Here is a 57671-nt window from a genome sequence, read left to right on the forward strand (position 1 = left end):
ATCTATAGTCGTCTCCTGCAGGATCGTATCATTATGATGGGTTCTCAGGTCAACGATCAGGTGGCTCAGAGCCTGGTGGCTCAGCTGCTGTTTCTGCAGTTTGATGATCCTGAAGCAGACATCCACTTTTACATCAACTCTCCCGGTGGCTCAGTGACTGCCGGGATGGCCATCTACGATACGATGCAATACATCTCTTGTGACGTGGCCACATACTGTATCGGGCAGGCCGCCAGTATGGGCGCTCTGCTGCTGACAGCCGGTGCTCCGGGCAAACGCAACGCACTGCCCAACAGCCGCATCATGATTCACCAGCCGCTCGCCGGGATGCAGGGTACGGCTACCGATCTGGAAATTCATGCCAAAGAAGTTCTGAAAATGAAGCGGCGTCTGAACGAAATTCTGCTGCATCATACCGGTCAGACACTCGAAAAAATCGAGCAGGATACGGACCGGGATAACTTCATGGATTCCACCGAAGCCAAAGCTTACGGACTGATCGATAACGTGCTCGAGCACCTGGATCTGCCCGGAACCAAAGAATAGTTTTAACTCTGACAAGAGGAGACAGAAGAGGGATCTTCTGTTTTAATTGATTTCCAATGAAGCAATACCTTACGACATGGATGTCGTTGATGTTGATTCTCACCCTCTCCGGGTGTGGAGGTCGCGGCAATACGGATCTTCTTGAAGCGCGATTGCGCGACCAGGAAGACAATATTTTCGCTCTGCAGCGAGATCTCAAGGAATCGCAGCAGGCGCTGCAGTCTGCCCGCGAGCAGTCTGAGTCCATGCAGAGGCAGTTGGCCAAATCATCTAACGGTGGCCTGCTGCCCGAGCAGTCCAAGACGCTGTTTCGGGTGACGGGCGTCAAAGTCAACAGCCTGCTGACCGGGGGAGTCGATCTCGACAGCAAGCCGGGAGACGAACTCTGGACCACCGTCATTACACCGCATGACGTGGATGGCGAGACCGTCAAACTGCCCGCTGATCTGGAACTGGAACTGGTCGATCTAAATCAACCCGAGAATCAGCGTCGCGTCGGGATCTGGAAATTCGACAGCCAGGAAGTCCGCTCTCACTGGTATTCAGGTTTTGCCGGTTCGGGCTTCCGCTTCGAACTCCCCTGGCAAAGTGCCCCCGCCAGCGAGGATCTGACACTGCTGGTGAGAATGAAATCTCAGGATGGTCGTACCTTCCAGGCAACCTCTTCACTAAGAGTGGCTCGTCTGGATAGCAGCTCTCAGATTCAGACCGCCAGCCGCGAAGAGCCTCGTTCGCGGAAACAGCTCACGCCAGCTGAGCCTGCACGAATTTCCTTCGAAGCGCAGCCAGCGATAGTGACCGAAGAACCTGCTGAGGAGAACCCGTTCCAGCAGATGTCAGCCGAGACAACTGAACCGGCGGCAGCAACCGAATTCGACTCGCCGTTCCGTGTGATTCAGGAATAGCCAAACGTTTGATTTCCAAATGCAATAAGCTCTCACCGGTTAACCGATGAGAGCTTGTTTTGTTTTCGTCATGCAGAAGTCGTCGCGACTATTTCTTCTGTGCCATGGAGTGGGCTTTAGCCAGAGCATCTTCTGCTTCCGCGATGCGTCCACAGCGCTGACAAATTACGGAGAGCTGCAGGTAGGAGAAGTTGTCTTCCGGTTCCAGTTCGGTAACCTTCTTGGCATGCTCGATGGCTTCATCAAACTTTCCCAGCTTCTGGTAATAGACAGCAGAGGCTGAGTGAGCCAGAACGTAATTTTCATCCTGAGCCAGCACTTCCTTCAGTTTCTCTACCGCCTGTTCCACGTCCCCACTCTCGTAAGTTTTGACTGCTTCATCGTACAGACTGGATGGAGTACTCATCTGCTTAATCTCGCTTTTCTTTCAAATGTTCTGTTGAAGTATGAGGATCGCATGCAGACCATTCTGTCGTCACGACAGAACTATCATCAGCTCGCTATTTGAATTGTAGACCTGTGGGGCAAAATACCAATACGGCAAATCTGGTCAGACCTCTGTCTGACCGGATTATTGCCTCTGTTTATGATAATTGACGGGCTGCTCGGTTTCATAGGCAAAGCGACCTGCTTCCTGTAGAATTTGGTGACTTGGACTGATATCACTGATCACCGTTTTCATAAAGGTTCGATGTGCCTTCTCCTAAACCGACAGCAGAGCCCTCCGCCACATACTCCCGACTGGAGCTGATCCTGCTGGGGATCGTTCTGCTGGTCGCCTGTCTGGCGCGGATGATGTTCTTCTCCGATGTGGCTGTCGAGCATTTCGATGAAGGTGTCTATGCATCCAATCTCTGGTTCTCCGCAGAGCAGGGGGCCGAGTATCCAGGCCGCTATTTTTACGCGCCGCCTCTGCTGCCGTTTCTGATCGAGTGGTCCATGATCTTTCTGGGCAGCGGTGTCTGGGGTGTGTTTCTCCCCTCTCTGCTATTGGGCGTCATGACTGTGCTCTTGATCTGGTGGGTGACTCGTGACTGGTTTGGTTCTTCCGCCGGACTGGTGGCCGCACTCCTGGCGGGAGGCAGCGACCTGCATCTGCTCTACACGCGAACCGCTCTCACAGACGTTGCACTTGGATTCTTTCTGCTGCTCAGCGTCTACCTTATCTGGCGGAGCTGGCTCTCGCTCGATTGGAAGTGGCCAGTACTGGCTGGTGTCGCCATCGGACTGGGGTGGTCGGTCAAGTACAACGGCTGGCTTCCGCTGGCCATCGGCTTTTCTGGAATTGTTCCCTGGCTCTGGGTCTACCGCCGTGATCGTCTCCCTCTCACCAGCTACCTGACACGCGCTTTCGTATTTTCTCTGACGGCTATGGTTGTCTGGTCGCCGGTATTGATCGGGCTACAGAAGTGGGGAGGCTATTCCGTCGTCGCTGCCAATCACAGTCGGTATGTTGTCGGCTTCTCGGGCTGGTTCGATTCCTGTACGCGACAACTCCTCAATCTGCGTTTGCTCGAGGGACCATTCGGAGCGATCAGCCTTGGGCTGGTCTGTCTGGTGGGATGCCTGCTGGCACTTCACGGTAGTTGCTGGAGTTCAACTCACTCCGGAAATGAAAACAAGAATGAGGAAGGTAGGCGTTCCACGTGGAACACGATGCTGGTTGGTTGCCTGGCAGGCCTCCCCTTACTGGGGGGCTGGCTGGTAGGGATCACCCCGGTCCTCGTCATCCTGGCTGTCATCGGAATTCTGCTGCAGCTGTTCTGCATGTCGGGACAGCGATCGAAATCTCAGGTAGCAGCCGATTCCCGAGATGATTCATTAGGACTGTCTCGACCGCTGGCAGCCTGGTTACTGGCGGCCTGGTTCTGTGGTCTGCTACTGGCCACGCCGCTCTACCATCCCTATCCCCGTCTGACGATTCCCTGGATGATCTCTGCCTGGTTAGGTACCGCCGCGCTGGTGGGTTGGCTCGAGTCACGATCAGGCTGCTCCCTCTGCGAACTCTTATCGAGATCTGGTGAGCTGAGGACTCAGCCCGCGCGTATCATGGGGGGAGTCACTTTTGTGGGTGTCGCCCTCCTCGTGATTCTGATCGCGCGACCCTGGTCGGTCGCTGCCTGGCAACCTCGAAACGGACTGGCGTCGATTTCCCGTCAGTTGCTGGCAAACCTTCGGCAGGAACACGCCAACTCGGATGAAGCGATTCTCTACATCTATGCCGAGCCTGGGTTGTTCTTCAATCTGAAAGCAGAGGGTCATCAGCTGACCGGTCCGGTAGCTGACTTCCGGTTTCTGGATTCGCTTCCACCCCAGATGCCCGTCTACTTGATCGCGGGACCACACGCGGAGCGCGACTCCGAGTTTGTGAAGCAATTCGATCAGGCTCAAGATCGACTCGATCTGATTCAGTCCTACGAGTATGATCCCAGCCTGCTGGTCCGTCTGAATCAGGCGCAGTTGCCAGCTAAATCTACGACGGAATCAGTCCGTCTCTACCGTGTCCGGTAAGCGTGGTAACACAGGTGTTCCACGTGGAACACCTGCCCGAGGGAAGACAACTCTGCCGCAAAGCCCTCTTGCTTCAAATAGCCATTCGAAATAAAATCCCGCGCCACGTTTCAATCTCCCGTTTTTGTCAGGCAGTTTAAGTATAAGAGAAGAAGGTCATGGAAGATCATAATCAGGAAGATCAAAACCAGAATCCAGCTGATCCAGCAGCTGAGCAGTCAGAAAATCCTGGGGTCCCTCGTCGACGGTTAGGCCGTGGTTTGAACGCCTTGCTGGGACGTGGGGGAGAACCAGATTCAGAAAATGTTCAGGACGGTGCAGGTGCAGACTCGCAAGAGAATCCAGCACCAGTTCAGTCCTCCGACCAGATCGACATTGATCTGATCGAACGGAATCCATATCAGCCTCGTCAGGATTTCGCAGCTGACTCCCTCAAGGAACTCGAAGGCAGTATCCGTCAACACGGTATTCTACAACCGCTGCTGGTCCGTCCGTTCGATGGTGCCTATCAGCTGATCGCCGGGGAACGCCGTTTGAAGGCAGCCCGTGAAGCGGGACTGAAAACGGTTCCCTGCCGGGTGCTCCATCTGGAAGAACGCGAAGTCTGTGAAGTCGCGATCGAGGAGAACCTCAAGCGAAAAGATTTGAATGTACTCGAAAAGGCCCAGGCCTTCAAAAACTATCTGAGCCAGTTCGACAGTACGATAGAGCAGCTCGCACAGCGATTGAGTCTGGACCGTTCAACCGTCAACAACATGATCCGGTTGCTAGATCTGGCGGAACCCGTCAAGCAGGCTCTCCAGGCAGAAAAGATCTCAGCCGGTCATGCCCGGACCCTGTTGAGCCTGGATAACGATAAACAGGTCGCCCTCTGTGAGCAGATTCAGTCCGAGTCCCTCTCGGTCCGAAAAACTGAAGCTGAGGTGCGGAAGATCCTCAAAGGTGAAGCTGACACCGTGCCCTTTGAGAATCCCAAACCGAAGCAACCCGCTGATGCTCCCCAGATGACGAATCACCTGATTGACCTGCAGCAGCAACTGCGGGAAATTCTGGGAGCCCAGGTGGAGATCAAGCTCAAGACCGAACAGTCCGGTCAGATTGTGATTCCCTTCGATTCGAACGATACCTTCGAGCGGATTACAGGAGTGCTCCGCAAGTCAGCCTGATCGCTGAGCTCGGAATCACGTGAAACTCAACAGACCCGTAAGGCATTCACTTGCCTTGCGGGTTTGCTTTTTGCTGGAGGTTCATCTGGATCTGGCGGAAGGTGGGGTTCTCTGGTTGAAGTTGGATCAACCGTTTGACCGAGTCCAGTGCCTGTTCCCACTTCTGCTGTTTCTCGTAAAGCAGAGTCAGCATCAACCGGAAGTCGGCGGACTGCGGTTCCAGTTCACAGGCCTTCTCCAGAGCTGAAGCCGCCTCATCCTCCCGACCCAGCAGGTAGTAGAGCAGGCCCACCCGGTACTGGAGCAGGGCATTGTCCGGAAGCAGTCGGGCATCGCGGGCCAGCAACTCAACCTCTTCCGATCTGAGTTCCTGCGCCTCTTGAGTGCGCCCCTGTTGTTCCAGTAACTGGGCCAGATTGGATCGGGCTCCCGCTACAGCAGGTGCCAGTTTGATGGCCAGGCGGAACTCGGCTTCCGCTTTCTTCAGGTCACCCTCGTTGGCATACAGGATCCCCAGGCTCATGTGAGAGCCCGACTGGTCACCATCGGTCAGCAGGTTATTCTTGTAATCTTTGAGTGCTCGCTCGAGTGCCTTCCGGTTCGAATCTGTGTTCGGCATGATGGGCAGCGAAGACAGAATCCGGGCGACTTCCGTCCGGACTCCACGCGAGTCGTCCGTCAGTCCTTCCGCGAGCAGCTTACCCACCCGGCTGGCCTCGGCTTCCGAACGCGGGTTCCAGCCTTCGAATCCACGCAGCGCCGCCATCCTGACCAGCTCTTCATTTGACTTCAGAGACCGCTCGACAACCTTGCGACTTTCGGGGGTATCGTAACGGGAGGCCAGCAGGGAGACAGCGGTTGCCCGAACAATGGGACCGACTTCTTTTTCCCGGGTCAACTTGATCAGCGCGCGTTCTGCATCCGGATTGCCAGCCTGACCTGCTGCCAGGATCTCACCATAGTGCGGGTCGTCGCGACGCTTGGGACCGTACCATTCATCGACCTTCTTCGCAGCCCACTCCGGCGTCTCGTCCACTTTCGTATGACATTGGTTGCAGGCGTTCGGGGTTCCCAGTTTGACTGAAAGATCGGGGCGGGGAATTCTCAGGCTGTGATCCCGGCGAGGGTCGACTCCCATGTAGGTCTTGGTCGGCATGTGGCACTCCACGCAGGCGGCTCCTTTACTGTCAACCTTGTGGTGGTGATGACCGGGCACGTCATACTTGGCCTCGAGGTGGCACTGGGTGCAGAGTTTGTTTCCCTCGAATTTCAATTTCAATGAATGCGGGTTATGGCAGTCTGTGCAACGGACTCCCTTGCGATACATCTTGCTCTGGGTGAACGATCCGAAGACGTAGACTTCCTCATCGATCTGACCATCGGGATGGTAGAGGTGATCTTCCAGAAGGGAGAGAGCGTAATGATCATGGAAGCGGTCGAGGGGGGTATGACCGGGTGAGACATGCCGCCGATGAGAATGGCAGGGAGCACAACTCTCCAGTTGCGCGGTCGCGTCTTCGCCTTTGAGTTTCGCCAGGCCATAGCCATAGCGACGATCCCAGAACAGCGAATGCGAGTTGGCCAGTTTCACGTGAATCGATCCGGGGCCATGGCAGGCTTCGCAGCTGACACGCATCTCGGAGAAGGAGTAATGATGGGTGTCGGTGGCGATGTCATAATTCTTGGCCCAGTTCGTGGTATGACATTCCGCGCACATGTGGTTCCAGTTCTGAGCGGAGCCGGTCCAGTGCAGGGGGTCTTCCGGACCAAAGGGTTCATCCGGGCTGGCGTAGTACCACCGTTTGAGTTCTGTGTCCCAGGTTACCGGCAGGACCTGGATCTTGCCGCGTTCGAGTTCAGCCAGATACTGTTGCAGGGGATGCACGCCGATGACGTACTTGACCTCAAAGCGGGACATCTCGCCATCAGGTCCCTGGGTGTTGACATAGTATTTGTCGCCCTCCCGGGACATCCGGGAAGTAATCCCAAAGTGTTCGAGCTCTGTGTTATCGAAGTCACCGAGAACGAATTCGGGAGTCGCAGGGTTCATCGCCAGATCGTGGTCAGATTCTTTCCACTCTTCTGCCTGTTGCTGATGACACTCGAAGCAGGTCTGACGACCGACGTAAGTTGCCTGTTCGCCTTCAGGCAGAGCGGTCCACCAGTCGATGGCCAGGCCAATCGAAGTGAGACACAGGAAAATGATGACGCCATAGATCCATCGTTTTTTCATCGCGTATGAGTTTCGTCAGTTTCTCTCAGGAAGTCAGTCGCAGGGGAAGGTCCAAATCAGAACGGTCAAGGGAGAGAGCATGCAGACCGGAAGGAGAAGCATTCCGACTGTCGATGACACGCCCTTCTACCGATGATACCCTGCCCGCCAGACCGATTGCAATGACTGTCGCCAGCCGGCGGGAAGATTGACTGAGACGTCCTGCCTGAGCAGCATCCGCGTGAGGAAACTAAACCTCGTGGATGGATTCTTCGTGCTGCAGCTGATTAGGGGATCCCTGGTCCCCCTCATCATGAATCCGGATTTCAGTATCTTCGCTGCTCTTCAGCACGGGGAGAAAGCGACGTGCAATCCGGGCTCGGTAGGTAACTCGAGTGTCGTCGCTGGAATACTCCCGTGAGAGGATAAGCGAATGCTCTTCGAGTTGAGAGAGCAGTTTGCCATTTCCGACGGGGGTTTCGATTTCGACGATGACATAACCGGAAGCCAGCCGATCAATGACTGCCTGGGAGAGACGATCCAGCCCTTCACCGGATACCGCGCTGACGGTGATTGCATTCTCGTATTTCAGCCGGAGGACATCGAGCTTGGAGCGGTCTTCCACCTTATCGCTTTTGTTGAATACCAGCAGTGCGTTCGAGTAGTCGATGCCGATTTCCTCAAGCACACTGTTAACGGTTTTGATGTGATGCTCCACTTCCGGATTGCTGCTGTCAACCACATGCAACAGCAGGTCTGCCTGCCGTGCTTCTTCCAGAGTTGACTTGAATGAGGCCACCAGATGGTGAGGCAGGTTGCGGACGAATCCAACCGTGTCACTCAGCAGGATCTCTCCCCAGTGCGGAAGCTCCCAGCGTCGCGTACGGGTATCCAGCGTGGCGAACAGCTGGTCCGCGATGTAGACGTCCGCGCCGGTGAGTGCATTCATCAGCGTACTTTTTCCCGCGTTGGTATATCCAACCAGCGAGACCGTGAGTTGCTGGAATCGATTGGAAACAGTGCGCTCGCGACGCTTTTCAACTTCGGACAGTTTACGCTTCAATTCAGCGACGCGTTTATCCAGCAGTCGACGGTCTGTTTCCAGCTGCTTTTCACCAGGACCACGGCCAGCACCCACACCCCCTTCGATACGCTCAAGGTGGGTCCACAAGCGTTTCAGACGGGGACGGAAATAGAGCAGCTGCGCCAGCTCGACTTGCAGTTTCGCCTCATAGGTTTTGGCGTGGGTCGCGAAAATATCGAGGATCAATTCGCTACGGTCCACGATGATCGTACCGGTCTCTTCTTCAATATTCCGTCCCTGGGAAGGGGACAGATTGTTATCGAAGATGATCAACTCGGCATCAACGGGTTTGACCATTGATTTCAGCTCGGCCAGTTTTCCTTTACCGAGGCAGGTTGCCGGATGAGGATTTTCGCGGCTCTGTACCAGGGTGCCTACAACCTTCACACCCGCCGTTTCGACCAGCCCCTTTAATTCATCCAGGGCCTGTTCTTTATTGATATGATTCGAAGGCGAGATAACCGAAACCAGGATGGCTCGTTTCGCTTTGACTTGTAGTTCTTCTCGTTTAGGATCCGCCAAGGAGTTTCCACTTTCTATATTCGTTGAGGATGGAGCGTTCATTTGGGGTTGGGCTTTCTCAGCTTTGGATTTCTCCAGAGTTGAAAGCCTCCCCTCTCCTACTCTCTATTTTAACAGGTTGCCCATGAGAGAATAGGCTCATTGTGACGGACTGACACCATTTCTGGATTCCATGTTCAGAAAGTCGTTGACTTTTCCTGGCACTTTTCTAGCTGCAAACAGATCAATAAACGCTTGTGTGAATGTTCAGTATGGCTTTTTCATGAGCACGACATCCAGAGCATCCGCGCGGGTACACTGTTCCCAGTATTGTTTGAAATCCAGATACTGCTCCTCACGGACGATGCCTCCCAAATGGTCTACCTGGCGGTGGCAGATGAGGTGAGAATCTTCCTCATAGATGGAGGTTTCGTAGCGGCCCCATTCGCATTCAAATCGTTGTTCATAAGGCAGTCCATAACCATGATAACCAGGGGGGAGTTCGATCCTGTGCTGGTCGGAGAAGCGAATTGGCCAGGGGGCTTGCAGAGCCGAGTTGCGTTTCTGCACGTTGACGAGAGCCACCGTATGCATCGCCCCGATCCAGGGAACCCGGAACAGAATGATGTCTTCAATTTTGCGCGCCCACTGATCGAGTGTCATTTTGCAGGAGTAGGTGACAGGTTGCGAGAGATCTGTCAGGTTGTGAAACAGAGGAGCATCGATGCGGGCTCCCGTCAGAGAAGACGCAAGTTCCCGTTCCAGAGTCAGGCTCTGGTATTCTTCGTTGCGGTTGATGTAGCGAAGACGAAATTCCATGGCGGTGTCACCTGTCGTTGAGACATTGGTGCCGAACTCATAGCTGCAGTCTTCGGACAGTTTCCCCTCGCATTGCCGATGTACCTGATGAGATTCGGGACCGCCGCAGGGAATGGTGGCCAGTTCTCCCGCTGGAAGATTCAACAACAGTGCCTGCATGCCCTGGTCATTATAAGGCAGATCTTTGAAAGTCATCGGGCCGCCTGCCGGATCGAGCCAGAGCCTGACTCCCTGCTCATCGGTAACGCAGACAATCGCATGATCGAAGCGAGCTCCAGGCAGAAAGGGGATTGTTCCATTCGCGCGCGTCAGCAGAACTGCGACTTCGGCTTCAATTCCCTGGTGCCTGAGCAGGGAGACGAGTAACGACGATTTGTCTTTGCAGTCTCCGCGCATATCCTCCAGCATCGAACCGACCTCCCTGGTTTTTTCCAAAGCCAGTTCGTTGGGATGTCTGCCATAACGGACATCGTCAGAGGCATACTTATAAAGGGAGTAAATTTTATCCTCAGTAGAATCTGATTCACGCGTCAGATCCTCCGATAGTTTTTGAATCTGTACCGGGATTTTAGATGGCGGCTCGAGGTCCTGCCGATAGAACTTCGCGATCGGTTCCCAGTTGGTCAGTGTGGTAAAGTCGACCCAGGGTATGACGTCTCGCGGGTGAGGCGTGGCGTCGTCAGTTTCATATCCAGGCAACGCCTGCAGATCCCATTGATAGACTTGATAGGTTCCCTGTTTCCAAGAGCTTGGGTCCTGGTCGGTCTGATGTAATTCATACTGCAGCTCAAAGGGTTCCGCGACGGCAATCGTGCAGCGCAGTCTTTGACAGGGAATCGAATACCGCAGGTACTCCTGGCCCCACATGCAGGCTGAGATCCGGTCTGGGGTGAAGAAGTCCTGTTGCTCTTCCAACTCGACAGTCACTCCGGGACGCAGAGGATAAAATTGAACGGCGATCTGTCCGTACGGTTGAACCACCTTGCGGGCTTTTCTCTGACTGCCATCGGGCAGGTATACTTTCGCGGTCTGAATTTTATGCAGCGCTGTCTGGCGATCATAAAAACGAAAGACTTCGTCCCATTGAGACAACGATTCGTTGGCGTGCAGGCTGGCGATGTGATGCGCTCTGCGGGTGATGGTTCCATCACGATGTAGAACGGCGACCAGGTCTGAGAGTAAGATGACCTCACCCCAGTGTTGGAGTTCGCCATCAATGGCTGAATCAGGAATGACATCCGCATACGAAATACGGGGAGCAAATGGCAGGACGTTGCGCGCCAGTTTAAACCGGGTCCGCCATAATTTGCGCCTGGGTTTGACAGAGGTCACGTTGGGGGAGCTGTTCAATGCCGGCTTGCTTTCAGACTGCAGAGTTGGGGCAAACGTTCTGGCTAACTATTGTAACGTTAACTGCAGGCAGTGAAACAGCATATGTGACGCAAATGTGTACAAATGAATATTTTGTTTGTGGGAATGAATCCAGGCGAGATTCTGTTGAGAAAGAGGCGAGAAATACTCGGGGGGGAAATAGAAGAAGCGATCGAAATAACCGATCGCTTCTTACTCGTTATGGCTTGTTGTTTCCAGCAGCTAAGTGCAGAAGAATTACTTCTTCTTTTTAGCGGCTTTTTTCTTTGGAGCAGCTTTCTTAACTGCTTTTTTCTTTGCAGCTGCCTTTTTCTTTGGGGCGGCTTTCTTTTTAGCAGCAGCTTTTTTCTTTGGAGCAGCTTTCTTCTTAGGAGCAGCTTTCTTCACTGCTTTCTTTTTAGGGGCTGCTTTTTTCTTTGGTGCAGCTTTCTTTACTGCTTTCTTAGGTGCTGCTTTCTTTGCCTTTTTCTTTGCCACCGCAAATCCTCCTTTGAGAGTTAAACGAGGGCTGCCTTGCCGCTGGCTCCGGGCTATAAGTCGGCAAAGGTCTGCCACAACGAATAAGAAGTGAGTCTGTCAACCTTGACAAACTCCGATGTTCATCCCCTTGATTGGTGTGTGTAAATTCAATCAAAACACATTTTTAATTGACACTCATTACACGCTAAGGACTTACATCTAATTATTGGGCATCATCGTAAATATTTCGTAAAATTCTGCAAGCCAATTCTGATATGAAAAGCCTTTTTCCAGCTTGTTGTAAACTGCGGTGAGCTTAGCGTTTAAAAACGAATCGCTGAAAAATAGAAACGGGATGAGTCGTGTTTTACAAGCTTGATAAAAAACAAGAGATCGATTTCGCTCTATTATTATAGGCTGAAACCGATCTCTTCTGTTTTTTGTTTCTCAGTTGACATGCTTAAACTGCATGTTTATGGAGTCTCGTTTGTCAGGCAAAACAACGCAAAAAAAGGGCCGGAAATATTTTCACGTTTTCAAAAAAATTTTTGCCCGATCGCTTGTTTTGAGTCTCTCAGACGCTTTCCCAGACCTCTTTCATGTAACGAAAACTTTCGCGCGCGATGTGTTCGCTGCCCGGTTTGTAGTCGAACACTTCAACTGAAATCCATCCTGAGTACTTCGTTTCTTTCAGCGCTTTGAAAATCGGATGGTAGTCGGTCTCTCCCATTCCAGGTCCGAGCAGGTTGGTGTCATTCACATGGAAGTGACCCGTCCGCGAAGCGTACTTGTGAATCAGTTCCGGAATGGATTCTGTTTCAGCGCCGGCCATGGCTTTGACATCCTGATGCAGAACAAAGTTGTCCGCGCCGACCATGTCGATTAACTCGATGGCTTCCGCGCAGGTATTCACGAAATCCGTTTCTTTGGTCGTCAGCGGTTCCATGCAGATGCGAACTCCGCGCTCGCCGATCGCCGGCAGACAGTTGCGGAAAACTTCCGCTGCATTTTGATAAGCCTGTTCGCGCGACATGCCTTCTTCGATGTTGCGCTGGAATGGAGAACCAAAGACCATCAGGTCTCCGCCCAGATCGGCACAAAGGTTCCCTAACTCAACCAGGTAAGCGGCAGTATTTTTGCGAACTTCGGAGTCAGCAGTGGTCAGATGCAGACCTTCAGTTTTTGCTAGAAGCCAGTGCAGTCCAAAGATTTGGAGCCCGCGGTCCTCAGCTGTTTTTTTGAGGGAGGCCCGCTCTTCTTGAGTAATTTTTGATGGATGATCGGCAAAAGCAAAAGGTGCCAGCTCGATGCCCGTATAACCAATCTCCGCGATCAGATCGCATTGTTTTTCCCACTCCCAGTCGACAAACATTTCCTGACAAATGGCAAACTTCATGTAAATCTCTCACTTTATCTGTTGAACTAATGATGAAACGACGCGTCCGGTCTGTTGAGGATAACAGGCTGTCTCGCATTCATCGAGTCTATAAAGACTGTCTTCGATCACTTTTAAAGATTGTCAGGAGAAGATTTAGGTCATTTTTCTCACCAGGGATCTTCGCCTTAGAGTCACTGAAGGGATGTAACGTATCGTGACGGGTATCGATTGTAGTGATCGAATGGTTTATCGTGACTCAGTAGAAGAGGTTGTGCAGTAAGTTGCGGAGAAGTGGAGGTCTCAGTGAAGGGGGGCTGTTTCAGTTGACGAAGTAGATTCTAACTGTTTCCAGATTTCAATTTTGTTTGCTGAAATTACAAATAGAGGAATAGACCAATGAAACACGCAACCTGGATTCCCCTTCTGGCGGCCGCTTTGATTATGGTCTGCTTTGGGGAGCAAGCCCAGGCAGGTTACCTGGGAGCAGGCAGATATAAGTGTTGTCCTACAGAAGCATGTACTTCTTGTGGTGATTACTGTGCTGCCAAAGAGTGCTCAAGTACCTGCTACAAAACCGTCACTGAAACCGTTTGGGAAAAGCAGAACTATACCTGTCAGAAGACAGTCTACGATACGATCTGCGAAAAAGTTCCCGTTCAATACACTAAGAATGTTTACAAGACCTGCTACCGTGATGAATGCTACACGGTCTGCAAGCCGGTCTACAACACCTGTTACCGGGATGTCTGCTATAAAGTCTGCCGTCCCGTTTACAAGACCTGCTATCGCACTGTGACCTGCAAACGCCGCCGCCCGGTATACAATACCTGCTACCGGGACGTCTGCTACACAGTCTGCAAGCCGGTTTACAACACCTGTTACCGGGATGTCTGCTACACCGTCAGACGTCCGATCTGCGAGACTCACTACCGTGAAGTCTGCAGCACGATCTACAAAACCAATTACAAGACCTGCTACCGCGATGTCTGTCGCACTGTTTGCAAGCCTGTCCACACCTGGCACGATGTTGAAGTCTGCTGTGGTGAATGGAAGACGGTTACCGAACACTGCCCCGGTCCGGTTGTAGAAAAATGTGTCTGTGAACCAGGAACCTGGGAATATGACTGCAGCTCATGCTGCCCTGTCTACAAACCCGGTTGCTGCAAAACAGTGAAAGTACAGTGCCCCGGCACTACCATCTGCCGACGCATCTGGTGCCCCAAGACGGTCACCAAGAAAGTCTGCTGCACAACTTACAAACGCGAATGTGTAACCGAGCGGGTTCCTTACACCGTATGTGAGCGAGTTCCCTGCTGCGTTACCCGTAAGGTACCTTACACCTGCGTGCGTTACGAGTGCGAAACACGGACCAAGAAGGTTCCTTACACAACCTGCGAAATGGTACGTGAATGCCGGACACGCAAAGTGCCTTACACCACCTGCTGCTGGAAGGAAGAATGCGTAACGAAACAGGTTCCTTACACCACTTGCACCATGGTTGAAGAGTGTCGGACCCGCAAGGTTCCTTACACAACCTGCACCTATGAGCAAAAAACCTGTACTCGCAAAGTTCCTTACACAACCTGTGAGCAGGTCTGCTGCACACGGTATGTTACCCGAACCAAATGTGTTCCGCGTACTGTCTGTGTAACCAAGACACGTTGTGTACCGCGACAGGTCTGTCGTAAAGTGCCCGTCTGCTGCCCGCAGCCAACCTGTACGGCTCCGGCACCCAAGACCTGCACTGCACCAGAGCCGAAGACTTGTAGCAACTAGTAAACGAGACGCCAGAAGAATTTTCAGCAACTGAAAATGGAAACTGCGAGAGGGCGGTTGATCTCAGATCAGCCGCCCTTTTTTTGATTGTTGAACTGGAATCAGTCCTTTGCAGAGAGTGAAGATGAAGGAGTATCTGTTTTATCAGATGTCACTCCCTGGCTGCCGATGATAATTCCCGCCACAATCAGCGTGAGTCCCAGAGTTTTGGCCAGCGTAACCGGTTCATTGAAAAAAAAGGCACTGAGGAACATGACCAGAACAAATGCCAGGCTCATAAACGGATAGGCGTAGCTTAATTGAAATTTCGTCATCGCCGCCATCCAGAATAAGGATGCGATAAAAGCAGCGATGAAACCACTCAAAATATATCCGTCAAGTAAAAGTCGAAACAGAAACTGGATTCGGTCCGAGAGACTGTCTGGTAATTCACCGTATCTGCTGATCCGCCACTTGAGGATGAGCTGGCCGTATACGGTAAAAAAAATCGTTCCTAGAATAAAGAAATGATTCATAGATCTGGTTTCATCTTTGGGGGTTAACTTGCTACTTCATTTCAACTCGAATCAGTTCTGGCAATACTTCTGTTCTGGTCAACATTTCCTGAAGCGATTCGAATTGCAAAAAAACAATTCCCTGTTTTTGAACCAGAAACTGATCGATTTGTTGGCCACGTTCCCACCAGAGCATCTGGTCGATAATCTGCTCTCGAATTTCAGGGGCATAGATCACATCATCAATCAAACCGTTGCGGGATGGCATGATACAGTGACGGGTAAAATAACCTGTAGGTTCTTTCTGGTTTATTCCTCCACAATCCAGTCCGGTTGCCGCGCGAATAATGAATTCAGGATAGTTAATTCCCGTCGCATGCTGAACAAACTGAATATATAAATCCCCAGGTGCCCTCCGGCAGATTTCAATGATGACGGGTTCGCCCTGGTGGAGGATATACTGAATGTGAAATATTCCCGTTTTCAAATTGAGCAGGCTGGCAATGTGCTCGGCCTGTTGACAGAGAGTTGCTGCCGTTGTTGCAGGGACAATGGCTGGCGTCGAAGCAGCCGAGACCAGATACGGATTCTGAAAATAGTGTTCGTTATCCTGAAAGCAGAACACAACCCGACCGTCGCGCAGAAAACTGGAAAAACCATGTCGACTTCCTTCCACAAATTCCTCGATCACGATCCGTTTGGCACGTGAGATCTGGAATGCCTGTTCCAGGACAGTTCTGGCATCATCGATTCGTTCGAGCTTGGTGATACCTTTTCCCCCGGTGAGATCAACGGGTTTAATCATTACCGGAAACAGAAACAAATCCAACTGATCCAATGCTTGCTGGACGGATTCGAAACCGGCCGCCCGCGGAGTGGGTATCTGATTTTCCTGTGCGAATTCACGATAGCGGTCTTTATGATGAATCAAAACTGCAGTTTCATAAGGATCATGACCTGGTAACTGCATTTGTTCGGCAATGTAGGCTGCAGTCAGAGCAGAAAAATCGTTGCAGGAAGCGCAGATCGCATCGATTTCCAGCGAGCGTGCCAGTTGTAACATGGCGTTCTTATTGGAAAAGTCCTCCAGATGGATTTCATCAGCATGGCGATGTCCCAGGTCATCTGCACGGTTACCGCTGGTGATGACATGAAATCCCAGTCTTTTAGCTGCCAGGATCAGTGGGATCTCTGCATATCCACCTCCGGCTATTAACAGTCGTTTTTTAACGGGCATCTCAATTCCCCGCAGGAATAAAAAACATGACGGTTTCAGTGACTCCTTCGGTGTAATGCCTCAGGTAGAGATCATAATCATCTCGGATCGAGAATACCGTTTCAGGGATTTTCCAGAAGTCGTCAGCACGATGGTAAACACAGATTGCCAGTTTCGGATGATGCTCAAGAATTGTATGTCGTGCCCCTCGAAGAGCCTCAATTTCAGCACCCTCAATATCCATTTTGATGAAGGAACCGGGCCCCTTTATGACGTCGTCCAGACGTTCTACCTGAATCTGCAACTCTCCCTGATCGCTCACACGGGAAGAGGATCCATCAGCAGAAAATCGCAAGGTCTGGCTGTGATCAGATAACCCACAGTCATGAAAAACAATACGCGGGTAGTCAGCCAGATTCTTCCGAACGACCTTTAGATTCCCAGGTTCAGGTTCAAAAATATGAATGCCGGCATATTCAGGACAGCGTTTAATAAATTCCAGACTGGTCAAGCCGTCGAAACAGCCGACGTCAAGAAAGACTTCCCCCTGATTTTTCAGATTGAGAAAGTCTTCAAAGTATTGCTGGTGCTGTCGATCTTCAAATCCATCCATGTATGATAGATCGCCGGACAGACGGAAATTGATCAGGTTTTCGTATATCGTTCTAGATTGCTGATCTTTTAGACAACAATAAACCTCCTCATATTTTTCCTGATGTCGCGAATAATCTGTGATGAATTCATCCCAGAACAACACTGGCTCCAAGGTAAGGCCCGAGTATCTGCGAAATGCAAAGTAATCAATATGGCGGATGTTTCGTTCCGATAATTTTAGAGCGACCGTCAATGGCAAAATTCCCACGACTGTCGAAACAACAATTCCGTTATCTGGTACTTCATCTAACGAGAGTACAGGTTTCCCGAGAAATTCACTCTCGTGACAATACTCATCAATAAATCCAGCAACATTGAGATGACGACTGATACTTTGTGCCCACTGATTACGCCCCAATAGATATCGCGGGGATTTACCCTCCAGGAAATCAGTGCAGAATGCAATTTTTTCGGGATCATCCGGATAACTGTCGAGCCTTAGTTCAATACTCATGGCACTCATTATTTCTCTGGAACGATGACAGAGACCCATTGATTTGATTCTGACGACCGAGACATCGCGTCAAACATGACCAACCCCTCCAGTGCATGTCCGGTTTCAAACACGTATTCCATATTCTGCTGGGTCCCAGTCTGTTGAAACTGTTGCAGACTGTCCGCGATATCCCAATAAAGATTTCCGAATGCTTCAAGAAAACCGGCTGGATGACCTGACTTGAAGCGGTTATACCGGGCCAGATGCGCTATTCCTGTATCAACACTTGCCCGATCCAGAATGGTTTTGTGCCCCTTATGGTCATGGCAGATTAAATACTCCGGCTCCATCTGCAGCCATTCAGCCGCGCCCCGTTCCCCAAATACACGAACACGCAACCCGTTGCGATAGCCCAGTGCACATTTACTGTACCAGATGTTACACGTGAGTCCCCCCGTGTATTCGGCAACGCAAAGCAAATTATCTATGACCTGGCTGAACCGTCCCTGACTACTCTGGAGTGCCACCAGTTTCTGTGGGTTCTTTCCTGAAAGGAAGTCGATGATATTGTGGACATGGCCACCCAGGTCCAGAGAAAGGGTGGGAAGTTCGGCATCATGCAGGCGCCATTCCTGGGGGACCATAGGCTCTCCATCTCGGTTCAGCCGTGCATAACCCTCCTGAGGCATTTCAATATGAATCTGCTGAATGGCCCCTAACAGGCCTTCATCGATCTGATATTTGAGCTCCCGTAGCATCGGATAGCCCGTATAATTGTAGGTCACTGCCAGGAAGTTGCCATGCTGCTGTTGAGCCTGACGTATCACTAACGCGTCTTCAATGTTGCTGGCGAGAGACTTTTCACAGATCACAGCGTATCCTCCGCGAAACGCCTGAACGACCGGTTCGACATGGTCTGGAGTGGGAGTCAGAACCACAATTGCATCCAGTCGTCCTTGTTCCTGTTCCAGCAATTCAGCAAAAGTCGCATAGTTCCGTTCTGGGGAAACGCCCCACCGTTCGGCGGTTTGACGATTGATTTCGGGATTTCTGCTGAAACAGCCTGCTTTCACTCGAAAACGATCATCCATCTGTGCGGCAATAAAATGTGTCGTTCCGACGGCGGAATTAATTCCACCACCGATAAATCCCAGCTTGAAAGGTTTATTCATCGTCAGAATCCAGTTCGAAGGTGGTTGACTCGATCAGGTAGAGCGGTCTGCCTTTGACTTCATCGAAGATTTTTCCGATGTAGATTCCTACTGCTCCCACAACCATGATCATCAATCCGGTCGACAAATATATGGAAACGATTAAGCTGGTCCAGCCAATAACTGGAATTCCCCAGATGACGTAACGGAAAAGTAACCACAGTGTAAACAGGAACGAAAAACCAGCCAGCAGAAATCCCAGTTTGACAAAGAGGATTAAGAGCTTGTTGGAGTAGGCAATAATAGAGTTGAAAGCCAGGCTGATCATACGGGGGAAGTTATAGGTAGACTTTCCGGTGGGGCGTTTTGCATGTTCTATCGGGATCTCGATTCTGCGGAAACCAGCCCAGATCACAAAGAGTCCAAACGATCTTGTCTGTTCCTTAAATTTCAAAATACTCCGAATGACCTTGCGCGAATAAATACCGAAATTTCCTATCTGGTGTTCAATTCTGGTATTAGTGAAATAGGCAAATACCTTGTAAAAATAGCGAGAACATAGCTTTTTGATTGTGGTGTCCTGTCTGGTGTGACGAATCCCGACTACCACATCAAATCCCTGTTGAGCAGTTTGATACAGCTTGGGGATTTCTTCAGGTTGATCTTGCAGATCACAATCCATGACAATAACCCATTTTCCTCGGGCGAATTCCAGGCCGGCTGTAATCGCATGATGCTGGCCAAAATTTCTCGATAAATTGACTCCTTTAAGTCGAGAATTCTGTGTTGCGAACCGCTGGATCAGACACCAGGAATCATCGGGACTGGCATCATTGACCATGATGATTTCATAATCTTCAGTAATCTGGGATAAAGCCTGGATGAGGCGAGCATAAAGCTCTTCCAGCAGGTCGTGTGCTCCGTATACCGGAGTCACGACACTGATTAGCGGTCCTGATTTTGATACAGAAACTTCCATCGTATCAATCTGAAATATGTATACTCGAATGACAATGAAGAGTGATTTTCATTGTCGGTAACTTTTAAGGGGTATCGAGAGGGCGTTGAAAATCAGTCTTCAACTGTAAACTGTCTGGCAACAGGGACTGAGAAACATTTGTGATTAGAAACTTTTCTATTTCGCAAACGACCCGCTGCTGTTCTTCAGGGGTAATTTCATAATAGAAAGGAAGACGCAGTAAACACGACGCACATTGCTCCGTAACCGGTAAGTCTCCCTCACGATATCCCCATGTCTGTCCGACGGGGGAAGTGTGCAGGGGAATGTAATGGAATACGGCATGAATCTGTTGTTCTTTCAGATGAGCCAGCAGTCCATCCCGCACCGTTTTACTGGGGAGCAGAATATAGAACATATGATGATTGCTGACACAGTCTTCCGGGATCCGGGGTAGACGTAGCAACTGAGCTTCTTCGAGTGGTTGCAGGTTCTTTCTGTAGAACTCGTAGATCTGCTGACGTTTCTGATTGATCTCGTCAAACATTTCCAGTTGTGCATAGAGAAACGCACAGTTCAATTCGCTTAATACAAAGGAAGAACCGATGTCGCACCAGGTGTATTTATCTACGAGTCCCTGAAAGAATGCCTGCCGATTGGTTCCTTTGTCGCGCAGAACATGTGCCCGGTCGACGAACTCTTCTGAGTTCAGGCAGATTGCGCCTCCTTCACCACAGATGAAGTTTTTCGTTTCATGGAAACTGTAGCAACCCAGGTCGCCCAGGGATCCAAGATACTGGTTCTGGTATTGGGCGTTCACGCCTTGTGCTGCATCTTCAATCACACGCAGTCCGTATTTGTCGGCGATCGTCAGGATAAGATCCATTTCGCAACCGACGCCGGCATAATGCACGGGGACGATCGCTTTGGTCTTTTCGGTAATCGCTTGCTCGACCAGTCGTTCATCCATGTTGAGTGTATCCGGTCGGATGTCGACAAACACGGGTTTCGCTCCCATGCGGGCGAAGGCGTTGGCCGTCGAAACAAAAGTGTAGGATGGCATGATGACTTCGTCACCGGGCTGAAGCTCCAGCAGCATGGCTGACAACTCCAGGGCTGCGGTGCAGGACGGTGTGAGGAGAATCTTATGAACCTGGAAACGCTGTTGCATAACCTCCACACAGCGCCGCGCAAAATCACCATCTCCAGAGATATTTCCCAGCGTGACTGCCTGGGCAATATAATGCAGTTCTTTACCAGCAAAAAACGGTTTGTTGAACGGGATTAACGGCGCCATACAAAATGTATCCAAATATGTACATCGTCCCTGATGAGGCCAGATGCGTTATCGTCTTGACCGATCATGATTTGCAAAAAAGAGTCAAGCAGGGGCTATAAATAGCAAGAATAGTGCCACTTGCTCAGCTCCGATTCCCCGCGATGCGAATTAGTGAGGTTACTACTGCCAGAGGGGGCTTATCCAGAGGATTTCAACGATGTTTTCGGATCAACGAAATCACTAATCCGAATGATCGCTATAATCGGAAGTTGTGAAACTGGTATACCTTTTGCTTTTGTAGAGGACGAAGTACGTTATTTATTCATACAGAACCTTATTCGTCTGGTAGCCGATGTCGTCTCAGGTAGAACAATCCAAAAACCCCTCACTGTTGAACTGGTACTGTCAATCGCCGGCACGCTGCGCATTCGGTGTTGTGATCTGCCTGTTTGGATTAACGCTGCTGCTGTTAACGCCCACTTATGACACCAACGATGACCCGGTGATGGCGCTGGTTGCTTCCGGATATGGAACTCTTGAAGGGCCTGACGAGCATCTGCTGTACTCTAATGTTCTGCTGGGATTCATACTGAAGCAACTCTATACGGTCGCACCACTCGTGCCCTGGTATGGTTGTTACCTGTTGCTCACTCAGTTTGTGGCACACTGGCTGCTGCTGTATGCTATTTTGCTCTTGAAGCGAAACAGGTTCACAGTCTTCAGCTACCTGTTTTTTTATCTGGGAGTGGGCGTATATTTCCTGTCGCATCTTCAGTTTACCACGACAGCATTTATGATCGGCCTGGCAGGTTTGTCACTGATATTAGTCAGTCTGTTTCAGGACCAGCGAGGTGGGCATCTTCCCTGGCTCAAATGGGAAGGCGCTGCCTGTCTGATCTATGCCAGTCTGATTCGCTATGCGAGCCTACAGATGTTGTGTCTGGCGAGTCTGCCGCTGATCGTGATTGCAGGCTGGAAATTAGGCAGAAGCGTTCCCCTGAAACCTTACCTGCTGCCGGCAACTCTTGCGATCTGTGGAGTACTGGGAGCTCAGTATTATGATCGTCAGTACTACCAGCAGGATGAGGCCTGGCGCGACTTTCTCCCTTATCATTCGGTAACGGCATCCTTAATCAACTACACACAAATTCCGTATTTCGAACCAACGAAACCCATCTTCGATGAAGTCGGCTGGAGTAATACAGATTACTGGATGCTGCGGGAGTGGGTTTATCTGGATCAGGATACATACAGTCTGGAGCGTCTACAGCAATTCAAAGAAAAAACGGATGCCCTGAGACTCAGTAAATTCCCACAGGTATTAAACGCCTGGGTACACTCAGCCAGACATGCAGCCGTGCATCCTGTCTTCCTGATATGCCTCTACGCCACGATTGTTTTCAATAGACTGAATCAGAAACGTTCCTGGCAGCGTTCGATTATCAGGTGGATGCTCTTCTGGGTTGTCCTGATCATGGTCATGCTGATCGTTTATCTGAAATTACCATCGCGGGTTTTAACATGTCTGATCGCGCTCCCTTTGTACTTCACTCTGTTGTTGAATCAGACCGGACGGACTCAGGCAGATGAGACACAACCACGTGAGCTGAGTATGCTGTTTAAAGCCGGTGTCGTCGTCCTGCTGCTGGGATGTGCGCTGCTGGTCTGGAACCAGAAAATGTGGTCAGATCAGATTGTCACTAAGAACGCTGGATTCAAACAGAATCTGAGAGAAATGATCCAGCGCTGGCCAGAGCGGGTGTTTCTCAGTACGTGGGTGTTTCCTATTGATTGTTTTCTTCCCTATGACGATCAATCCGAAATCCGGGAGCTCAAGTTTCTGTTCCTGAACGGACTGCAACAATCCCCGCGTTTCCAAAATAAGCTGCGCGCGTATGAGATTGAGTCACCGATGGATGAATTACTCGATTCAGATCGTCTGCTCTTGATCACCCGTGAGAAACAGGTTCCCTTGCTCACTTCGTATCTGAAACAGCATTACAAAGGAGCAATGCGATTGAATCTGAAATATCGGGGCGAGGGTTTTCTTGTGTTGCAGTTGTCCCGAGAGAAAAAGAAACCCGAATCGCAAGAACAGGATCCGCCACAGGAACCAGTCCCTGGTAGTTGAACTGTCTCACGCTTTGACAGTTGCCTGCAATTAAGCTTTATGTCTCTGGAGCGAACAGAGCCGCGATCTTACCCACTGAAAGTGGCTGCCGAAATTAATGTAAGTGACTGTCTGGTGGATAGTTCTGGTTTGATACTGTGAAAAGTTATCCCTGCGGCAGCACTGGGGTGGTTCGCGCCCTTTTCAAAAAGCAGGTGGTCGCTGGCGACGGTTTACGTTATTTTGCTGAGGTCACAGAGCATGCATGCATTCGAAAAGAATGCACACCAATTTATTCAATAGTGGAATGGATACGCGGATGACTGAGACTCCACATTATGCCATTCGAGGTGGTCTGCCTGGTCGGGAACGGTTGCGTGTTCTGTCACGTGTCATGTTGGAGAGCACTTCCTCGTTATTGAATCGTTTGGAGCTGGTTGATGGTCTAAATTGTCTGGATGTGGGTTGCGGCGGAGGAGATGTGACGCGCGAACTGGCCCGCCGCATTGCTCCCGCGGGCAGGGCTGTCGGCATTGATCTCGATGCAACCAAACTATCCGTCGCGCAAGAGGAAGCACGTGATTTGGGTTTATCCAACCTGGAATATCGTCAGGTCGATGTGCGGGATGCAGCAGGCCCGCCGGAATATGATGTCGTTTATTCCCGTTTTGTGCTGACTCATCTCAGCAATCCGGAAGCGGTTCTCAGCTCTTTTCTCAAGCAGTTACGTCCGGGAGGAATCCTGGCGCTGGAGGACATCGACTTCAGTGGCTCATTTGCCTGGCCGGAAACTGGTGCGTTTCGCAGGTTCTATGAACTGTATTGCACCGTCGTTCAGAACCGGGGCGGTGATCCGCATATCGGGCAGCGATTGCCTGTGCTTGTCAAAGACTGCGGGCTGGAATCCATTCAGGTCTCAGTCGTGCAACCTACGGGGCTGACTGGTGAAGTCAAATTACTCAACGGTTTAACGATGGAAAACATTGCCGATGCGGTTCTGGCAGACGGACTGGCTTCCACAGAGGAAATTGACCAGATCGTGGATGAACTCAATGCATTTGCCGCAGACGAGCGAACCGTCACCGGCTTACCCCGCATTGTGCAGGTCTGGGGACGTTTACCTCAGAGCTGAGCTTCATGTCGGGCCCATCCAGTCAGACAAAATCGAACAGTGATTCCAAACCAGAGATCACAGCCGTTGCTGAACTGCCTTCACCCGAACGCACGAGATGAATGCCTTTGATGCCTGCTGTCGCTGGTCCGACAACATCCGAAGCATAGCTGTCGCCAACCATCAGGATTTCTTCAGGGGCTAAATTCAGTTGCTGGATGGCCCGTTGATAAATCGCAGGATCAGGTTTGGAGAGACCGCATTCACATGAGAGGAGAACAACATCGAAGTGAGTGCGAAGATTGTGCGCATCGAAGGGGCGGATGTAAGGCGTGGCTAAATTAGAGATGACCGCAGTTTTCACCTGCTGACCATGAAGCTTTTCTAATGCAGAGAGCACATCCAGAAAGAGCCTCACCTTGAGCAGGTCATCAGCAAGGATCTGTTCCAGTCGCTCCAGGTTGAGCTGTGTCTTCAACCGGAGCAGACTGGCATAAGAATCCAGAGTGGGGCAGTCATTGACCAGTGCTTTGTGAATGGCTGCCTGAACACTCAGCGAGGTACAGTGTTTCGCCACTTGTAAAAAAGGTCTGTGATCCTGTGTGAGTTCCAGCAGAGTCCCATACAGATCAAAAATAACGGCCTTAATCACGGCATCAGCTCTCAGCTGTCTCGCTGGTTTTTCTCGCATCCCGGATCCAATGGAACCGGCTTACCAACTTTGTCGACTGGATGCGTAAACAGGTACAGCCAGACCGCTTCATGGATATACTGGCCTTTCGCATTCTTACCAGCATTGCCACCAGGGACGACGGAAGAATGGGCACGGCGGGTATTGTTTTTGACATCGAAGTCGGTAATCAGCCGCCGTGTATTTTCATAAGGAGGCTTTGACTGATCGACGTTGACAATCGGCCCGTATTCATTAAGACCGATCAGCTCCCAGGAACGACAGTAATGATCGCCGGTCCAACCGCCGTCCAGCACATGGGAGAATCCAAAGTAGCGGTTTGTCGGAGTTGCTGAAGGGAGAGACTGCCAGTTCTGATACTGATCGCGGGGACCACAGAACATCACGACCCGGCTCACCTTCTGATGCTTGGCAAAACGGGCAGCGGTGGTAGAACCATGCGAACTGCCCGCCATGATCACATCCTCCCAGCGCAGATCATTGCCGTCGGGAGTCAGGTAATAGTCCCACTTTCCCTGGGGATTGTTTTTCGCCAGCCATTTTACGAACTGCAGAGCCCGCTCTTTCATGCCATCCGGCTTCGGGATGGAAACCTGATCGCTATAGTCCTCGCCGGTAGCAGCTTCCAGCCTCACATTTCCCCTGCAGGTCTCGCCAACCGGATTCTCGCGACAGACTTTGGAGAACCAGCGGTTTGCATAATGGACCTGAATCGCGTGAAAACCTAATTTAGAGAGTCCGTCAAACAGCTGGCTGTTATATCCCATCAGCCAGATGACCAGTTTACCCCGGGGCTTTTTCCGTGTATCGACCACGGCGTGTTCCAGATCCTGAACTTTTCCCTTTGCTTCGAAGACGTAGTCGATCTCCGGATGTTCTTTGGCCCGGGGATCGATTTCACTGGCCCGCGCGGTGAGCTTGTATTCCTGCGGGCGTCGATCGCGATATGTTAACTCACGTTCCTGTGCCAGGGCAGGGGAGACGGAGAATTGAGCGAGGAGAACAAAGACGAGCAGCGATTTGCAGTTCAGCATAAAGACACCAGATAGTATTGAAAACGAATGATGCGATTTGAAACTTACCAGATCTGATTATATCGATCTGGCTGACCTGATTCCCACCCAGACCGGATTGATCTCCTGAGAACGGGGAAGTTTTTCATCTTTGCAGCTTCAACTGCGCATAAAAACAGACCGCAGGGTAACTGTGTCCTGCGGTCTGTATATGTATGTCACATGTGTGATTGCGAGCTTAGAACAAGCCGCCGAAAGTATCCAGCAGAGTAGAGCTGAATGTGGACGGATCGTCGTAGTGCCACATCGTGCGAACCAGATCATACATCATGACGCCGCACAGACACATCAGCACTGTTGAGAAGCCCAGGGCGACGAAGGTGCCAACACCCCACTCCGGTTCGGGAGCGGCCATCGCACCACCACGTCCACCGGCAAAGGAAGCGGGAGCTACAAACTCGGCGTGACTTTCTCCACTCTGGAATGAATCGTCGAAGTCGTCGTCGTCAGCGTCGTAGATGTCATCGAAGTCATCTTCGTCTTCATCAAAGACATCTGACATGCCGTCGTCGCTGGCGAAATCGTCGTCTTCATCAAAGATGCCGGATTCACCATCTTCATCGGAGTCCAGAATGACGGATCCGGAAGATCCACCGGCACTGCCTTCATCATCCAGCATCAGTACGCTGGTATCCGCGTTCGAATCATCGGCAGACAGGTCGAAGCTGCTGTCGTCGTCATCGTCCAGCGCGGGAATTTCCATGGTTGCATCTTTGCTCGCGCCAGATGCCATCATGGGGTTGGTCTCTTCGGCATCGAACGGCTCGAGTGAGATGCCACTGTCGGCTGTAATCGAGATATCGCTGCCGGTATCGTCTTCCAGTGAGATGCCACTTTCATCATCGGCCAGAGAAAGGCCACTCTCATCATCTCCTCCCAATGAGATTCCGCTTTCATCGGCTGCTTCGAGGGAGATTCCACTGTCCAGCGGGCCGGCCAGCGAGATACCACTGTCCGACGCCAGCGAGATGCCACTGTCTTCTGCCAGGATGGAAGAATCATCGCTTTCATCCGAAACCAGAGCGACATCACTGTCACTGACCAGTTCCAGGTCGTCATTGCCTACCAGGGCGACGTCGCTTTCGCTACCCATCGGACTGGAGTCGTCAGCAACGAGTTTCACATCGCTGTCACTTCCCTGGTCCAGATCCATGAGTTCCTCGTCCTGTTCCGCATCGGCATCGACGAGCTTCACATCGCTGTCACTGCTCATGTCGATGCCCGAATCGTCGGTCAGGCGAACATCGCTGTCTGAGTCTTCGCCGACGGCAACCAGTTCGGGCTCGCTGTCGAGTTGCAGATCATCGCCTTCGTCGACCACCAGACGGACATCGCTGTCAGAGCTGCTTAATTCAACCGGCTCATCATCATCGTCATGGACACTGCCTCGAATCACAGTTGCCTGCTCACCGACTTCATCTTCATCGATTACGCTGTCTGATTCAGCGGAGATTTCTTCTTCATCCAGAATTCCGGAATCGAACAGGTCGTCGTCTTCCAGGTCCGCATCTTCGGTATACAGGGGAATGGCGGGATCTGAATCTGCCTGCCGTGTTCGCCCCAGTTCTTCGATATCTTCCAGACGGAACTTCCATGCACCCCGGTCGGCAAACCCTCTAATGTCGCCCGCTTCCCGCAGGCGGTTGAGTTCTTCAGTTTCCATGCCCAGCTGCGCTGCTGCTTCTTCGAGGTTCAGGTACTTTTTGGCCATGGTGGCGCGACTCCGACATCAATGATGTAAATTGAGAAATGAAGTTGTGTTATTCGTCATCGGACAATTGTCTCGGGAATTTCAGTCCGATTAAACCTGAAAAACGGTAGACGAATGCCTTGGCGAAGAAGATACGGGTTCGGTGAATAATGCCAGCCGCACCGGTCGCTCCAGCTTCGTGGCTGATAGTGACGGTTCAAGGCTTAAACCTTCCGAACCCCTTTATTTATCTATTTTTATTCTAAATGAGAACCGGTCTGTTGCAAGTACCTTCTTGCTGATTGGCGGTTTCTTCAGAAACAATTTCTCATTCGAACCATCTGTCCAGATTGAAGGTGGTTCGGTTATCCTAAATCTAACCAGTTTAACTGGTTATGCCGGATTTATGATGCCTGTCGAAATCGAGGAGTTTACCGCGAATCCGGGCCAGCGGATGGGGCCTGTTGTTATTGTCCCAGTTCCCGCTTTAATTCAGCCAGTTCTGAGTCGATCTGCTCGGAGCGGGAGGGGGTGACCGTCGATTCTGGTTCCGGCGCCGCAGCGACTTCCTCGGTGGGAGCGGTGCTGATTCCTGCCTGTTGTGTCAGTTCCACCTGCTTTCGTCGGGCTTCGGCCAGTCTGGCTTCCAGGGCGTGCAGCGTGGTTGTCAAATGTTCGCGGGTTGCGACTGCTGCCCGGTGCTGCTGTTCCAGGCCGGCTTTGAGATCTTCGATCTCCTGTTTTCGGACCAGGGAGTTGCGGGCTTCCGCTTCATCACCCATCGCCAGGGCATTCTTGGCTGCCTCTTTCCATTGAAAGATCTGCTGCTGGTGTTCTTCCAGTTCCTGTTGAATCGCCCGTTCGTTGGAGGTCGCAGTTTTCACGCTGCGGTTCGCGCCCGCGAGTCCTTCTTTCATTTCGGCTATGATCTGCTCGATTTCCTGAATGGGATCGTCTGCATTTTCCAGCAGATGAGTCAAATTACAGGTCACAATATCAGTGAGCCGGCTGAAATAGCTCATTCCCCTCTTCTCCGTACTGTTTCAGTTAATTGATGAAAATGGATGCGATTTCCCAGGCCCGCTCACACCAACGCAATCGGTTGCCGGTGGGTTCATATCTTTTTAAAGTTCGTGATATCTTAATTTTGTTGCGGGCCAGTGACGCCCATCAGTTTCAGTTTTTCCCGCAGTTTTTCCCTGGCCAGCCGCAGACGACTTTTGGCCGTGGCCAGGTTCGTTTCCATGACGTCCGCGACCTCGTTCAGGGTCAGTTCGGAATAATGGTGCAGTGTGAAGGTCAGTCGCTGGTCTTCAGGAATTGTTCCCAGCAGTTCATCTACAATCAACGCTAATTCCTTAATATTTGCCTTCTCTTCCGGCGAGACGACCTCGCTGGCCAGTCGGTTCAGAGAATCGTCTTCGTCCTGTTTTTTTCCCGTATACGCTTTGATCAGGGCATCATGCGACTGTCGGCGGATGCTGTCGATCATCAGATTGCGGGCCACTCGATACATCCAGCCCCGGAACCGTCCCTGGGGCAGGTAATCCCACGACTGGTTGTAGACCCGCAGCAGCGTTTCCTGGGACAGGTCTTCAGAGAGCTGGGAGTCGCGGGTGTTCCGGAAAAAAAATCCAATCAGGGGGCCCTGATATTTTTCCACCAGTTCATCGAAGGCGCGCTGGTCACCACTTTGAATTCGAATCATTAATTGATCGTCTTCTGTCATGATGACCTTTCTGGAAAAAACAGGTGCTGTGCAAGAAACTGGTCGGGTTCCTGAACCGCAATCTGCAATGTTATTCTAATATTGTGATCACAATTCCTGTAGAATTCACCTCTAAACCGCTAACATTTCAGTGTGTCACCCGATTTCACTTAAATCAACAACCAGAATCCCTGATTCGACGCGTCATATCGGATCAGTCAGTGTTGTTGCGTCAGTCAGGATCAAGTTGTGTCGCTCACGGATACTGTCAAAATTGAACTGAAATATGGTCAGACTGGGGATTTCCAATGTGAAATCCCGTCCGAAAGAGTCATCTGCTACCATCAGTCGCCCGAACCATTGTCCGATGTGAAGCAGAAGATGCAGCAGGCATTAAACAGCCCACTGGAACTCCCGCCTCTCAATCTGGCAATTGTACCGGGAGATAAAATTACCATCCTGGTTGATCCACAGGCACCGGAAGCCGGAGCCATCATCGATGCCGTCTGGGCGTACCTTTTAAAATGTGGAATTTCGATCGAAGATCTGACGATTCTGCAGGCCGCCGTTGATTCTGAGGGTGGGGTATCGGAACTTCAGAACTCAGTGTCAGACGAATTGCAGCAACAGGCGAACTGGGTCGTTCACAATCCTGAGTCTCAAGACGACCTCGGATACTTGGGTACGTCGACGGGAGGCGAACGCATTTACCTCTCCCGCCATCTGCTGGAAGCGGATTTCATTTTGCCGATCGAAAAAGTTGGCTACGATCCGCTCATCGGATATGCGGGGGGCGGCAGTTCGCTGTATCCCGGCTTCTCCTCCATGGAAGCGATCGTCAGAAGTCGAGGGCAGTCGCACCGTGAGCTGACTCCGTCCGACAGTCGGCCCCTGCGGCAGTTGATTGACGAAGTGGGCTGGATGCTGGGATTGCAATACAGCCTGCAGGTCATTCCTGCCGGCGGTCAACAGGCTGCGGATATTATATTTGGCAGCCTGGAAGCTGCATTTAGAAAAGGCAAGGAACTGCTCGATCGTGTCTGGCGCGTCGAGCCGGAATATAAAGCCGAGATGATCCTGGTTGCCATAGAGAGCGGACCAGCGGGGCACCAGTGGAATCAGCTGGGAAGCGTACTGGAGACGGCACGCAATCTGGTGACGCAGGATGGTCGCGTTGTGTTACTGACTCAAATCGACGCTGACTTTGGTGAGGGCATGCAGTTGCTGGCCAGTTGTCATGAACCACTGGATGCGATCAAACCACTCCGTGACAAACTGCCATTGGATCTGGTGGCTGCGACCCAACTTGCGCTGGCGGGCGACTGGGCGCTGGTCTGTCTGTTAAGTCAGGCGGACAGTGACCGGGTCGAAGATCTGTTTATCATCCCCCTGGAAGACGAAGCAGAGATCCGCCGCCTGCTGCAGACCGACGAGACAGTCACCGTGATCGCTTCTGCGCAGCATACCTACGGTCAACTCAAGCAGGACTGAGTGGATTTGCGACTCAAGTGATCGGCAGGCTGGCAGATTTAAGCACCGTTTCCTGCACGTCCAGATCATGCTGATAGGAAAAGTCCATATCTTTTTCGCGTCGGATGATTCGAGCCATGTCCGCCACATCATCCTGGTAACGGGTATATCCGTCGAAGGAAATTTCCTGTGAACCTTTTAGGTACTTGCCTTTGGCTTTCTCAAGAGTCAGTTTTGCCGTCGGTCGTGCGAATGGTTGCAGATGATAAGTGCCTTCGGAACCACAGACAACAATATGGCGTCGATTGAAACCATCCACTTCATTACAACTTGATTTTACCGTGGCCAGCGCCCGGGGATATTGAAACACAGCCAGCATGTTGTCCTGCAGTTGATCGTCGATTTGAGAAGCATGCTGTGAGAACGCAGTGACGTTTTCGGGGCGGCCCAGAATCTGAACGACCAGGTCGATCACATGGCATCCCAGTTCAAACATCATTCCTCCCGGCTGGGGTTCGAGTTTAGTTCGACTGGTGGAATCCATCTTCTTGCTGATGACCGTGTGTACTTCAAACGGTTCGCCCAGCCAGCCTTTCTGCAGAAGATCTCGCAGCAGCACCACGCCGGGATTGTAGCGATACATATAACCCATCTGCAGCAGCAGGTGTTTCTGGGCGGCCTGATCCAGAATTCGTTTGAAGTGGGGTAGTGAAAGTCCGGCCGGTTTATCGAGATGGATGTGTTTGCCCGCCCGAATGCAGGTTTCCGCAGTACTCAAGAGATCGGGGACCTCGGTTTCCACGGCGACCGCCTGCAGACCATCGATATTGAGCAGTTGCTCTTCCGTCAGAAACGGGAGCCCCTGGTAAATGCCCGTCGATTCTGCATACTTGCGAAGTTGTGGGTCGGGTTCTACGACGCCTACAACTTCATAGTCGGCCGATTTGCGAAAGGCCTGCATCTTTCCGCCGGCGTGAGGGTGTCCGACACCGATCTGTCCGACTTTGATCTTGTCTACCATGCTGGTTCCTTCGGGCTGTAAGCGAGTGATTCCATATCTGGTTCGAATTGCCAGCTAAAGGAATGACATCCGTTCGCCGGGGGTTTAGAATAAATCTGCTTCAATCCTAAACCATCGTCGTAGGAAAAACCATTCATTTCGATCTTCGTCCCAGAAGGAAATCTGATGCTTCGCTCGCTGGTTCTTACCTGCCTGTTCTGCTGGATGCTTGGTCTGCTCACGCCACTTTATGCTGCTCCTGAGAGACCAAACATTGTTCTGTTTTTCATCGACGACCTGGGCTGGCGTGACGTCGGCTACATGGGGAGTGACTTCTACGAAACACCCCATATCGACCAGCTTGCACAGGAATCAATGCGATTCTCTTCGGCTTATGCAGCAGCACCGAACTGTGCACCAAGTCGAGCCTGTCTGATGTCAGGACAATACACCCCGCGACATGGCGTTTACACAGTTGGTGATCCGGCACGCGGTAATGACCGCTATCGCAAGCTGATCCCCGCCCAGAATAATGTCGTGCTGGCAGATCGATTTGTGACGATTGCTGAGACACTTTCTCAAGCGGGGTACCAGTGCGCCAGCATCGGCAAGTGGCATCTCGGTAAGTCACCGCGTTCTCAGGGATTTCAGGTGAATATCGCCGGTAATCAGTCGGGCAGTCCGCGGGGTGGTTACTTCAGTCCCTATCGCAATCCGCAACTCTCGAATGGAGATCCGGGGGAATACCTGACAGATCGACTGACCGCGGAAGCCTGCAGTTTCATTAAAGATAACGCGGACTCTCCCTTTTTCCTCTACCTCACACATTATGCTGTGCACACACCACTGCAGGCCAAAGAGGAATATAATAAACATTTTGAAGACAAACCTGCAGGCAAGCTGCATCAGCATGCAACGTATGCGGCGATGGTGAAAAGTATGGATGACAGTATTGGTCGTGTTCTTCAGACTCTGAAAGAACAAAAGCTGGAAGAGAACACTGTCGTTGTCTTCACTTCGGACAATGGTGGTTACGGTCCCGCGACCACGATGAAACCTCTCCGCGGTTCCAAGGGAATGTTATATGAGGGAGGCATCCGTGTGCCGCTGCTGATTAAGTGGCCCGGCGTGACACAGGCGGGAAGCTCCAGTGAAGAACCTGTGATCAATCTGGATCTCTACCCGACTTTTCTGGATCTGACGGAGATTCCGGTTCCGCAAGATTACCCGTTAGACGGCGAAAGTCTGGTCCCCCTGTTGAAAGATCCACAAAGCAGCCTGAAAAAACGGTCTCTGTTCTGGCACTTTCCGGCTTATCTGCAAAAATACCAGGGCATGCAGCAGCGATTTCGTACAACGCCAGTCTCGGTCATCCGACAGGGAGACTGGAAGCTGCTGGAGTTTTTTGAAGACGGGCATCGGGAGCTTTATAACACCCGCAGTGACATCGGCGAAACGATGAACCTGATTGACAGCCAGCCGGAAAAAGCAGCAGTTCTCACAAACGAACTGCATCGCTGGCAGAAACAGGTCAAAGCGGTAATTCCTTCCGAACCCAACCCGCATTATCAACAGGATAACTGACTCGACCCCGGGTAACAGGAAAGACATATCTTCTCATGTGGGACGACATTCTCAAGGATTTTATCTACCTCTGGGCGGTTGTCGATCCTGTGGGGAGTATTCCGGTTTTTATCGCCGTGACAGCGGGGACCAGCAGAGCGGTACAACGTAAAATCGCGTTGCGTGCCATCATTACCGCGGCACTCGTACTGATTCTGTTTATTGTCGGCGGTCAGTTGTTGCTGGAGCAGTTGGAGATTCCCCTCTCTGCATTTCAGATTGCCGGGGGACTGGTCCTCTTTCTGTTTTCCCTGACGATGATCTTTGGCGAGAGTAAACCGGAGGCGGAGATTGAAGAATCGAATCGTGCCAACTATCACCAGAATAAAGCGGTTTTTCCACTGGCGATTCCTTCAATTGCCTCCCCTGGAGCAATGATGGCAGTGGTTCTGATCACGGACAATCACCGGTTTCATGTGGGCGAACAGCTTCTCGCTACAGTAACAATGCTGGCTGTCCTGATCATCACGTACGGCTTTTTATTACTGGCCGGACCAATTCAGAAAGCGATTGGTGATGCCGGGGCGAGTATTGTGAGCCGGATCAGTGGTCTCATTCTGGCATCAGTGGCCGTCGACAGCGTATTGAGTGGAATCAAAAGCTACTTTGCTCTGTAATCAGAGATTTGGGGGAATGTATGCGATCCGCGCAGCATTGCAGCCAGATTCTGTTACCCGCGCTGGCCATGTCGGTTGGCTGGGGCTTTCGCGGGAATTACGGACATGAAGCCGGGGCGATGGTTCCGGGAGCACTGGTCGCTCTGGCCGTCTGTCTTACTTCGCACAGGCCCGAATGGTGGCAGCGGTCCACCCTGATGGCATTCCTGGGAGCGATTGGCTGGTCGTTCGGCGGGCAGATGAGTTATGGCCGCGTGATCGGCTATACCGCGGGAATGGAACTTCCGGATGTCGTCTATGGCTACGCCAGCCTGTTTCTGATTGGAGCACTCTGGGGAGGCATTGGGGCAGGAATACTGGCGCTGTCGGTTACCCTGAAACGATCCGAGCTGGAGCGTTTTACGGTTCCGCTGGTCTTTCTGTGGCTCTTCTGGCTGGCACTGGACTTCAGCGGTTTGACCTCCTGGCTGTTCGAACTCTGGAACCCGTATGATGTGGACTGGGTGGCTGCCGGGTCTGCTGCTTTGGTCAGTTTGATGCTCTACCGGGCTCGCTCGGACTTTCACGCCCCTTGTGGTTTGATGCTGCGGCTGGCGACCGGTTGGTTGCTCGGTTTTTTTCTACTGACACTCGTGCTGGGACTCCGCATGACGCCGCCCCGCGGGGATAACTGGGCCGGCTGTGTCGGTGTCTTATTGGTTCTGATATATGAACTCAGACAACAACAGAATCGGGCCGCTCTGCGCTGGTGTGGTTATGGCTTCCTGTTTGGAGGACTGGGTTTTCTGCTGGGGGATTTTGTGAACATGCTGGGGAGAGCCCAGTGGTCGATCATCGGCGCCTGGCCCGTGTTGCAGGGTCTGGATTACTGGAAATGGATGGAGCAGCTGTTCGGGCTGATTATGGGGGCCGGGATCGGCTGGGGCGCACAAACTTTCGCACGGCAACAGACCGCTGCGGGATCGGATCAGGGAGAGAATGGGCAACCTCGGCCCATCATCGCTTTGGCAGCGCCTCAGGAAGATGTGGAATCCAGGGGAATGAACTTCATCGGTTTGATCTTTCTGCTGATCGTATTACCCTGGAAGAACCTGCATAAAAATGTGTTTCGCTGGCAGGAGGCGGGCTGGGTGCCAGACGAATTTGCCGGGGTTTCCGGTATGCTCTGGTTTCTGATTGTGGGAATTCTGCTTTCGGTAGCGGTTGGCTCAGCGATCTGTCAGGCGAGGCGGCATCAGCTGGCCCTCATTCCCGGATCAAACCTAGGGAGGGCACAATGGCTGTTCCTGCTGATACTCTGGATGTCGCTCGCAGGAGATTTCTGTGGGAACCTGCCACGACTGGAGAGTCGGGCGGTATTTGTCGTACAGATCTCGTTCTGGATCACAGGTGCGCTCTGCACGATGCTGGTCGTACGAGCTCTGGAAACGGATCAGATTCTACCGAGCGTCTTCTGGCCGGCTGAGGATACACGCTGGTCGTTCAAATTGTGGACCAGGGTGGGAGTTGCTTTGGCTGTTCCGCTGCTGTGCGGAGTCATCGGCTGGCTCACCATACAGACACATGGTGAGCCATTACCGGGAAGTCATCAAAGATTTGGAGCGTCGGAAAAAGCCGACTAGTTCAACAGTGTCGGGTTCGGATCCCAGCCGGCAACGACGGCATCCGGAGCGAGCACAAAGATCTCAACACGGCGGTTTTTCTGCCGGGCGGAATCGTTGGCATTCGGTACGACCGGCTGGAACATACTGTAACCGGCGGCTCCCATGCGTTCCTGCTTGACTCCAAATTTCGAGAGTGAGAGGACGACTGAGTTAGCTCGGTTGGTAGACAGGTGCCAGTTGGTCGGATGGTGTCGCTGTGTGGCTGCTTTGGAGATCGGTTTGTCATCGGTATGACCGACAACCAGAACGTTCAGACGTTTCGCATTCCCATCGTTCATGATGGCTGCAAACTGGTTGAGGATCTCTCTGGCCGAAGGTTTGAGCTGATCGCTTCCCGAAGAAAACAGGATGTCAGAATGGAATTTACTGACGCCAGTATGCGGATCGAATTCGAAGTCAGGATATTTATCAGCCAGTTCCTGGAAGCGACGAGTGGCTTCGCCATCCAGCGGGCTGGGCTGTCCTTTGGCCTGCTTCATGAGGCTGACATAACGCTGCTGCATTTCTGAACGCTCTGCATTTAGATTGTCGAGCCGCTTATTAGCAATGTTGAGGTTCGATTCCAGCGTCTGCGCCCGCATGGCCAGCTGATCGCGTTCCTGCTGCAACAGAGATGCAGACTGCTGGAACTGATCACGCTGCATGGCCAACTCCATGTTCTGATCATAGAGCTGCTGTGAGCGATACATGCTCTGCCGTACCTGCGCGTTTGGCCCGCGATGGCAACCGACCTGAGTGATGCTGAATAAAGTTACTGCGCTAAGCAGGCATACCCGTACGAAGATGGGCATCTTAAGTGCTCCTTTATCGATCTCTGAATAGAATCACATTTGCCAGAGCGCGATTCATCGAGGCGATGTGAAATTGATCCGAGGATCGCAAACATCGGTCGACGCATCACAGTTCCTGGAAAAGCCAAGCTGATTCAAGGAAAGATGAATGGAAAAAAATCAATTTTGATGGGGTGGTAGGTTTTGAGATATGACACGTGGGGACGTGTCCCGCTGATGGCCTGAATCAGTAAAGTGAAGTGAGAGAGTTTTACTCATTCAGATGTCAGCAGAGGCGGATTTATAATGCGATTGATTTTTTCTGCCAAGACCAACTTTCCTAAAAAAGATCGCATTTTTTCAGTTTGAAAGATCTACAAAAAATTGATCTTCGTAAGTCGCGGTAGACAGACCATTAATAAAGAAAAACAGGTGAAACTTGACGCTCAAATCAAGCTCCACCTGTTTTCAGGAGAGTGTCTTCATTGTATAGCGAAAGCTAATTTCCGGCTTAGGGTTGAGCTTCCAGTCGTTTCAGATCCTGCTTCAGCAGCTCAATCGCTTCTGCCAGATTCCGGCGTGCGACCAGTGAGGCGGTGTTCTGAGACAGATCATATTTAAAGTTCTTTAAAGCTCGTTTTGCTTTCTCAATCTTTTCCTCTTTGGTCATCTCTACGTGATCGTATTCGACCAGAGTAGGGTCATGTGGCACAGTGTCATTGACTTCTGTGATGTCCTGAGTGGGAGCAGATGCCAGGGCAACTACTTTTGGGGCAGATACGGGCTCTTCACCTGTTTCTTCGGCCATCAGTTCATCTGCATGAGCTTTCTGCTGTTGTTTCAGATTGATAGCGTACATGTCCAGGATTTCCTGGAGGGAGTGTTTATAGGTTCCCGAAATTTCGGTGATTACCGGACCACCCGCGTATTCGTATTCGCGGTATACCCAATAGGGGCCCGATTTCTGTTTACTTTGCAAGGAGGCATCCTGTGCCTTCTGAATCTCTGGTAAAAGTAGTGCGATCAAAACAGCTATCGTTGCGATAGCGACCATCAATTCGATTAGTGTGAATCCTCTTCTCATTCCTCTTCTCTTAGATGATGATGTTCTCATCATCTCTCCTTATTTAACGAAAACCACAACATGCTCAACAAACAGTTACGAGCACAAACTCTTAACGCCCGGGTTTATAAGGGCACATGTTTAAGGGATTGTTTCTGTTTGATGATTATTGTGATTTGGTATTCAAGCGAATGATGTGCCAAATCTGTTTTTGTCCGAAAAAACAACATTGTCTGAGGCTCTATCCTCAATGGGTTAAAAGAGATAAGACGACTGCAGATATGGTGTGTTAAGAGGAATTTATTTTTTGAATCATCAAACTCCCGCAGTCACCATCGAGAGCTGCCCGATTCTTAAGCAGCATCAAGGGAGCTCACTGCGGTTGCTACCCTGTCGTGCTGTGATGGTTGAAAATGCGGATGTGATGATTGATACAGGGGAACTGATTCGATTCCCGGCGTTCCTTTGGAATTCTCTGCAGGCCCGCTAAGATGAATCGGACTTAAATGTATATAATGCGATCTACCTGCCAGACCTGTTCATACTTTCAAACAAGGATAGACCATTGAAGAAAATTCTGGGACTGATTGGATTGGGAGTGATTCTGATCCTGGCCCTGGTCATTAGCCAGAATCGCTATGAACCCTTAAAGGTCTCCGGGTTCATTGAGGCGGATGATATTCGACCTGGTTCCAGAGTGGGGGGGAGAGTCAAACAGGTTCTGATCGAAGAGGGACGACAGGTCTCCAGGGGGGAACTGCTGATTGAACTGGAGCCTTTTGATCTGCTGGAACGAAAGGCGGAGGCCGAAGCAGCCCTGGCGGAAGCGAAAGCATACCACAGTAAACTCGTAGCTGGCTTTCGCCCGGAGGAAATCGCTGAAGCGGCAGCAAAGGTCGATCAGCTTAAAGCTCATCTCACACAGTTGGTGAATGGACCACGTCCCCAGGAAATTGAAACGGCCGTCGCAGAACTCAGACTGGCCGATGCCCAGTTTCGACTGGCACAGGCGCAGCAGGCCCGCATCGAAACTCTGTTTGCTGAAAAAACTGCTTCCCAGGACGAACTGGATACCGCCAATACGGAATTCCAGGTGGCAGCTGCCAGAAAATCGGTCAAGGAGCAGGCACTGGAACTGCTCAAAGAGGGGACCCGCAAAGAGGAGATCGACGCAGCACGGGCAGAACTGAAGCAGGCTGAGGATGCCTGGCAGTTGATGAAAAACGGAAGTCGCCGGGAAGATATCGAACAGGCGGCGGCTGCAGTGAAAAAAACAGAAGCAACCCTGCAGACAATTGAAAAGCAGATCAACGAACTGAAAATTCTTTCGCCTGCGGATGGGGTTGTTGAAGCCGTTAATCTGGAACCAGGAGATCTGGTAGGAAGCAACGCGCCGGTCATCTCCATACTGGATCTGGATCACCTCTGGGTTCGTTGTTACGTTCCCGAAAACCATTTAGATATTCGCATCGATCAGCGGGTTAAGATCACTATCGACAGTTATCCCGATCGTGACTTTGAAGGAGTTATTTCATTCGTTTCACGTCAGGCCGAGTTCGTACCTCGCAACGTGCAGACACCCGAAGAGCGGTCCAAGCAGGTCTTTCGCGTGAAAGTCAGGCTACAGAATGAAGAACGCCTGCTCCGTCCCGGGATGGCGGCTGATGTCTGGCTGGATCAACGGGGAGACCGCTCATGAACTCGGTGATTCAGCTTGATCAGCTGACGCGTGACTTTGGTACTTTGCGGGCCGTTGATCAGGTGAGCTTTGAAGTTGAACGGGGGGCGATCTTCGGCCTGCTGGGACCGAATGGCAGCGGAAAGTCTACGATCATCCGGATGTTGTGTGGCGTTCTGGAACCAACGGGCGGCGGAGCACAGGTTCTGGGTTATGATGTGAGCACCGAAGCCGAGCTGATCAAACGCCGGATTGGCTACATGTCTCAAAGCTTCAGTCTCTACGCCGACTTGAGCGTCCGGGAGAATATCGAATTCTACGGTCGAATCTACGGGTTGAGCCCCGAGAAACTGGAACAGCGGTTTGAGGAGATCATTGAGTTGACTTCTCTGGGAGACCGACTGGATCAGCTGGCGGGGAATTTATCCGGAGGCTGGAAGCAGCGTCTGGCTCTGGGCTGTGCTCTGATTCATGAACCGGAATTGCTGTTTCTGGATGAACCGACGGCCGGGATTGACCCGGTTGCCCGCCGCGATTTGTGGGACCTGCTCTTTGAACTGGCGGGGCAGGGGGTGACCCTGTTTGTGACCACACATTACATGGATGAAGCCGAACGTTGCAGCGATGTGGGCTATATTTATAATTCGCGACTGATTGTCTGTGGAAAGCCGGAAGAGCTGAAACAGTTATCCAGCGTGACTCCCCCCGGATCGGCGCGCTGGGAAATCGATATTCCTCATCCAGCGACGTGGTTGGGTACGTATCGCGAAATGGACGGCGTGCATGACGCCACTCTGTTTGGTCAAACAATTCACGTGCTCGCGGATCAGAGTCTGACAGAACATGATTTCATTAACCGCATTCCAGAATCGCAGGGAACCGTTCAAGTCCGGCCGATTACACCTTCACTCGAAGATGTGTTTGTGACACTGAGTCGGGCCGAGGGATTGAATCACGACGAAGATACTCTCACGGGGACTGTACCGGAGGCGAACACAACGCAGCCATCCGCACCACAGGCAGAGACGAGTGACGCGCTGGCTGAGCCACAACCTGCGCCTGAGAGATCACCCGGTGATACTAAAGCCCGCAGCGAGCAAACTCCCCATTTCAGGCAGAAGATGCTGGCGGGGTTCTGGGCCATTCTGGTTAAGGAATTTTCGCATATCAGACGTGAACCGTCGACGCTGCTGTTCGCCTTTGCCGTCCCGGTATTACAGACCCTGATCTTCGGCTTTGCGATCGATACCCAGATTGAAAACATACCGACGGTCATCTTTGATCTGGACGGTCGCTCCAGTGCGCGCGAGCTCCGCGAGGCGTTCGCGAACACACGCACCTTTATGATCATTGATCGCGTTTATGATCATGATGCCTTCCGTCGTGCCTTCGAGTCTGGCAGGGCCAAGGTGGGGGTCGTCATTCCGCCGGATTATTCCGATCGCCTGCTCAAGGGGGAGCAGGTCTCGGTTCAGGTATTAATTGACGGCAGCGATTCCCAGGTCGCTACGACAGCGCTCAATGCTTCCAGCCTGCTCGGATTTAATTTCTCGACCAACATTACGAAGCAGTTTGCCGAAACACTGAATGTAGTGCCCTCCCGCGATGCCGAAGGGAAGGTCGCGCTCCCGGTGGAGATCCGGCCGCGGTTGCTCTACAATCCGGACCTGGATAGCTCACATTTCTTCGTGCCTGGTCTGGTTGGAATTATTCTGCAACTGGTGACCCTGTTCCTGACTTCGTTTGCCATCGTCCGCGAACGGGAACTGGGGACCCTGGAGCAACTGTTCGTGACGCCGGTCAGCAAGTCTGGTTTGATGCTGGGAAAACTGGTCCCCTATGCGATGATCGGATTTGTGGAAACCCTGATTGTGTTGACCGTGATGGTGTTCCTGTTCGGAGTGCCGATACATGGTAATCTCTGGGAACTGCTAACACTTTCGCTGCTGTTCCTGATTTGTGGCCTCGGGCTGGGGATGCTGGTCTCCACCATCGCGCAGACGCAGTTACAGGCGGTGCAGTTTGCGTTTCTGATTATGCTGCCTTCGGTGCTGCTCTCGGGATTCATGTTCCCCCGTTCCCAGATGCCGCTGCCGATTTACCTGTTTACCTTCATCATTCCCGTAACTTATTTCCTGGAGATTTTGAGAGGCATTGTTCTGCGGGGGGCGGGGATCACGGATCTGCTCCCTTACGTCACCGGGCTCAGTCTCTGTTGCGTGGTGATCCTGGCTGTGAGTTTAAAGAGATTTCAGAAGCAGCTAACATAAACGTTCCTGCAAACTGGTCTTTCTTGCCGCAGACGTTAGCATGAACAGGGAGAGACTCATTCAGGAATTCGTTCCGTCATCAAGACTGACCCACCGATTTGCAGATCCCCATCAGGAGTTGAAAGACCATGAGACTGTGTCGCTATCAGTTAGATAACCAGATTGCCTGCGGTTTTTATACAGAAGATTCCGTTCTGCCCCTGAGTGCTGCAGCGGACCTGGCGGGCGTCGAGATTGATGAATCTGAGGGACTGATTCCCTTTCTCCCCGGCGGGGCACAGCGGGAAACGATCCTGGTGATCGAGCAGCAGTTGAAGCAGTCCATGGATGAAGAACTCTTTCCGATGTCGATCATGCTGGAAGATGTGCAGTTGCTCGTGCCCGTGCCTGAGCCTTCCAAGCTGCTGCTTCTGGCTGGAAATTATTCAAAACACATCGAAGAAGGGGGCGGCAAAGCCGAAGAGCGTCAGAAGACGTTCCCCTATGTGTTCATGAAGCCTCCAACGACGACTCTCACTCATCCTGGACAGCCGGTGAAAATTCCTTCTGTCTCACCCGATCATATTGACTGGGAACTGGAACTGGGCATTGTGATTGGAAAATCCTGTAAGGGAGTATCAGAAGCAGAGGCCCTCGATTACGTGGCCGGCTATACCGTGATCAATGATATCTCCGACCGCAAATTCCGTCCCAACCCGGAGCGGACCCAGCGGGAAAAGGACGGTTTCTTCGACTGGTTACACGGTAAGTGGCACGATACCTTCTGCCCGATGGGGCCCTGTGTCACTCCGGCCTGTGATATTGAGGATCCTCAACAGCTCAAAATGAAACTCTCCGTCAACGGAGAGGTGGAGCAGGATTCATCTACCGCAGAGATGATCTTTCCCGTAGCAGCGATCGTTGAATTTATTTCCAGCTTTGTACAACTGGAACCGGGTGATGTTATTTCCACCGGAACGCCCAGCGGCGTTGGTGCCTCGAAGAATAAATTCCTCAAACCTGGGGATGAGATGCAAGCTGAGATTGAAGAAATCGGTGTCCTGCAAAACCCTGTTGTTTAAATGCAGGTTCTTGCAGAGAACGGGAGCTGTCCACCCATCAATCAGTAAGACCGGCCGGTGGGCGGCTTTATTGTTCTCTTTTCGACCACACTTTTTTCAATTCTACAACAGTTTCAAGTAGTGGCTCTGCACGGACTTGAGTAAAAAACTCTCTTTAAGCCGAATCTCTGTCATGGTTTAGGCGATTGATCGTCAAATTCTACGCAAATGGCACAGCTATTGCGTTTTTCCTCTGATAAGACAGTCAAAAATTTTTTGACTTCTGGTTTCATTCAAACAGGGATGAAGTCAGGCAACAACAGGGTTCTTATCAAGGAGACAAGACCATGAAACGTGCACTGACCGTCGCCCTGCTCGTGAGTAGTGTATTTTTACTCGGGGCCACACACACAACCGAGGCAAGGCCACCTGCCTGGAAACAGGCTCGCAAAAGCTATCGTCAATTTGAGCGAAATTACCGTCACGCAAGGCGGGATTATCAACGTTCATACAATCGATACCGAAACCATTACCGCCGACATCACCGTAGATACAACCATGGTAGTTATTATCGTGGATACCGCGGTTACCGGGGCGGTTATTATTCACCCGGTTTCGGTTTCTATTATGGATGGTAATCCATATTTATAATAGATCCGCCCTGATCAGGTTTTAGCTGATCTTGTCGGGCCGGTTCCTGTCTGACAGGTTCAATTTGGCAAATATTCTCAAGTCTTTCATTCATCTGGTTCGGCCCGATCATTTGAATGGGAGGCTTGTTTTTTTATACCCACTCGATCGGCAGTTTCTGCCGGAATGGCCAGGTTGACTGGCATCAGATTGATCTCGGCTGTTGCAAGACTGAGACGCTTTTTTTCGACCCGTCGCTGGTGCCAGAATTTGTCGTTTTTCTAAGTCCCAATAAAAAAAGAGGTTAAGGGTGGACAGTTATTGTTTGGGATTTTGGCACACTTATAGCGATTTTCAGAATCAGAGCAGGCGGACAAGTATGTAATGAGTGAAGGATTCTCAACCGTTCTGCAACCGAGTGCCAGACAAATAGCGAGGATGCTGATTCCAACTCGTCTGTGACACTCAGATGGTTCATTTTTCCAAGGAGCGAAACGATGCAAAAGAGCACAGATACGGTTGATGCAGGCAAAACAGCTACTCCCAAAAAGCGTAAAGGACTGAAGCTGGCACTGTGTATGGGGCTGGTACTTGGCGGTACGTTTTTACTGATGCCGACCCAACAGGCTGAAGCAGGCCACGGATGCTATTCCGGTTACGGATACGGTGGTTACGGTTATTCTTATCCCAGTTACGGATACCGCGGTTACTATAATTCTTATCCCCGCTATGGATCGGGCGGCTTTTACTACAGCAGTCCTTCCTTCGGGATCGGAATTTACAGTGGTAGCGGCTACCGGGGCGGATACTATGGCGGATATCGCGGTGGGTACCGAAGCGGATACCGTGGTCACGGACATCGCGGTCATCACCATCACGGTCATCACTAAGGTTGATGCTGATAATTCTATCAGTATCACAGCATCTCTCAGTGAGAGCAGGCTCTGTTTCCAGGGAACAGAGCCTTTTTTCTTGCGCGGTCGGGAACCTGACCTGACTGAGACCTGTCTCATATCAACAGGCGCTGATCGTCAAATGGATTGATTCGAGCCCGAAAAACCGTCAAAAAGCATACTGTGGGAGCGATTCCACTCCCAAAACCGGGGATGAGCTGCCAAAAAGATTCAAATGCAGCTTCCGAAACGCTTTAAAACGGAGAACGGGCTCGCTAAAATACCCTTTCCCAATCGGGACGGGCACCCCTAGCTCAATTGGATAGAGCATCGGTTTACGAAACCGAAGGTTGCAGGTTCGAACCCTGCGGGGTGTACTTATTATCTTCTCATGAGATAATCGCTTACAAATGACAGGCCTTCGTCACTCTGACGAAGGCCTTTTGCGTTTCCGGGGGCTTTCTACGGTTTCGCCGCTTTCACGATGGCATCTGCGATCGCCTGCATTCCCTGGTCGCCCGGATGGGCTGCCACACCTGCGTGTTCAAATTTTCGCTCCGCGCGGGCATAATTCGCTTCATTTTTACCCAGTTTGCTGATATCGACAAAGGTGCCGCCGGCCTGTGTGCAGGCTGCTTTCAATGCCGTGTCTTTGGCGGGATTTGACCAGAAGCTGCTGCGGACAATGATCGTGGGCTGACTCTCTGACTGCACCAGTTTCAGCAGCTCATCTACACTGCTTTTGAAGCGGGCCTGTTCCGCATCTGATTTCAACTGCGGAACATTTTCACCAATCGCGAGGATCACCAGGTCCGGTTTGAATGAGAACGCATCCTGCAGGTGTTCCTTGAGATTGTAGTCTGCATAGTTTCTTTCAAACGTGGCGATGTTTTTCACCATCGTTTGCGGTTTTTCGGACGGAGACTTCGTCAGTGCTTTGGTCACTAGATGCACATAGTCTTTCTCGGGACCGCTGGCCGCCATTCCCCAGTTGCCCTTCCAGCCAATTTTGGGAGCAGGACCATGCAGAGTAATACTGTTCCCCAGAAACAGGATTCTCTGGAACTGCTTTGCAGGCTTTAATTCTTCCGCTTGAGCAGGCTGAATTAGAAAGCAACTTACAATCATCATGGACCAGACCAGAGGACATTGTTTGAAAGAGAGAGGGTGATTTCTGAGCAAACGCATTTTGTTCATAGTTATTCCTGTGAGTTCAATCGGGGCGAGTGGCGTGATTACAATCAGTTGAAGCTCTTCAACCGCTCCCAGCTGAAGTGCAGCGACTGCAGTAAACAATATGCTACTTGTGAGATGGCTTCAATCTAATTGATGCCGGTGTTCAGGGATTACTTCTGACCGCGTGAGCGATTGCGCATCAATTCCAGTTGTTGAGACTGCTGGCGGGAAAGGGGACCGAGGCTGATCTCACGTACTTCTTCTGGTAACAGGCTGACAGAAACACCTGCCAGTCCAATGCTGCCCCCCTTTTCGTTTTAAAAAACGCGCGAGATCAATGTCTGATTGATGGGAGGGATGTGGTGATAAGCGAACTGTTGTTTTTGCGCCTCCGCAGGCAGGTCACTCCAGTATTGATTGATGGAGATTTCGGGCCAGCCTGCGCGGGCATCGACGCGGGTGCTCAGATTGACGGTCTGGGTTTCTTCCGGCACTTTGGCAAGGTTGACCTTGAGGCCAGACCAGTGCAGGAGTTTGATCTCATTTTGAGATGCAAAATATTCATTACTGTCAAATTTGAAACCCTGTTCCGGATGCAGGGCCATGATGTAGTATTTCTCTCCTGCCGGCGGGTAAAGCGTGAACTCTCCCTGGGAATTTGAGCGAGTCATCCTGTGCTCGATCGGGTTGCGAATACGTCCCTGAACGAGCGCCATTTCGTAAGTCTTATAAGAGATTGATTCGGGCACGGAAGTGATCAATACGACTTCGGCATCGGCAACTGGTTTGCCATTGAGATCCACAATCCGTCCGGTCAGTTTATCAGCTGGATCAGGTTGCAGGTCTGCCTCTGTCTGGATGTGGTCGTAGTAATAATCAGCCCGTGCTGAAAGAGACCCCTGGCTGAACCCATGAAACTGAAATCCCTTACGTAATACCCGGCTCCTGAATTTTAAAAAATCTTCCATTCGCCTGGCAGCCATGGCGCCACGGGTAACGTAAAAGGTGGGCTGTACTTTCGAAGGATTTTTCAACTCGGCAAACTTCGTATTTAATTCATCCCAGGTGATCGGCTGCCGACCGTTGAGCAAGATCAGATGTTGCGCGATCACAACGGGGAATTTCTCAATCGCTGGTTGGGCGTCTGTCGTTTCTTCATTAGTGGAATCACGTTGAGCCAGCTCAAAATTCACTTGAGTCTCACCATTCGGGTTGATCTGCACGCCCTGCCTGGGCCCTTTGTGATACTGCAGGATGACTTCCACTTTCTGAGGAATGCCTGCCGGGTCAAGATCGATGGCGAGACCCGGGAACAGGGCCTTTCCTCCTGATTCCATGACCTTGATGGGAACATCCGCGCCAATCAATTCTGTATACCGCGACTTGTCTTCTGGCACACAGACGACTCTCTGGCGAACGGCGACTTTCGAATCATTTTAAATGGAATACTTTTCAATGAAGTCTTTGGAAAACGTGATGCGCAGGTCCCGCCGATCGGGAATCACAAATTCCTGATCCTGTCCTGCCTGGATGTTTTGCACGATCGCCCGCCGTCCATCGGGGGCCTCGATGACAAACAGGTATTGGGCATCCGTTGTCATCTCTGTCAATTCATACCGACCCGTCTGGTCTGTCTTCGTTAAGGGGCTGCCCCAGTAGGTGCCTCTGCCAGATCCGGAATAGGAGTTGGGGCGCTGGCCGCCAAACTGATGCTTGAGATAGAGTGTTACGCCCGCGATCGGCTGGCCCGCTTCGTCCAGAATCCGCCCCGTCGTTTTCTGGCTGGGTTTCAGAGTGATCGTGCTGATGCCGTCTGTTTTGACGGGAAGTTTCTTCGACTGACTGGTCTCGTATCCGGGGGCCGAGACTTTGATATCATACGCGGTGTCTGCCAGATGGATCAGTTGAACGTTTCCCTGCTCATTTGACTGTAGGGGATAATTTGGTCCACCTGCTGAGCCACCCCAGGTCGGGTGAATCACTATGGTTGCACCTGGGATCGGCTCCCCCTGCTCATTGTGGATTTTGAGTTGATGTGCATGTCCGGGTTTGAGGACCATCTTCAAATCAGCGCGGGAAACGCCCGCTTTCAGGGCCCCGACATCCAGGAGAACCGGGGCATATTGCTCGGGATGATAAAAGAGTACCAGAGGTCCCTCGGGGAACAATCCTTCAAAGGTGTCTGTAAAGTAGCCCACCGTTCCATAAACACCTGGGCTCCTATGCACGAGCAGGCCCTTTGATTCAGCAGGAGATCCATCTTCTAGCAGGATTTTGCCAGAGACCTTAACCCGCTCCATTGACTGCTTTGGGCGGTTCTTTTCCGATGTGAAAGATGATTTTTCTTCCAAGAGTTCAGTACGGTTCTCTGGCTTTCTATTCTCAATTGATTGTGCTGAGTTCCCTGAAGACAAGTTGGCTGAGCCTGTCTGACCGGGGGCTGTTTGAATTGCCCAGATCGTCGAAATGGAGCAGAGAAGTAGAGTCAGTGAAATACAGATCAAACCTCTGGAAAGCCGGAACGGTTCAGACAATGGCTCCCCGAACAGTCGGGCGACACGCCGACGAACTTCAGAGGGTGAGGCACCACTGACGGCCAGGGAAGCCAGATCTGCGGTCTGGGGATGTTGGGGTTGAGCCAGTTCCAGAACGCGGAGTAAGGCACTCGCATAATTGACTCGCTGGGCGTGCTGATCACAAGGCTCATGATTGCAGGACATTTCATCACAACAGAACTCACGCAGTACGTTGATTTTGCGATTCACATACCAGAGACCGGGGTTGAAAAACAGGATGGTCTCCGCCAGACGCTGTAAGAGATTGATCCACATGTCCCAGCGTCGGATGTGCGCCAGTTCGTGTGTCAGAATCAGTTCCAGCTCGGCCGGGCTGAGGCCACTCAGCATGGAAGTGGGCAGCAGAATCAATGGGCGGAAGAGTCCAACGATAGTCGGCACGATGAGTTCTTTCGTCTCTGCAATCCGGGGAGCCAGTTTGAGAGACCAGCGGGAGGCGAGCGTGCTGACGATTTCTATCAGAGGGCCTTCCGTCAGTTGTATCGCGTGCGAGCTCAAGCGGTTCACCTGCAGCATGGATCTCAACAAGCGGAACAGCATGATGCTGACTCCCAACAGATAGCCGCCGGCGATCCAGGGCAGGTAACGGTTCCAGTTCCACTGAGAAATGAATGAACCTGTCTGTTGCTCGGGCAGGGGAGAGAACCGTTGCGCTGTTTCCTTTGATTGAATGTCGGGCGCTAGTGCTGTCGCGGAGAGGGCAGGCGTAAAAGTGTGGTCACCTGGTTTCTCTGCAGGCGTCACTGTCGGGACAGGAGTCGAACGGGGAGCAGTGATCAGAGTCACTGAGGAATTGACGGGTGTTGTACGGAGCATGACATAATAAAAACTGAGCGGAAGACTGGCTAGACCGATTAACAGGGCTACGAGGTGAAAACCATAACGCTTTTCGACGCGGACGCGTTTCATGAACCAGTCCGCAGTGAATACGAATAGTGCGATCACGGTCCAGATCCACAGCGAATGCAACAGTGTCAGACAGAGACAGAGACTGAAGTCCGGATGAAGAAAGAAAATGTCGTTCATTTTTCCTGCTCCCGTGCTTTGCGTGTGACGAGTTTGCGTAACTCGGTCATCTCGGTGGCATCGACATTGCTGGTTTCCAGCAGATTCAACATCATCGCTGAGGGAGAGCCATCAAACAGACGTGACAGCAGATCGTTCATGATGCCGCCGGCGACTTCCTCTTTCCGGACTTTGGGGGAAAAGTGAAATGATTTGCCTACTTTTTCCCGATTGAGAAATCCTTTATCAAACATGATATTCAGCATCGTGATCACCGAACTGTGAGCCAGTGGACGCTGGGCCTGAGTTTCCAGGCGAGCCCGTACTTCGCGCACAGGGAGCGGCGATTCGTCCCAGAGCACTTTCAGGATTTCCAGTTCCAGTTGAGTCGGGTGTTCTGAACCAGGGCGTGCCATGGTGATTGGTCCTGTGTTTGTCGTCTGGTTGAAAGGATTGATACACGGTGATATCGGAATAACATCTAAATAATTAGATGATCCTAATCGATGAGTGCTGGTTGTCAATCTTTTCTTCTAGATAATTAGATGATAGGGTGGCGTTGATGTGCAGAACCGGAGGCTTGGGCTATAGTTGGGAAAACCAGTGGGAATCTCTTTCCCCACCAATCCTCGAAGGGACTCAGGCTGGATTGATCGCAGAATCGCGGTCTGTTGCCCTGAGCAGATTTCTGCGATCTGCTCAGGGCTTTTGCAAAACGAAACCGGAGTTAAGGGGTTAGATAGACAGGTTTTAGTCAAAACTCAGCAAACTTTCAGTTTTTTCTCGTGTCTCATTCCGTTTTGTCGTAAGGACTTAATGGCGGAGTGCGCCCTCCCGTTCTAGAATAAGCCTGCAGGCGTTCCGGCCTGCCACCCTCCATTTTTCATCCACGGAATTGACGAAACTATATGTCCCAGAAAGTCACTGTTTGTCTGCTGTTGATACTGGTGGTGCTGATCCCGGTATTAACCTGGTTTTTTTTACCTGTCCTCCCCTCACTGGGGCAGGCACCGGAAGTCTTCTCAGGAGGAACATCCTATCCCGCGTCGCCGGTCGGTTGGAAACCGTTGAAGCTCGCAGCAGACCCGCCCGGGCTGCCCCTGATCACCAACGTGCAGATTGTCGATATCGACGGGGATGGTCAGAATGAAGTGCTGGCCTGTGACTCTGCCCAGAGTGTGCTCTCCGTTTTTCGATCGAATCCACAGGGGGGCTGGGATGAGGAGGTCCTGTTAAAAGATCTGGCCGCTCCCGGTCATGCGACCGTCGTCGACATCGATCAGGATGGTGACCAGGATATCATCATTTCCATACTGGGGAATCTGACCCCCGACGATCGGGTGATTGGTCGCGTCGAACTTTATGAGCGCCAAGGCGACAAATACATTAAGCACGTGATCCTGAACGATGTCCGTCGTGTGGCTGATGTGCAGCCGGGTGATTTTGATGGCGACGGTGACCTCGATCTGGCTGTCGCGGTATTCGGATATAATCGCGGTCGGGTTCTCTGGCTGGAGAACCGGGGCGATTTCAAATTTCGCGATCATGAACTCTTAAATGCTCCCGGTACCATTCATGTTCCTGTGGCCGACTATGACGGCGATGGCGACCTGGATATCGCCGCGATCGTCACTCAGGACGAAGAAGAACTCTGGGCTTTTGAAAATCTGGGTGAGGGAAAATTCAAAAAGCGGCGCTTGTGGTACACGGTCAACCTCGACCTGGGGGGCGCCGGACTTGTCAAAGCTGATCTGGATCAGGATGGGGATGAGGATCTGATTCTCCCAGCCGGTGATAATTTGGAAGACCTGGATGCTTACCCGCAACCCTATCATGGCTGTTACTGGTTCGAGAACAAGGGCAACTGGGAATTCGAGTTGAAGCGAATTTCGGATCTGGCGGGTACCTATGCGGCCGATGTTGCCGATATGGATGCTGACGGCGACCTGGATGTGGTTCTGGTGAGCATGACCAATGACTGGTACGATCCCACAACGGCCAGCGTCGTCTGGCTCGAAAATGATGGTAAGCAGAATTTCAAAACCTGGCAGATCGCCAGTGATCCCATTCACCTGGTCACCGTCGCCACAGGTGATCTGGACGGGGATGGGAAAACAGACCTGGTGGCGGGGGCCCTGAATATGAGAAAGCCGTATGAGCGGGTTGGTCGGGTTTCTGCCTGGCTGAATCAGGGACAGGAGGTGAAACCATGATCCAGATCATTCGTATGCTGTTGATTCTGCTTGTCGTGGAGACAGGTTATTGTGGATATCTTGTTGCCAAGCGGATGTCCCGTCCACTTCCCGTTCTGCCAAATGCGGAGAGTACTGATTCTCTGATTATGGAAGAATATCGCGAACTGGCCCTGGAAGCAGAGACCGGGTATGCACCGGAATGGATCAGATTAGGGCAGGCTTTTCTGGGGCAGGGGATGTATGCCTACGCCGAGAACTGTTTCGCCGAAGCAGCCCGACAGGATCCTGAGAGTGCAGTCGCTCAATCCAGCTATGCATTCTGCCTGGAACGTACTGGGCGTATGGCAGACAGCACCCTGGAATACGAAAAACTGAAAGACATGAAGGCGGACACGTCCGTTCCATTTACCAGCCCCAAACATTATCTGTATGCCATCGGCAGAAATTATCTGCGACAGGAAAAACCAGATGAAGCCGAGCAGGCTTTTCTGCAGAATACCGATTTTCAACCTGCCGATTTCCAGCGAGCCAAGCTGCTGTTGCGTTCCGGTCGGGCTGAAGAAGCGTTGTTGATCGTAGAGCGTAATTTGAAGGAATCACCTAACTCCCTCTACTTCGGCTTTTTGAAATACCTGACGCTGGAAGAACTGGGACGTGACTTCGAGGCGAAACAGGCTGCCGACCAGGTGGAGCGGGCAATGTATGTCGTTCCCTTGAATTTCAATACGGAATTCATCATGCCCTACAGCAAGCGGCTGGGAGTCTCCAGGGCTATTGAGGGTTATAACCAGATGCTGGATCGGGATGACATGGACCATCTGGCGAAGAAGCTGGACGAAGTATTTGAGATGGTGGGAGATCGCAGAACACCCCAGGTCAAAGCGACGGTGATGCGCATGATCGAAGTGGAGTTTCAGCGAAAGAATCCCGATCGCATGCTGCTGTTGTTAAAAAAATTGAATGAATTCGGCATCGAAGAACCCGATACAATTCAGTTCAAAGGGGGCGTATATATTCTGAAAGGGGATCTGAAAACAGCAGAAGAATATTTGCTGCGGGTTGCAGAGATGTCCCCTACGATTGAGATTCACGAGACGCTCGCCAATATTTACAACGAGCGGAATGAGACCGAAAAACGCGATTACCATCAGGGCAAGATGGCATTACTGGCTGCCATGATGAGTTTCCGTAATGATAATCTGGAGGTTGCTGAAGAAGCGATTCAGCAGTCGGTAGACAAGAATCCCAATGACGCTCAGGCCTGGTTTTACTTTGCCGAAATCAAACGACTCCAGAAAGACAGGCAAGTGGCCCGGGAGGCCTATGAGAAATGCCTGAAGCTGAACCCGAATCATGGTCGGGCCATCGACGAGCTTAAGCTGTTAACCCAGTAGGTTAATGATGGCGATCCGTGGTGACTCTCGGTGTGAAAGTCTTGTCTCTGATTCAGCGCATCAAAAAAGCGACTCACAATCGATGATCGTGAGTCGCCTGATCTCAAATAAAACAGAGGCGCTTAGAATTCACCAACGACTTCACCACCGCTGCGGGTGACGAGTTGATAGTAGGTCGAGGTAGAGCTGCCACTACTGATGTTTTCGCTGATGAAGCGAACCTGACCGTCACACAACAGCATGTGCACGCCACCGACGTGAGCACTGGATGAGGTCCAGTCATCACCCCAGGTCGCGGCTGAACTGTTAATCAGATAAGTTGCGTTGGCTCCACCAAAGTTAGAAACATCAAAGTGGTACATCCCGGGATGCCAGGTCGACATGCTCGAAGTGTAGCGAGGGCCAACCCACAGACCACCAGACCAGTTACAGGCTGAACCACCACATCCGGTTGTACCAGAACCTTCACTTTTGGTGGTACGTTCGGAAACCAGAATGGTGTTACTGGTGCCGTCGGTGATGTCGCGGATGCGGGTCTTCGAGTTACCGAACAGAATCCCGTTCGTGGCATTTGCCGCTGAAGTTCCATGGCTGCCCAGGTAGTTGGACTTACCAAAGCTGCTCTTGTCAGTGTTGATTCCACCCATAGGGTCAGACGGACAGACATAGGCAGGCAGAACGGTTTTAGCCAGAGTACCTGCGCTGACACTCCAGTGTTCGCCGAACTGATTCGTCTGGGAGGACAACTGGTTATACAGTGGTCCCTGGTCCATGAACGGCAGAATCATAGATCCCCAACCGATGCCGTTGTTGTTGGCAGCGGTTCCGGAACCTTTGGACGCGGTAAAGTTCAAGTCGTTGTCCATGTAACCGGGAGGAAAGACGCCATGCGTCTCATGATAATTGTGTAAGGCCAGTCCGATCTGCTTCAGATTGTTCTTACAGGTACTGCGACGGGCTGCTTCACGTGCCTGTTGCACAGCGGGTAACAATAACGCGATCAAGATGGCAATGATTGCGATTACCACCAGAAGTTCGATCAGTGTGAAGCCGAGCCGCCACCGGAATCGGAGCGGGAACGTAGGTCGTCTCATACTTTACATCCTTACTAGTAACAATAAAAAATGAATGGATTCAGTTCATCCTGGGAGCCCGAAATGATAAGCTCAGCCGTGTGCAGAACTGTTGTCGTCAGAGAGAATACTCATAACTCAAACAACGTTGTGTCTGGGAAAATCCCAGTATCACAGTCAGGATGACAATGCTCTATTATTATACGGAATCGGATGCTTCTGCCAGTGTAGAATAGTCTCAACTATAGAGAATATAAGACGATAGAAGAGATGAATCAGCGGAGAGGTGGTCGCATGAATAATAGAGACGTGGACAAGTGATTTAAGAGCTGTCTCAGTGTTGGATCTGCACAGTTCTGTACGATAATTATTAAAGATAAGTAAGGATCCGTGTGAGTAATAAAAACGACCGCTTCCCTGAGAGAAGCGGCCGAGTTTTTTATCGTTCAACACCAATCCTGCATTGGATCAGGATTAAAATTCGCCGATCACTTCACCACCACTGCGGGTGTAGAGTCCTCGATAGGTTGCCAGGTCAATGTTCTCTGAGAGGAACCGAACCTGTCCATCGCCCAGCAGGAAGTGAGCACCACCCACATGCGAACTGGAGGCAGTCCAGGCGGGGCCCCAACTGATGCTGGAACCATTCAGCATGTAAACCGTACTACCACCACCATTGATGGCGACATCCAGACCTCTCAGGCTGGTGTGCCAACCAGCGGGGGAGGTGTAGTTTCGCGGACCAATCCATAAGCCACCAGCCCAGTTACAGGTTGCACCACCACAGGCTTTGACAGAACTCGGATCCGAGGCGGTAGTCCGTTCACCGACGAACAGTGTATTGCTGCTGCCATCAGTGATCGTTTTCATCCGAATTTTGGAATTGACAAAGAAAGTACCATTGCGTCCATTGGCGCCTGTAGCCGCACAGGCCAGGTAGTTCGACTTGCCATAATTACTGCAGTCTTTATTGATACCTTCCATCGGGTCAGATGGGCAGTTGTAAACCGGCAGGACCACCTTGGCAGCGGGAATTGCACTGGTTAAAGTTCCACTGTGTGTGGAGTCTAACCAGTTGTACTTGAATCCAGCGGTTTGTGTGCCGATCTGATTATACAGTGGCGCCTGATCCATGAATGGCAGAATCAGTGTTCCCCAGCCCAAGCCATTCAGGTTGGAAGTGGCAGCAGCCGGAGTATTAATGCCGGGATCGCTGTCGATATAAGCGGGCGGGAAGACACGGTGTGTTTCATGGTAGTTGTGGAGCGCCAGTCCAATTTGTTTTAGGCTGTTTTTGCAAGTGCTGCGGCGCGCCGCCTCACGTGCCTGTTGAACCGCTGGTAAGAGCAACGCGATCAGGATCGCGATAATCGCTATCACGACCAGCAATTCAATCAGCGTGAATCCCAGCTTCCACCTGAACCGGATCCCCAAAGGTAAACGTTTCATGTTCTTAATCTCTCCTGAAATATAAAAAAATCAAAACAGATCTGCATGCCTCGCGACATGAGATTGAGCTCTGTGGGATACGATGATGATTTGGGCGATTGGAATGTAATTCGAATGAACTACATCGGCGAGACCAAAACCTGCTATCTATTTCTTGTTGTCGTTATATCGTCATATTTAAACATACTTATCTGATGATAACAGATTGGCAAAGAGGACACCATAAGTTAATTAACGATGGTTAGAAAATGCGAACTGATTGGGGGCTGAAACTTCTCCCAGAGTTTAGACGCTTGAAACTGTAAAACCTGACATTGAAAAGTCAAATGACATCCCTTTCATCCATAAAAAAAGAGCCCGGCGACTGATTCTAAGTCGTCCGGACTCTTGAGTTTATGCGATTTACAGATCTGCAGTCGAGGACTCAGTTGGACTCCAGTTTGAAGTCGATCGTATTGTCGCCTGCTTTCACTTCTTCGGTCAAAGTGGTCTGGGTGTTGTATTTAGCGGGGATTGGATCTTTATAAGTCTGTCCCGGCGGAGTCGGTGCGTCCTGCGGTGTGGAGATACTGACCTTGTGAGTTCCAATAACTGCACCCTGTGTGTCTCGTAAATATCCCAGTTCGTAGTGTCCTTCCTCGTCGGTAACGCCATTCGAAGGGCGTCCTTCAGCCGGGGTAAAAGTCACCGTCACGGCGGGCAGCGGTTTGCCATCCATGGTGACGACACCACTGACGGTTCCCAGATCGGGTTGATCACTACCGGCACTGTCGCCACATCCGACAGTTAAACACAGGCTGAGTGTAGACAGGCAGAACAACTTCCAGTATTTCATGATTACTCCTGGCGCTAAAAGTGTTGATAGCAACTTGAGAATGAAGTGTTGCTATAATGAAGAATTGATGAAACGAATTCTAATCGTTCCGGTTTGACACTGTCAAACTGCTCAACACCGGTTCTGTCAGATTAATCAGGGTCTGTGAAATCGAAGCGAACAGGCGAATCATCTGTACCTTATCACAAAAAATGCTCCATCAACAGGAGGCGGAATGCAAATCTGGGTTGATGCGGACGCCTGTCCGGCGGAAGTGAAATCGCTGCTGTTCAAAGCTGCCAAACGCACCGAAATCAAAGTGACGCTTGTAGCCAATCAGCCTCTGTCTGTCCCACGCTCCAACTTTATCGGCTCGCTCCTCGTCCTGCCCGGACTGAATGTAGCCGATCAACGGATTGTCGAACTCGCACAACCAGGAGACCTGGTCATCACCGCTGACATACCTCTTGCTGCACAGGTTGTGGACAAAGGCGCTCAGGCTCTCAACCCCCGCGGTGCCCTTTACACCGAAGCCAACATCGGCGAGCGTCTCGCCCTGCGCGACCTGATGGACGACCTCCGCGGGGAAGGCCAGATCACCGGCGGTCCCGCAGGCTTCAATGCCAAAGACCGACAGGAATTCGCCAACCAGCTCGATCGCTGGCTGACGAAAGCCCGAAATTCCAGTTCGAAATAAAACGGATCGAGAGCCCCGCTTTATTCCGATATCGTGCTCTTAGATCATCTCTGTGATGTGATAATGCCGATCGTCGGCAATATCCACCTCGGCCAGATCACCGGCCCGTTCCAGCAACTGACGACAGTCTGCATTCAGATTCCGCAACTGCAGGCATTTGCCTTCCTGGCGATAGCGTTCGGCGATTTTGTTGATCGCTTCAATCGCACTCTGGTCATATACACGTGAAAAATAGAAGTCGATCGCCACGATCGGTGGATCATTCACCGGATCCAGCAACTCGCGAAAACTGCTCACCGAAGCGAAGAACAGCGGACCATGTAACTGGTAGACCTTCTTGTCTTCCCCTTCAAAGTGAATATCCGCCATCATATGAGTGGCATGATGCCAGGCGAAGATCAACGCCTGCACCACAATCCCCAGCAGAACGGCAACGGCCAGGTTATGGAACAGTACCGTGTAACCGGCGACGAGCACCATGACCAGCACATCACTCTTGGGGACTTTATTCCAGGTGTGCAACGTGCTCCATTCGAAGGTGCCGATCACCACCATAAACATCACTCCCACCAGAGCCGCCATCGGCACCAGCGAGATCACCGGCTTGAGCAGAACCACCATGATCATCAGGCCCACGGCTCCGACAACTCCGGATAACCGTCCCCGACCGCCCGAATTGACGTTAATCAGCGATTGTCCAATCATCGCACAGCCGCCCATCCCGCCAAACAGACCGCAGACCATGTTCGCAGCCCCCTGGCCAATACATTCCCGGTTTCCGCTTCCGCGGGTCTCGGTAATTTCGTCAATCAGTGTCAACGTCATCAGCGATTCAATCAGACCCACACCCGCCAGAATCAGTGAGAAGGGGAAGATGATCCACAGCGTTTCCCAGTTAAATGGGGCCAGCACATACCGCGAATCCAGAAAGAACAGCATCGGCAATGGTTCTGCAGCCGGCTGGACAGAAGCAACAGCAGCCGCAACCTGCTCACCACTCAGCTCCGCTCCGGTCTGCTGGTCCACAGCTTCCTGAACCGCATTCGCCCGCAGGTTATTCATCATCAGGTCGTCGACCGTCTGTACAACATTTTCCTGCCCGGCTGGTTTCCACGCCGCAGGAGCGAACTGGTTAAAGCCGATCGAAATCACCGAGACCAGAATAATCGCCGCCAGCGAACTGGGGATCGCTTTCGTAAAACGGGGCAACAGTACAATCACCGCCATCGTCAATCCGACAAGGGCCAGCATCAGTATCATTGAGGGGCCCTGTAG

47 protein-coding genes, 1 tRNA gene and 2 pseudogenes (2 of these 50 cut by a window edge) are annotated in these 57671 nt (G+C 51.6%); 21 read left to right on the plus strand and 29 right to left on the minus strand.

The features are described 5' to 3' along the window. On the plus strand, nucleotides 1–546 hold the 3' portion of the coding sequence (gene clpP / locus F1728_RS17870) for an ATP-dependent Clp endopeptidase proteolytic subunit ClpP (protein ID WP_145191795.1). 60 nt of this gene lie to the left of the window's left edge; only the last 546 of its 606 coding nucleotides appear in the window; its start codon lies off the left edge, out of view; the stop codon is at nucleotides 544–546. 89 nt (nucleotides 547–635) lie between these two features. Then, nucleotides 636–1451, plus strand: coding sequence for a hypothetical protein (locus F1728_RS17875; protein WP_155365235.1), 816 nt, complete (start codon nucleotides 636–638; stop codon nucleotides 1449–1451). An 88-nt stretch (nucleotides 1452–1539) separates the two neighbouring features. Here the strand turns inward: F1728_RS17875 and F1728_RS17880 are convergent, their stop codons facing one another. Next, nucleotides 1540–1857, minus strand: a complete 318-nt coding sequence (locus F1728_RS17880; protein ID WP_145191790.1) for a tetratricopeptide repeat protein — start codon at nucleotides 1855–1857, stop codon at nucleotides 1540–1542. Nucleotides 1858–2144: 287 nt separating this feature from the next. Between F1728_RS17880 and F1728_RS17885 the strand changes: the two genes are divergently transcribed. Next, a complete protein-coding gene (locus F1728_RS17885; protein WP_155365236.1) occupies nucleotides 2145–3962 on the plus strand; it encodes an ArnT family glycosyltransferase in 1818 nt (605 codons plus the stop codon). A 158-nt stretch (nucleotides 3963–4120) separates the two neighbouring features. Continuing rightward, nucleotides 4121–5128 carry a ParB/RepB/Spo0J family partition protein gene (locus F1728_RS17890; RefSeq protein WP_155365237.1) on the plus strand — a complete coding sequence of 336 codons (1008 nt, stop codon included), beginning with the start codon at nucleotides 4121–4123 and terminating at the stop codon, nucleotides 5126–5128. Nucleotides 5129–5174: 46 nt separating this feature from the next. Here F1728_RS17890 and F1728_RS17895 read toward each other — a convergent pair whose 3' ends face one another. From F1728_RS17895 to F1728_RS17915, 5 genes are all read right to left on the minus strand, one after another. Then, on the minus strand, nucleotides 5175–7361 hold the full coding sequence (locus F1728_RS17895; RefSeq protein ID WP_155365238.1) for a tetratricopeptide repeat protein: 2187 nt from the start codon (nucleotides 7359–7361) through the stop codon (nucleotides 5175–5177). A 229-nt stretch (nucleotides 7362–7590) separates the two neighbouring features. Beyond that, nucleotides 7591–8946 carry a GTPase HflX gene (gene hflX / locus F1728_RS17900; RefSeq protein ID WP_155365239.1) on the minus strand — a complete coding sequence of 452 codons (1356 nt, stop codon included), beginning with the start codon at nucleotides 8944–8946 and terminating at the stop codon, nucleotides 7591–7593. A gap of 246 nt (nucleotides 8947–9192) precedes the next feature. Continuing rightward, complete coding sequence (locus F1728_RS17905; RefSeq protein ID WP_155365240.1) at nucleotides 9193–11094, minus strand: transglutaminase-like domain-containing protein; 1902 nt, start codon at nucleotides 11092–11094, stop codon at nucleotides 9193–9195. 258 nt (nucleotides 11095–11352) lie between these two features. Then, on the minus strand, nucleotides 11353–11592 hold the full coding sequence (locus tag F1728_RS17910) for a hypothetical protein (RefSeq protein ID WP_187781869.1): 240 nt from the start codon (nucleotides 11590–11592) through the stop codon (nucleotides 11353–11355). Nucleotides 11593–12148: 556 nt separating this feature from the next. After that, nucleotides 12149–12970, minus strand: a complete 822-nt coding sequence (locus F1728_RS17915; protein ID WP_155365241.1) for a sugar phosphate isomerase/epimerase family protein — start codon at nucleotides 12968–12970, stop codon at nucleotides 12149–12151. A 378-nt stretch (nucleotides 12971–13348) separates the two neighbouring features. On the opposite strand from F1728_RS17915, the gene F1728_RS17920 reads away from it, so the two are divergent. Beyond that, nucleotides 13349–14728 (plus strand): hypothetical protein, encoded by a 1380-nt coding sequence (locus F1728_RS17920; protein WP_155365242.1) that lies wholly within the window; start codon nucleotides 13349–13351, stop codon nucleotides 14726–14728. A 101-nt stretch (nucleotides 14729–14829) separates the two neighbouring features. On the opposite strand, the gene F1728_RS17925 is transcribed toward F1728_RS17920, so the two are convergent. The 6 genes from F1728_RS17925 to rffA form a co-directional block, all read right to left on the minus strand. Continuing rightward, the gene (locus F1728_RS17925; protein ID WP_155365243.1) at nucleotides 14830–15243 is read right to left on the minus strand and encodes an EamA family transporter; all 414 of its coding nucleotides are present in this window, start codon (nucleotides 15241–15243) and stop codon (nucleotides 14830–14832) included. 31 nt (nucleotides 15244–15274) lie between these two features. After that, on the minus strand, nucleotides 15275–16459 hold the full coding sequence (locus F1728_RS17930) for an ATP-grasp domain-containing protein (RefSeq protein ID WP_155365244.1): 1185 nt from the start codon (nucleotides 16457–16459) through the stop codon (nucleotides 15275–15277). A gap of 1 nt (nucleotide 16460) precedes the next feature. Further along, nucleotides 16461–17546 (minus strand): FkbM family methyltransferase, encoded by a 1086-nt coding sequence (locus F1728_RS17935; protein WP_194242419.1) that lies wholly within the window; start codon nucleotides 17544–17546, stop codon nucleotides 16461–16463. 8 nt (nucleotides 17547–17554) lie between these two features. Further along, nucleotides 17555–18700 carry a Gfo/Idh/MocA family protein gene (locus tag F1728_RS17940; protein ID WP_155365246.1) on the minus strand — a complete coding sequence of 382 codons (1146 nt, stop codon included), beginning with the start codon at nucleotides 18698–18700 and terminating at the stop codon, nucleotides 17555–17557. Continuing rightward, nucleotides 18693–19616: a glycosyltransferase family 2 protein gene (locus tag F1728_RS17945; protein WP_261344458.1), complete on the minus strand. Its 924-nt coding sequence runs from the start codon at nucleotides 19614–19616 to the stop codon at nucleotides 18693–18695. Before F1728_RS17945 ends, F1728_RS17940 begins: the two co-directional genes overlap by 8 nt. 106 nt (nucleotides 19617–19722) lie before the next feature. Next, on the minus strand, nucleotides 19723–20934 hold the full coding sequence (rffA, locus tag F1728_RS17950) for a dTDP-4-amino-4,6-dideoxygalactose transaminase (RefSeq protein ID WP_155365248.1): 1212 nt from the start codon (nucleotides 20932–20934) through the stop codon (nucleotides 19723–19725). A gap of 334 nt (nucleotides 20935–21268) precedes the next feature. On the opposite strand from rffA, the gene F1728_RS17955 reads away from it, so the two are divergent. Both F1728_RS17955 and F1728_RS17960 read left to right on the plus strand, forming a co-directional pair. Next, entirely contained in the window at nucleotides 21269–23047 is a 1779-nt protein-coding gene (locus tag F1728_RS17955; protein WP_155365249.1) for a hypothetical protein, read from the plus strand. Between the two features lie 298 nt (nucleotides 23048–23345). Then, nucleotides 23346–24158 (plus strand): class I SAM-dependent methyltransferase, encoded by an 813-nt coding sequence (locus tag F1728_RS17960; protein WP_194242420.1) that lies wholly within the window; start codon nucleotides 23346–23348, stop codon nucleotides 24156–24158. 22 nt (nucleotides 24159–24180) lie between these two features. Here F1728_RS17960 and F1728_RS17965 read toward each other — a convergent pair whose 3' ends face one another. From F1728_RS17965 to F1728_RS17985, 5 genes are all read right to left on the minus strand, one after another. Then, nucleotides 24181–24789: an HAD family hydrolase gene (locus tag F1728_RS17965; protein ID WP_194242421.1), complete on the minus strand. Its 609-nt coding sequence runs from the start codon at nucleotides 24787–24789 to the stop codon at nucleotides 24181–24183. 11 nt (nucleotides 24790–24800) lie between these two features. Then, the gene (locus F1728_RS17970) at nucleotides 24801–25862 is read right to left on the minus strand and encodes a BPSS1187 family protein (RefSeq protein WP_228030222.1); all 1062 of its coding nucleotides are present in this window, start codon (nucleotides 25860–25862) and stop codon (nucleotides 24801–24803) included. A 217-nt stretch (nucleotides 25863–26079) separates the two neighbouring features. Further along, on the minus strand, nucleotides 26080–27612 hold the full coding sequence (locus F1728_RS17975) for a hypothetical protein (RefSeq protein WP_155365252.1): 1533 nt from the start codon (nucleotides 27610–27612) through the stop codon (nucleotides 26080–26082). 446 nt (nucleotides 27613–28058) lie between these two features. Then, nucleotides 28059–28613 carry a PspA/IM30 family protein gene (locus tag F1728_RS17980; RefSeq protein ID WP_155365253.1) on the minus strand — a complete coding sequence of 185 codons (555 nt, stop codon included), beginning with the start codon at nucleotides 28611–28613 and terminating at the stop codon, nucleotides 28059–28061. 119 nt (nucleotides 28614–28732) lie between these two features. Next, nucleotides 28733–29320 carry an RNA polymerase sigma factor gene (locus F1728_RS17985; protein ID WP_145044372.1) on the minus strand — a complete coding sequence of 196 codons (588 nt, stop codon included), beginning with the start codon at nucleotides 29318–29320 and terminating at the stop codon, nucleotides 28733–28735. 228 nt (nucleotides 29321–29548) lie between these two features. Between F1728_RS17985 and F1728_RS17990 the strand changes: the two genes are divergently transcribed. Continuing rightward, a complete protein-coding gene (locus tag F1728_RS17990) occupies nucleotides 29549–30790 on the plus strand; it encodes a lactate racemase domain-containing protein (protein WP_194242422.1) in 1242 nt (413 codons plus the stop codon). A 13-nt stretch (nucleotides 30791–30803) separates the two neighbouring features. Here F1728_RS17990 and F1728_RS17995 read toward each other — a convergent pair whose 3' ends face one another. After that, nucleotides 30804–31790, minus strand: a complete 987-nt coding sequence (locus F1728_RS17995; protein WP_155365255.1) for a Gfo/Idh/MocA family protein — start codon at nucleotides 31788–31790, stop codon at nucleotides 30804–30806. Between the two features lie 165 nt (nucleotides 31791–31955). Between F1728_RS17995 and F1728_RS18000 the strand changes: the two genes are divergently transcribed. Genes F1728_RS18000 through F1728_RS18010 form a run of 3 tightly spaced genes read left to right on the plus strand, consistent with a single transcriptional unit; the run spans nucleotide 31956 to nucleotide 35631 of the window. Then, nucleotides 31956–33353 carry a sulfatase gene (locus F1728_RS18000; protein ID WP_228030223.1) on the plus strand — a complete coding sequence of 466 codons (1398 nt, stop codon included), beginning with the start codon at nucleotides 31956–31958 and terminating at the stop codon, nucleotides 33351–33353. Nucleotides 33354–33388: 35 nt separating this feature from the next. After that, nucleotides 33389–34009, plus strand: a complete 621-nt coding sequence (locus F1728_RS18005; protein ID WP_155365256.1) for a MarC family protein — start codon at nucleotides 33389–33391, stop codon at nucleotides 34007–34009. Between the two features lie 20 nt (nucleotides 34010–34029). Beyond that, complete coding sequence (locus F1728_RS18010; protein WP_155365257.1) at nucleotides 34030–35631, plus strand: hypothetical protein; 1602 nt, start codon at nucleotides 34030–34032, stop codon at nucleotides 35629–35631. Here the strand turns inward: F1728_RS18010 and F1728_RS18015 are convergent. The 3 genes and pseudogenes from F1728_RS18015 to F1728_RS31710 form a co-directional block, all read right to left on the minus strand. Beyond that, entirely contained in the window at nucleotides 35628–36362 is a 735-nt protein-coding gene (locus tag F1728_RS18015) for an OmpA/MotB family protein (protein WP_228030224.1), read from the minus strand. The genes F1728_RS18010 and F1728_RS18015 overlap by 4 nt on opposite strands. A 592-nt stretch (nucleotides 36363–36954) precedes the next feature. After that, nucleotides 36955–37422, minus strand: coding sequence for a hypothetical protein (locus tag F1728_RS18020; protein WP_228030902.1), 468 nt, complete (start codon nucleotides 37420–37422; stop codon nucleotides 36955–36957). Nucleotides 37423–37461: 39 nt separating this feature from the next. Further along, nucleotides 37462–37560: pseudogene (locus F1728_RS31710) on the minus strand (prepilin-type N-terminal cleavage/methylation domain-containing protein); the annotation flags it as partial. Between the two features lie 253 nt (nucleotides 37561–37813). On the opposite strand from F1728_RS31710, the gene F1728_RS18025 reads away from it, so the two are divergent. The 7 genes from F1728_RS18025 to F1728_RS18055 all read left to right on the plus strand — a co-directional run bounded on the left by F1728_RS18025 (nucleotide 37814) and on the right by F1728_RS18055 (nucleotide 44394). Next, entirely contained in the window at nucleotides 37814–37996 is a 183-nt protein-coding gene (locus F1728_RS18025) for a hypothetical protein (RefSeq protein ID WP_155365259.1), read from the plus strand. Nucleotides 37997–38071: 75 nt separating this feature from the next. Next, complete coding sequence (locus F1728_RS18030; RefSeq protein ID WP_155365260.1) at nucleotides 38072–39205, plus strand: HlyD family secretion protein; 1134 nt, start codon at nucleotides 38072–38074, stop codon at nucleotides 39203–39205. Next, nucleotides 39202–41454, plus strand: a complete 2253-nt coding sequence (locus F1728_RS18035) for an ABC transporter permease (RefSeq protein WP_155365261.1) — start codon at nucleotides 39202–39204, stop codon at nucleotides 41452–41454. Before F1728_RS18030 ends, F1728_RS18035 begins: the two co-directional genes overlap by 4 nt. 128 nt (nucleotides 41455–41582) lie before the next feature. After that, a complete protein-coding gene (locus F1728_RS18040) occupies nucleotides 41583–42515 on the plus strand; it encodes a fumarylacetoacetate hydrolase family protein (protein WP_155365262.1) in 933 nt (310 codons plus the stop codon). A gap of 326 nt (nucleotides 42516–42841) precedes the next feature. Further along, complete coding sequence (locus F1728_RS31315) at nucleotides 42842–43132, plus strand: hypothetical protein (protein WP_194242423.1); 291 nt, start codon at nucleotides 42842–42844, stop codon at nucleotides 43130–43132. Nucleotides 43133–43621: 489 nt separating this feature from the next. After that, nucleotides 43622–44014, plus strand: a complete 393-nt coding sequence (locus tag F1728_RS18050) for a hypothetical protein (protein ID WP_194242424.1) — start codon at nucleotides 43622–43624, stop codon at nucleotides 44012–44014. Nucleotides 44015–44320: 306 nt separating this feature from the next. Continuing rightward, a tRNA-Arg gene (locus tag F1728_RS18055) sits at nucleotides 44321–44394 on the plus strand. A gap of 85 nt (nucleotides 44395–44479) precedes the next feature. On the opposite strand, the gene F1728_RS18060 is transcribed toward F1728_RS18055, so the two are convergent. The 4 genes from F1728_RS18060 to F1728_RS18075 all read right to left on the minus strand — a co-directional run bounded on the left by F1728_RS18060 (nucleotide 44480) and on the right by F1728_RS18075 (nucleotide 49190). Then, nucleotides 44480–45148, minus strand: coding sequence for an SGNH/GDSL hydrolase family protein (locus F1728_RS18060; protein ID WP_155365264.1), 669 nt, complete (start codon nucleotides 45146–45148; stop codon nucleotides 44480–44482). A gap of 362 nt (nucleotides 45149–45510) precedes the next feature. Continuing rightward, a complete protein-coding gene (locus tag F1728_RS18065; protein ID WP_155365265.1) occupies nucleotides 45511–46590 on the minus strand; it encodes a carboxypeptidase-like regulatory domain-containing protein in 1080 nt (359 codons plus the stop codon). Nucleotides 46591–46629: 39 nt separating this feature from the next. Further along, nucleotides 46630–48795: a M56 family metallopeptidase gene (locus F1728_RS18070; RefSeq protein ID WP_155365266.1), complete on the minus strand. Its 2166-nt coding sequence runs from the start codon at nucleotides 48793–48795 to the stop codon at nucleotides 46630–46632. Beyond that, nucleotides 48792–49190, minus strand: a complete 399-nt coding sequence (locus tag F1728_RS18075) for a BlaI/MecI/CopY family transcriptional regulator (protein WP_155365267.1) — start codon at nucleotides 49188–49190, stop codon at nucleotides 48792–48794. Before F1728_RS18075 ends, F1728_RS18070 begins: the two co-directional genes overlap by 4 nt. Before the next feature lie 492 nt (nucleotides 49191–49682). On the opposite strand from F1728_RS18075, the gene F1728_RS18080 reads away from it, so the two are divergent. Then, entirely contained in the window at nucleotides 49683–50987 is a 1305-nt protein-coding gene (locus F1728_RS18080) for an FG-GAP repeat domain-containing protein (RefSeq protein ID WP_155365268.1), read from the plus strand. Next, nucleotides 50984–52363 (plus strand): tetratricopeptide repeat protein, encoded by a 1380-nt coding sequence (locus tag F1728_RS18085; RefSeq protein WP_155365269.1) that lies wholly within the window; start codon nucleotides 50984–50986, stop codon nucleotides 52361–52363. The genes F1728_RS18080 and F1728_RS18085 overlap by 4 nt, the downstream gene beginning before the upstream one ends. 122 nt (nucleotides 52364–52485) lie before the next feature. Here F1728_RS18085 and F1728_RS18090 read toward each other — a convergent pair whose 3' ends face one another. From F1728_RS18090 to F1728_RS18100, 3 genes are all read right to left on the minus strand, one after another. Next, nucleotides 52486–53457, minus strand: coding sequence for a DUF1559 domain-containing protein (locus F1728_RS18090; RefSeq protein ID WP_155365270.1), 972 nt, complete (start codon nucleotides 53455–53457; stop codon nucleotides 52486–52488). A gap of 453 nt (nucleotides 53458–53910) precedes the next feature. Continuing rightward, on the minus strand, nucleotides 53911–54885 hold the full coding sequence (locus tag F1728_RS18095) for a DUF1559 domain-containing protein (RefSeq protein WP_155365271.1): 975 nt from the start codon (nucleotides 54883–54885) through the stop codon (nucleotides 53911–53913). A 424-nt stretch (nucleotides 54886–55309) separates the two neighbouring features. Continuing rightward, nucleotides 55310–55720 (minus strand): carboxypeptidase-like regulatory domain-containing protein, encoded by a 411-nt coding sequence (locus tag F1728_RS18100; protein WP_155365272.1) that lies wholly within the window; start codon nucleotides 55718–55720, stop codon nucleotides 55310–55312. Between the two features lie 214 nt (nucleotides 55721–55934). Here F1728_RS18100 and F1728_RS18105 point away from each other — a divergent pair, with 214 nt between their 5' ends. Next, nucleotides 55935–56396: a YaiI/YqxD family protein gene (locus tag F1728_RS18105; RefSeq protein WP_155365273.1), complete on the plus strand. Its 462-nt coding sequence runs from the start codon at nucleotides 55935–55937 to the stop codon at nucleotides 56394–56396. 39 nt (nucleotides 56397–56435) lie between these two features. Here F1728_RS18105 and F1728_RS18110 read toward each other — a convergent pair. Continuing rightward, a pseudogene (locus F1728_RS18110) lies at nucleotides 56436–57671 on the minus strand (SulP family inorganic anion transporter); it runs 446 nt beyond the window's last position.

Origin of the sequence: Gimesia benthica (genome assembly GCF_009720525.1) — a bacterium.
In the GTDB taxonomy this organism is placed as follows: domain Bacteria; phylum Planctomycetota; class Planctomycetia; order Planctomycetales; family Planctomycetaceae; genus Gimesia; species Gimesia benthica.

What these genes read in the sequence shown, in the direction of transcription:
- F1728_RS31315 (WP_194242423.1), top strand. Translation starts at nt 42,842, where the DNA reads ATGAAACGTGCACTGACCGTCGCCCTGCTCGTGAGTAGTGTATTTTTA.
- F1728_RS18095 (WP_155365271.1), bottom strand. Translation starts at nt 54,885, where the DNA reads ATGAAACGTTTACCTTTGGGGATCCGGTTCAGGTGGAAGCTGGGATTC.
- F1728_RS17980 (WP_155365253.1), bottom strand. Translation starts at nt 28,613, where the DNA reads ATGAGCTATTTCAGCCGGCTCACTGATATTGTGACCTGTAATTTGACT.
- rffA (WP_155365248.1), bottom strand. Translation starts at nt 20,934, where the DNA reads ATGGCGCCGTTAATCCCGTTCAACAAACCGTTTTTTGCTGGTAAAGAA.
- F1728_RS18040 (WP_155365262.1), top strand. Translation starts at nt 41,583, where the DNA reads ATGAGACTGTGTCGCTATCAGTTAGATAACCAGATTGCCTGCGGTTTT.
- F1728_RS17970 (WP_228030222.1), bottom strand. Translation starts at nt 25,862, where the DNA reads ATGCTGAACTGCAAATCGCTGCTCGTCTTTGTTCTCCTCGCTCAATTC.
- F1728_RS18090 (WP_155365270.1), bottom strand. Translation starts at nt 53,457, where the DNA reads ATGAGACGACCTACGTTCCCGCTCCGATTCCGGTGGCGGCTCGGCTTC.
- F1728_RS17875 (WP_155365235.1), top strand. Translation starts at nt 636, where the DNA reads ATGTTGATTCTCACCCTCTCCGGGTGTGGAGGTCGCGGCAATACGGAT.
- F1728_RS18060 (WP_155365264.1), bottom strand. Translation starts at nt 45,148, where the DNA reads ATGATGATTGTAAGTTGCTTTCTAATTCAGCCTGCTCAAGCGGAAGAA.
- F1728_RS18050 (WP_194242424.1), top strand. Translation starts at nt 43,622, where the DNA reads ATGCAAAAGAGCACAGATACGGTTGATGCAGGCAAAACAGCTACTCCC.
- F1728_RS18085 (WP_155365269.1), top strand. Translation starts at nt 50,984, where the DNA reads ATGATCCAGATCATTCGTATGCTGTTGATTCTGCTTGTCGTGGAGACA.
- F1728_RS17985 (WP_145044372.1), bottom strand. Translation starts at nt 29,320, where the DNA reads ATGACAGAAGACGATCAATTAATGATTCGAATTCAAAGTGGTGACCAG.
- F1728_RS18080 (WP_155365268.1), top strand. Translation starts at nt 49,683, where the DNA reads ATGTCCCAGAAAGTCACTGTTTGTCTGCTGTTGATACTGGTGGTGCTG.
- F1728_RS17890 (WP_155365237.1), top strand. Translation starts at nt 4,121, where the DNA reads ATGGAAGATCATAATCAGGAAGATCAAAACCAGAATCCAGCTGATCCA.
- F1728_RS17920 (WP_155365242.1), top strand. Translation starts at nt 13,349, where the DNA reads ATGAAACACGCAACCTGGATTCCCCTTCTGGCGGCCGCTTTGATTATG.
- F1728_RS18000 (WP_228030223.1), top strand. Translation starts at nt 31,956, where the DNA reads ATGCTTCGCTCGCTGGTTCTTACCTGCCTGTTCTGCTGGATGCTTGGT.
- F1728_RS18010 (WP_155365257.1), top strand. Translation starts at nt 34,030, where the DNA reads ATGCGATCCGCGCAGCATTGCAGCCAGATTCTGTTACCCGCGCTGGCC.
- F1728_RS18070 (WP_155365266.1), bottom strand. Translation starts at nt 48,795, where the DNA reads ATGAACGACATTTTCTTTCTTCATCCGGACTTCAGTCTCTGTCTCTGT.
- F1728_RS18005 (WP_155365256.1), top strand. Translation starts at nt 33,389, where the DNA reads ATGTGGGACGACATTCTCAAGGATTTTATCTACCTCTGGGCGGTTGTC.
- F1728_RS17895 (WP_155365238.1), bottom strand. Translation starts at nt 7,361, where the DNA reads ATGAAAAAACGATGGATCTATGGCGTCATCATTTTCCTGTGTCTCACT.
- F1728_RS17915 (WP_155365241.1), bottom strand. Translation starts at nt 12,970, where the DNA reads ATGAAGTTTGCCATTTGTCAGGAAATGTTTGTCGACTGGGAGTGGGAA.
- F1728_RS17935 (WP_194242419.1), bottom strand. Translation starts at nt 17,546, where the DNA reads ATGAGTATTGAACTAAGGCTCGACAGTTATCCGGATGATCCCGAAAAA.
- F1728_RS17930 (WP_155365244.1), bottom strand. Translation starts at nt 16,459, where the DNA reads ATGCCCGTTAAAAAACGACTGTTAATAGCCGGAGGTGGATATGCAGAG.
- F1728_RS18015 (WP_228030224.1), bottom strand. Translation starts at nt 36,362, where the DNA reads ATGTATCGCTCACAGCAGCTCTATGATCAGAACATGGAGTTGGCCATG.
- F1728_RS18105 (WP_155365273.1), top strand. Translation starts at nt 55,935, where the DNA reads ATGCAAATCTGGGTTGATGCGGACGCCTGTCCGGCGGAAGTGAAATCG.
- F1728_RS18075 (WP_155365267.1), bottom strand. Translation starts at nt 49,190, where the DNA reads ATGGCACGCCCTGGTTCAGAACACCCGACTCAACTGGAACTGGAAATC.
- F1728_RS17975 (WP_155365252.1), bottom strand. Translation starts at nt 27,612, where the DNA reads ATGGCCAAAAAGTACCTGAACCTCGAAGAAGCAGCAGCGCAGCTGGGC.
- F1728_RS17960 (WP_194242420.1), top strand. Translation starts at nt 23,346, where the DNA reads ATGACTGAGACTCCACATTATGCCATTCGAGGTGGTCTGCCTGGTCGG.
- F1728_RS17940 (WP_155365246.1), bottom strand. Translation starts at nt 18,700, where the DNA reads ATGAATAAACCTTTCAAGCTGGGATTTATCGGTGGTGGAATTAATTCC.
- F1728_RS17925 (WP_155365243.1), bottom strand. Translation starts at nt 15,243, where the DNA reads ATGAATCATTTCTTTATTCTAGGAACGATTTTTTTTACCGTATACGGC.
- F1728_RS17880 (WP_145191790.1), bottom strand. Translation starts at nt 1,857, where the DNA reads ATGAGTACTCCATCCAGTCTGTACGATGAAGCAGTCAAAACTTACGAG.
- F1728_RS17955 (WP_155365249.1), top strand. Translation starts at nt 21,269, where the DNA reads ATGTCGTCTCAGGTAGAACAATCCAAAAACCCCTCACTGTTGAACTGG.
- F1728_RS18100 (WP_155365272.1), bottom strand. Translation starts at nt 55,720, where the DNA reads ATGAAATACTGGAAGTTGTTCTGCCTGTCTACACTCAGCCTGTGTTTA.
- F1728_RS18035 (WP_155365261.1), top strand. Translation starts at nt 39,202, where the DNA reads ATGAACTCGGTGATTCAGCTTGATCAGCTGACGCGTGACTTTGGTACT.
- F1728_RS17995 (WP_155365255.1), bottom strand. Translation starts at nt 31,790, where the DNA reads ATGGTAGACAAGATCAAAGTCGGACAGATCGGTGTCGGACACCCTCAC.